Source organism: Micromonospora sp. LOL_023 (assembly GCF_048060115.1).
Lineage (GTDB): Bacteria > Actinomycetota > Actinomycetes > Mycobacteriales > Micromonosporaceae > Micromonospora_E.
The window spans coordinates 1-56,139 of sequence record NZ_JBHMIM010000015.1 but is presented as its reverse complement, the minus strand read 5'-3'; the positions used below and the strand labels follow the sequence as shown (position 1 = coordinate 56,139).

The window sequence follows — 56,139 nt, the reverse complement described above, 5'->3', positions numbered from 1 at the left end:
GACCTCGGGCAGCACCCCGACCTTCGACAGCGCCCGGCCCCGGCGGACATCCGCCGGGGCCGGGCCGTGCGGCAGCCACATTCACGGAATGGGGAAGAACGCCCGTACGAAGCGGTCCCAGTTGCGGTCCCCGATCGCCGCCCGCATTCGGGTCAGCAGGCGGGCCGGCACCCCGAGCCGGTACCGGACGCGCGGATTCGGATGGGTGACGGCGGTCTCGATGACCTTGGCGACATGTTCCGACCGGACCGCCATCTTGCCGCGCAGCGGGGGGTTGTCACTCAGCCGGTACGCCTGGTGCCACTGTACGAAGTAGTCCCAGAAGTCCTTGTACAGGGCCGGGTTGCCATGCGCCTGCATTCCCAGGTCGGCGAAGCTGTCCGGAACGAATCCGCCGAGGATCGGCGACGGCTCGATGAGGACCACCTTGATGTCGAAACGGGCGACCTCGTGGCGGAGTGAGTCGCCGATGGCCTCCAACGCGTGTTTGGTGGCCTGGTAGTAGCCCCGCCCCGGCGTGGCGAACAGCCCGAAGATCGACGACATCAACACTATTCGGCCGCCGCCCTGCTCCCGCATTCCTGGCAGGACCAGCTGGGTGAGCCGGCACAGGCCGAAGACGTTCGTTTCGAACTGTGCCCGGACCTCGTCCATCGGCGTCTCGCCGATGGTGCCGTTCAGGCTGTACGCGGCGTTGTTGATCAGCGTACCTACCGCGCCGTGTTCGTCGGTGATCCGTTTGACGACTGCGGCCATCGACTCCTCGTCGGTGACGTCGAGGTGCATCACGGTGATGCCCTCAGCGGCGAGGTCGGCCAGCGCGTCGAGGTTGCGCCCAGTGGCGTAGACCGGCCAGCCGGCCCGGTGCAGCCGGAGTGCAGCCGCCCGGCCCGAGCCGGACGACATACCGGTGCCCGAGGAGGCGCCGGTCAGCAGAATCGCGCGGGAGCGTGTCGGATTCTCCATGGCCGCAGGTCACTCGTCGCCTTGGCTGGCGATCCGGCTGCGATCGGTCGAGGTGCCCAGACCGGTGGCGTCAACCAGTCGGTTGATGAACGCGAAGAGACTGGCGCAGAAGACCGCCTCGAGTATCTCGGCGTCGCTCCAGCCTGCGGCGGCGGCACGTTCCCAGTCCACGTCGGTGATCTTGTAGGCGCCGGTGCTCACCTTCTCCACCAGCTTCATCAGCGGCATCGTCCGCTCGTCCACCGGCAGTTCCTCGGCGGTCGAGGCGGCCGAGACCGCTTCGAGCAACTCGTCGCTGCCGCCGAACTCGGCGAGGAACCAACTGTGCGTGCCGACACAGTACGGACATCCGTTGAGCTTGGACGTCCAGGCGGAGATCAGCTCCTTCAGGTCCCGGGGCAGCGTGTCGCCCTGGAAGACACCACGGTAGCCGGCGACAACCGCCTCGAGTAGCCGTGGGTTGGTCGAGGTGAGGCGGAACATGTCCGGCACGAACGGTAGTCCGGTGGCTTCCTTGATCTGTTCGTACAGTTCGGCGGTCCGACCGGTAGCCTGTTCTTCGTCGATCAGCGGAACTCGGATTCCCGGCTGCTTGGTCGTCGTTTCCATTGAACGTTCTCCTCAGTGAGCGGGTGCCGAGTCATGCCCAGGCATGATCTCTCCCACGTCGGGCCAGGTCTGGGCCGACGCGTGTGGGCAGCTGCCGCGGGTTGCTGTCGCGCAGAACGGCGCGTCCGGGTAGCGGCTGGCACGTGATCCCGTCGCCTCATGGTGTCATGCGTCGGCCGTGCTTGTACTCTCCGAGATTGCCTAGTGTGATGCATTTTGGTAGCCGCCAATGAAAGGTGCGAGGGTGTCCGGGAGCTTTGGTCGGTGGCAGTATCTACGTTAGTCTGATCCGAACAATAGGACGAATGAGGTATGTGATGCCGGCGAATCTCCTGCGCCAGATGTTGAGTGGGTTGGGAATGACCCAGATCCGTCACGTGTCCGCTGTGCCGGTCGGCCGGGCGAGCGGGCTCCTTTCCCGGGTCTACCAGCAGATGGGGGACGACTTCGGGGTGGTGGCACCGCCGATCGCGTTGCATGCCGCCGCCCCGGACGTCCTCGCTGCTGCCTGGCTGCTGCTGCGCGAGACGCTGATCGTGCCCGGGCAGGCATCCCGGGTGGCCAAGGAGGCGGTCGCGACGGCGGTGTCGGCGGGCAACGCCTGCCCGTACTGCGCGATGATCCACAACAGCGCGCTCGCGGTGCTCGGTCCGGTCCAAGGTGACGATTCCACGACTGGTGATCCATGGTTGGACGAGGTGGTCGAGTGGGTACTGTCTGTGGATCGCCTCGACGCGCCGGGCACGCAGCCGTTCCCGGCGGCGCAGTTGCCCGAACTGGCTGGAGTCGCGGTGTTGCTGCACTACCTCAACCGGGTGGTCAACGTATTCCTGCGGGAGGTCCCGTTACCGCCGGGCGTGCCGGAGTTCGCGTTGTCGCCGGTGCTACGACTGCTCGGTCGCAGCATGGCTGCCGCCGCCCGCCGGCCGCATTCCCCGGGCGCCGCCCTGGCGCTGCTGCCGCCGGCGGACCTGCCGGCGGACCTGCCGTGGGCGGTTGGCAACGATACCGTCGCCCAGGCGTATGCGCGAGCTTGTGCCACCATCGACGCCGCCGGCCGCCGGTCCGTCCCGGTGTCGGTGCGCGAACTCGTCGGTGAGCAACTGGCCCAGTGGCACGCGGGGCCGCGCGGGGTCAGTCGGGCCTGGGTCGAGGAGCTGGTTGTGTCGGTCGAGCCCGAAAATCGGCCGATGGCCAGGCTTGCCCTACTGGTCGCCTTCGCGTCGTACCAGGTCGACCCGGCTGTCATCGAGAACTGCCGTCGGTTTGGGGTCGACGACCGGAGCCTGATCGAGTCGTCCGCGTGGGCGGCGATGGCGGCGGCCCGCCGGGTGGGCGGGTTGTTGCCCACGCACTGGCCCGGGTGAGTCGCGCCAGGACCGCACTGCTGGTGATCCTGGTCCTGACCGCGTGTGCCACCCTCGTCGCCGGCAACTACAGCCTGACCACGATCCGGCAGTGGGCGGCCCGGACCCCACAGGACGTGCTGCACCGCCTCGACCCACTGACCAGCCGCTACCTCGTACCGAGCGAACGGACCTGCCGGCGGGTCCTGACCGCTGTCGACGGCGACGCCCTCGACCTGCTCACACCGCTGAACGTCGCCATCCATGGCATCGTCGGCCGCGACGCCGCCCAGGCCGGACCGCAGCACCTCAACGCCTACCTCAGAGGACACTGGTTCGTGAGCCGTTGCGAGCAACGGCCGGCGACTGGGTAAGGCGACGGCGATGGTGTCATGTTCCCGGCCGGGGCGTACCGGAGAGGTCCACGACACGGTCTCGCCGTGTACGGGCAGCGTTGCGGTATAGGCGATACTCGTGAGCGGCGCGGGACTTCCGGGGTCGTGGTCTGTGAGAGGAACACTTCGTCCCAGCGTTCCGCGCCCTCACCGTTCATCCCCGCCCGCCAAGGCGATTCCCGCACATTTTGGCCACCCTGGACACCACGTCGGCGGTCAGAGCCTCACCCGCGAAGGCTCGGTGGAGAACCGCCTTCATTGGACCCGGACGTCACATTCGACGAGGACGACTCCCAGCTCAGGACGGGTGCGGCTCCCCACAACGTGGCCGCCATGCGCAACCTGGCCCCGAGCACCTTCCGCTTCGCCGGACGTGCCGACATCGCCCACGCCCGCCGTGACCTCGACGACCGCGCGGACACCTTCGCCGTCTACGACATCTAACACACCATGATCAAATCAGACATAGAGGAACAACGCCGGGGCCGTGGGCACTTATCGGGTATGCGGCGAAGATTGGATGGTCGGACAGAAAGGGCATCGCCGATTAATGGGGGTATCCGCGCCGGGCGCGGGCGTGTCCAATGGGGGGCGTTGAGCAATAACATCGACATTCGGCCGTACTTATTCCGCTCGATTCGTGGTAGCGTCGGAAGTAGTCAGTTGATCAAGGGCAGGTGGTGGCAGGTGGTGGCAGGTGGCCTGAACCGCCGGTCACGGCTCCGGAGTGGTGCATCGGCGGGTGGTGCACTCTCCGTAGCCCTCCTGGGTCGATCGGAGCGTCGGTGCAATGTCCGGGGGGCGACCGTATCATGTCGGGAACGAATGGAGCTGATTCGAAGTGCCTAACGCCGTAGAGCGGGCCATCTCGATTATGTGGGACCGCTACCACGAGCCACTCTCACTCGATGCTATGGCTGATTCCGCTTTTCTGAGCCGATTCTATTTCTCTCGATTGTTCAGATCCAAGACCGGTACGTCTCCTGGCCGATTTCTGACGGCAATCCGGCTGTACAAGGCCAAACACCTGCTGTTGGAGACGGACATGAGCGTCACCGACATTGCCTACGCGGTCGGTTACAACAGTCTGGGCACCTTCATCAGCCGGTTCACCCGTAGCGTCGGCATCTCTCCGGCCCGCTACCGGTGGCTCGCCGAGCACGGGATTCCGCAACTGTCCCGACCCCGGCCCGCCGAGGTCCGCCGCTGCGGGACCATCGGCGGCCGGGTCACCCTGCCGGTGATCGACGTGCCGGTCAAGGTCTACGTCGGGGTCTTCGGCAGCCCGATCGTGCAGGGACTCCCCGCCGCCTGCGACATCCTCGAGGGATCCGGGGAGTATCTGCTGCACGACGTGCCGGAGGGCGAATGGTATCTGCGCGCTGCAGCGATCGCCCTCGACGACATCTCTGCCCGCCCGTCGAGTCGGCGACCGTTGGCGGTCGGTGCCCACGAGCCGCTGATGATGGTTGCCGGTGTCAATATGACAATAGACCTCGACCTGCATACCACGGGCGTGTTCGACCTGCCGATCCTGATCGCCTTGCCGGAGCTGGACGGGCACGTCGCCGCCAGCCGTACGCGCCGTGCCCGCGGACGCGATGGCCGGCGGTCGGCAACCGGTGCCCGTGTCCTCAACGGTGCGAAGATGTGACCGGCAAAGCCCGGTGCCCTTGAGATGCTCTCCGACTTGAAGTACTCCGTTGGGGAATAGGCAAGACCTGGTCTACCGTCTGTCATCTGGCGCGTACGGCGGTCGCGCGACGCCGGAACTTCGGTCGACCAGGGCCTGCTGGAGCGCCACGGCGGAGGCCTTGCCCAGCCAGGCCCCTTCGGGGGCCTGCTTGGCCTCGATGATCAATGGTGGGACAGCTCTCCGTCGGAGATGTACTTTTCGCCCGCATCCCGGGCCTACTGGCGCAGCCTGAGCTCGTCGTCCAACACAACACGCACGAATCCGAACGCCCGAGCCAGCTCGATCTGCTGGCCAGGCGTCGGGTACCCGCAGAACTGACAACGGAGCTGTACAAGAAGGCGTAGGACCGGGGAGCACTGGCCCCTGTGCCGGTAGCGGTACGCCGATCCCGTTGCACGCGGAGGTGTAGCAGAACCTGGGACGCCTACTGTTCAACCACAGCAGACGGCATGACGAACGGTCCCCAGGTGAACGCCGGGAACCACGGCGCCGGGTCGGCACTCCACTGCAGCGCACGGATCTGTGCCTCGGTACGCCGACCCGACAACATCAGGTAGATCTCGTACCACGACCCGCTCGCCACCGCGGCCGGTTCGCCGTCGCCCACCAGCCACTGCCCGTGCTCGGTCTCGATCCGTACCGCCGGAAGTTGACGGGCCCGCACCGCCGCCGAAAAGCCTTTGACAAGAACCTCCATCGCCACCGGCTGCGCCGGATGGCCGATGGGTGGGGCGACGCCCAATGCCCGCCGGAGGTCGAGTTCGTGGGTGAAGGTGTCCATGACGAGGACGGCGCGGTCGAGGGTGAACGGCTCGGACAGGAACATCTCGACCGGTCCGCTGTACCGCTGCCACGCCTCGAACAGTTGCTGGACGCTCCCGGAGGAGGCGACCCCGGTAGGTGCCGGATCGCCACCCCCGGTAGGTGCCGGATCGCCACCCCCGGTCACCCGGGCGTTGACCCTGGCGCAGACCTCGACCAGGTGGCCGAGCAGATCCCCGACAGTCCAGCCAGGACAGGTTGCGACCCCCAGGGCCAGGGCGGAGTCATGCTCGTCGAGCAGGTCGGCCATGTTCCGGCGGATCTGCCGGTATGCCGCGGCCAGCGGCGCCGGGTCGGTCGCCGGACGATCGGTCCGGTCAGTGGTCAGCTCGGTCACGACTGCTCCTTGTCGGAAGATCCGGCCAGGACCCCGGCCTGTGCCCCGGTCAGCTGGCCGGCGTCATGCAACCAACGGACGGTGTCGGTGAGTGTTCGGGTCAGTGGCCGGGGTGTCAGCCCCAATGGCGGCGTGGTGTCGCTGGTCCGCGCGTCACAGGCGCAGACGTAGCAGGCGCCGTACTCGGCCGGGATGTGCCACGGCCAGGCCCGCTGCACCAGGTCGGTCAACCGGGCGAACGGCAGCATCGCTCGGGCGGGCACGAACAGTGTGGGGAGCCTTCGTCCGGTCACCGCCCGGACGGCGGCGACGTATTCCCGGGTGCTCAGCTGGCGTCCGGGGCCGAAGTGCCGGTCCAGTCCGTCGCTCGGCGCGGTCAGCAGCGCCGCGTGCAGGGCGGCGGTGTCACGTACGTCGCCGACGGGGAAGCCGCCGGTCGGCCAGACCGGCATCATGCCGCGCAGCACGTACCGCAACCGGCTGGTCTGGTCGCCGAGTTTGGGGTCGTGTGGGCCGAGCAGGGCAGGCGGATAGCTGATCACCACAGGTGCGCCCTGCGCCTGGTGTCGTCGGGCGATCCGTTCCGCGGCCGCCTTGCTGGCCAGGTAGGTTTCGGTCGCGGTGCCGACCGCAGAGCGGGGACCGACCAGGCCGTCCGCCGCCGGCAGCATGGCGCCGAAGGTCGACACGTACACCGTACGGCGTACGCCAGCGTCGCGGGCGGCCGTCAGCACGACGTCGGTGCCTCGCACATTCGTCTGTCGGGTGTCCGCGTGCCGGCGGCTGTCGAACGAGTAGACGGAGGCCGCGTGCACCACCGCGTCGGTGTCGCGAACGGCCGCGGTGACCGCGGCCGTGTCGGTGACGTCGCCGACCACCACGTCGACCGCAGCGGCGGGTACGTCCAGCGGTGACAGCGCCCGGTCCACGCCCGTGGGGTCGCGGGCCAGTACGCGTACCCGGTGCCCGGCGGCGGTGACCGCCGCGACGGTATGTGCGCCGACGAATCCGGTGCCGCCGGTGACCAGAACCAACATCGCGCACTCCTCCCATTCGTCCGGTCCGATCGTGCCTCGTAGGCGCTCGCCGCACTTCTCCGATTGTGCCATTGTCGAAAATGCCCCCCCGGGGTCGGAGGGCAATTAAGAAGTGGCCAGGCGTAACGAAAAAAGGGACTATCAAATAGCTAGTATGTCTAATTTGGAGGAAATGGAGCAGCAGGTGGCCGGTATCATCCGAGCGCTCCGGCGCCGAGTCCTGACCCCAGACATCACACAGACCCGGGTCACCGTACGAGGCTTCAACGACAAGAGCGCACAATCCACCGAGATCCTGGAGAACGTCGGCGCGTCCTTTCTGGCCGGGCTGTCGTCGGCTGCCGGCGCCCGCCACACCGGCGACGTCGACACCGACCTCGCGACGGTGCCCACCCGCTTTCAGGGATTCGCGTACGAAGGCGCCGCAATGGGATTCGCGTTGGTCGACGCCCTCACCCCGGGTACGCCGCACCGGAGCGCCGCGTTCCTAGGCGGCACCGGCGACAAGCACGTGTACATGGCGTACGTCGGCATCGGCTGGGCGCTGGCCCGCCTGCCGCGCATGCTCTGGGGGCGGGCCAGCGCCGCCGCCACCGATCCGCTGCTGCGCTGGCTGGTCCTTGACGGGTACGGCTTCCACCAGGCGTACTTCCGGACCGCCGACTATGTGCATCGCCAGCGGGCGGTACCGAGTTTCCCGTGGCCGCCCCAGGGTCCGGCGACCTACGCCGCCCGGGTCGTCGACCAGGGCATCGGGCGGGCCATCTGGTTCGTCGCCGGCACCGACCCGACGACCGCGGCGGACCTGATCGACGCGTTCCCGGCACACCGGCACCAGGACATGTACAGCGGGGCCGGCCTGGCGGCGACGTACGCCGGCGGCGCCACCCGGGCGGAGCTGGAAACCTTCTGGCGCCGGTCCGGCCAGCATTCGCCGTTCGTCGCCCAGGCCAGCGCCTTCGCGGCGCAGGCCCGCATGCGGGCCGGGTTGCTGGTGGCGCACACCGAACTCGCCACCGAGGTGTTCTGCCGTACGGGTGCCGCCGAAGCGGCGCGGATCACCGACGAGGAGATTCCGGCCGGCCCGCGAGGGAACGGGCTGCCCGCGTACGAGGTGTGGCGGTGCGCGGTCGCCGACCGGTTCCGGGCCGACGTAAGGGTGCAGCCATGACGACGGTCGCCGACCCGCCACGCCGACTACGCCCACCGGGACCGTCGATCTGGTCCGCGCCCCGGTTGCTGTCCCGGATGGCTCGCAACCGGCTGGAGGTGATGCGGTCGGTGTCGGCCCGCTACGGCGACGCCGTCCGACTGCCGTTGGGCCCCAAGACGCTGTACTTCTTCAACCATCCTGACCACGCCAAGCACGTGCTGACCGAGAACCCTGGCAACTACCACAAGGGCATCGGTCTGGTGCACGCCCGCCGTACCCTCGGCGACGGCCTGCTGACCAGCGAGGGCGCGCTGTGGCACAAGCAGCGCCGGACGATCCAGCCGGTGTTCCAGGCCCGGCGGATCGCCCGTCAGGCCGGGGCGATCGCCGAAGAGGCGGTCGGGCTCGCCGACCGGCTACAGACGATGGTCGGCCGCGACGAGCCGGTCGACGTCCGGCACGAGATGACCGAGCTGACCCTCGGCGTTCTCGGCCGGACGCTGCTCGACACCGACCTGGGCGAGTTCGGTGGCATCGGTGAGGCGTTCGAGGCGGTGCAGGACCAGGCCATCTTCGAGATGATGTCGCTGAGCGCGGTGCCGACCTGGGTGCCGTTGCCTCGGCAGCGGCGGTTCCGCCGCGCCAGGGCCGAGCTGCAGGACATCGTCGACCAACTCGTCGCCCGCCGTCGCGCCGCGCCCGGTGGCATCGAGGGGCGCGACGACGTGGTGTCCCGGCTGATTGGTTCGACCAGCGAGGAGGCCGATCCGCAGGTGGGCCGGCAGCGGATGCGTGACGAGCTGGTGACCCTGTTGCTGGCCGGCCACGAGACCACGGCCAGTACCCTGACCTGGGCATTCCATCTGCTCGACCAGCATCACGAGGTCTGGGAGCGGGTGCACGCCGAGGCGGTCGAGGTGCTCGGCGATCGGACTCCGGTCTACGAGGACCTGCACCGGCTGCGATACACCGCGATGGTCGTCGACGAGGTGATGCGGCTGTACCCGCCGGTCTGGCTGCTGCCCCGGATCGCCCAGGGCGACGACGTCGTCGGCGGCTATCACGTCCCGGCCGGCGCCGACGTGGTGCTGTGCCCGTACACCCTGCACCGGCATCCGGAGTTCTGGCCCGAACCGGACCGGTTCGATCCGCTGCGTTTCGACCCGGACCGCCCCACGGACCGACCCCGGTACGCGTACATTCCGTTCGGGGCCGGTCCACGCTTCTGCGTCGGCAACAACCTCGGTCTGATGGAGGCCGTGTTCGTGATCGCCTGCGTGGCGCGTCGACTGCGGATGTCGGTGCAGCCCGGCTTCCGGCTGATCCCCGAGCCGATGCTGACGCTGCGGATCCGCGGCGGCCTGCCGATGCAGGTCCACGACGCCTGACAGCTCGATCCTCCCGGCGCAGCCGGTGCCTCGTGCACCGGCTGCGCCGCTTTCTGCCCGACGTTGTCCCGGCAGCTGGCAGAAACGGGCCGGGCGGTCACGCTGTCGACGTGACCGCCCGGCCGATCTGTTCGCCCGATCAGTGTCGGTTGGCGACCTCGACGAACCGACCACCGTGGAACAGCAGGGCATCCTGGTGGTCACCGCGGCCGATGCTGAGCACCGAGCCGAGGAAGATGGAGTGGTCGCCGCCGTCGTAGGTCGCCGCCAGCTTGCACTCCACCCAGGCCAGACTCCCGGCGACGATCGGGGCACCGGTGTGCCGCCCCGACCAGTAGTCGACCGTCTCGAACTCCCGTTCGTCGCGCGGCCGCGACGAACTGGCGAAGTAGCGTGCCAGCCCTTCCTGGTCGGCGGCCAGGATCGACACCGCGAAGGTGCCCTGGGCCAGGATCGTCGCGTGCATGACGGCGGTGCGCTTGACGCACACCAGCACCATCGCCGGGTCCAAGGAGACCGAGGTGAACGCGTTGGCGGTCATCCCATGCGGCAGGTCGGTCCCGGACGTGATCAGCGTGACGCCGGTGGCGAACATGCCCATCACCGTCCGCAGCTCGGCGTGGTTACCGTTGCCGTTGTCCCGACCGCCCGGAGCCGTCGCCCGGCCCGATCCGGTCTGCTGGTCCGTACTCACCGGTCAGCCCTCCTTCGCTTCTTCGAGCGCCTGACGCTGGTGGTGGCCGTTGGCGGCACCGACGACGGCGTACTGGGACAGCGCGATCCGCAACGCGTCCGGCACCCGGGCCGGCCGGGTGTCCGTGTTCGGTCCGCGCATGCAGGCGATCCGTTGCCGACCCCGGGCGACCAGCTCCTCGAAGCCGTCCCGCAGTCGGATGTAGTCGAACGCGAAACCGATCTGGGTCTGGGTGAGGTCCTCCAGCCGCATCCGGATGGACAACTCGTCGAACGCGCTGATCTCGGCGAAGAACTCACACTCGCACTTGAGGGTGAAGAGCTTCAGATCGTCGCGGATGTCGGCGAGTACCTCCGGCGCCCGGTCCCGCAGGAACATCTCCCGGCACCGGCCCTGCCACCGCAGGTAGTTGACGTAGTAGACGTTGCCCACCAGGTTGGTCTCCTCGAAACCCACCAGGTGCCGGTACTCGTAGTAGGACTCCATGATCTACCTGCCTCCGTCGGCCGACATCGCGAAGACCACCGGGTCGCCGATGCCGGCCAGCGAGGTGGCGAAAGTGGCGATCCGGGTGGTTCCGGACCGCAGGGCGACCCAGCCGGCCGGGCCGTTGGGCTCGGCGGCGAGGTCGACCCGGGCGTGGCCGTTCTTGCGTAGGCACTCGATCGCGCCCCATACCCGGGTGGCCGAAACCGACAGCTCCTCGGCCTGTTCCCGGGCCACGAGCGTGGCCAGCGCCATGGCGTCCGGGCCGAGCAGGTCCGTCCACTCCTGCTCGGTCCGGGTCGCGGCCACTTCGACGTCGCAGCCGACCGCCGCCGCCGCGGCGACCGCGACGGTCACCCCGGCGCCGTGCGAAGCGGAGATCTGCGCCGTACCGGTCACCTCCGGCTTGCCGTCCGGGCGGTAGCTCACCGGCGCGTCGATGCCCAGCGCCCAACTCACCGCCTTGCGGGTCTGCTCCCGACGGGCGGCCACCCCGGTCACACCGGGGTCGTCCGGGCGGACCACGACCCGCAACTCGGTCGGCAGGAACGCACCGACCCGTCGTTCCAGGTACGGTCCGACCAGCGCCGGCAGCCACGGCCCGGTGCCGTCCAGCTTGCGTACGGCGTGCAGCCGCAACCCGATCCACTGCTCGACGAGGTTGCCGTCGCTGTCGCAGACGTCCACGTCGTAGAAGTAGGTGTCGCCCTCGCGGGACTGCTCCGTCGCGTGGATGGTGACCGTGTCCAGGGTGCCGGCGACCTTCGCGTCGGCCAGGTACAGCCGCTCGATCGCCCCGGGTAGCAGCGTCGCGTCCGGTACGCAGCACTGCAGCGCGTGCATCACGGTGTCCCGGGTGCCCGGGTCGCCGAGCACCAGCTCACCCGGGCGGTACCGGGCGAACCAGGGAGCCAGTGGCTGGTTGGACACCCGCGCCACGCAACTGGTGGCGGCCAGGTCCAGATAGCCCTGCAGGCGCTGGAACCGGAACCCCTGGAACAGCACCGGCCCGTACAGCTCACTGGCCGGATCGATGGGCAGCAGCCGCGCCGGGTCGGCTGCCGGCCGCGTCTCGGTGCGCCCCGGCAGGTCGTAGCGCAGCCGTGCCCGGAAGTGGTCGGCCTGGAATCCGGTGTCGCTGCTGCGGACCACCGCGTCGACCGCTCCGTGCGGCGCGGCGAGCACCGCGATCCGGATCGTGTTGCTGCCGTCGGGCGGCACCACGATCGGGCGGAGCAACTCGACGTTCTCCAGCACCGGTGCCTCGGTACGTCCGGTCAACGCCCGGGCGGCCTGGGCCATTGCCTCCATCCCCAACACGGCCGGCAGTAGCAGGTCCCCGTCGAGCAGGTGGTCGGGCAGGTAGAGGTCGTCGTCGGCGGTCAGGTCGGCGTCGACGACCAGCTCCACCCCGGGGTAGTGCACCTGTGGCCGGTCGACGAAGCGCAGCAACGGCAATTCCCGCCGCTCCATGTTGATCGTCGGCAGGCCGTCGGAGCGGCTCATCACCACCATCGCCTGCGGCGCGGTCGGACTGGCCAGCACCTCCTTGAGAACGGCGATGCCGTCCTCGACCGGAATCGGCGAGATGCCGTCGCGGGTCAGCGCCTCCAACACCCCGAGTCGTTCGCCCATGCCTGCGCCGGACCACACCGACCACTCCAGCGCCAGGCAACGGATCTGCGGGTAGTCCTCGCCGACCCGGCGGGTCAGGTCGGTCATCCAGTCGTTGGCGGTGGCGTAGTGCGCCTCGCCGCGCAACCCGGCCCGGCCGATGATGCTGCCGAAGGTGATCAGCAGCCGCAGCGCGTGCGGATCGGTGGCGGCGAGCACCGCCTCCAGCCCGTCGATCTTCGGGGCCAGGGTACGGCGGAAGGTCGCCTCGTCGAGGGCGGCCAGTGGCGTCGGTTCGTTGCGCCCGGCACCGTGCAGCACCCCGGTCACCTGACCCAGCGCCTGCTCGATCCCGTTGACCGCGGCCTTGACCTGGTCCTGGGCGGTGATGTCGGCACGGGCGTAGTGGAACCGGACTCCGGCGGCCCGCAGCCGGTCGAGGTTCGCCGCCAGCTCGGTGTCGTCGGCCGGGTCGGAGCGGCCGATCAGGCCGACCGCGGTGCCGGTGTCCCGGCCGAGCGCCAGCGCGCATTCGGCCGTGATCCCCTTGCCGCCGCCGGTCACCAGCAGCACGTCGGTCGGGCCGAGACCGGCTCCGCCGTTGGGTGGCAGCGACGCCGGCCGCAGGACCGGTTCGTACCGCAGCCCGGCGGTGTCGTAGTGCACCTCGGCGAACCCGGTGGTGGCGGCGACGTCCGCGGTGATCCGGGCCACCGCGTCGGCCAACTGCGCGGGCTGCGCCTCGTCGGGCAGCGGCGCGACGACGACCGTGGTCGCGACATCCGGATGTTCCTGGTGCAGGGTCTTGGCCAGGCCGGCGGCCGAGCGTCGGTCGCCGACCGCGACGAACCGGACGGCCGCGTTGGCCGACAACGCCGCGCGGGCCGCGCGCAGCATCACCGGTACGTGCTCCGGCTGGCCCTCGCGGGGCAGGCAGAGCAGCACACCGTCACCGACCCGGGCCTGCCGCAACGCCGCGGCCAGCGGTTCGGCGATCGGGGTGTGCCCGGCGCTGAACACCTGCCAGTCCCCGTCGGTGCCGACCGCCGCGACCGGGCCGACGTCGGTCGGCACCAGGTCCACCGAGAACGCCCGCACCCACGGTGCCACCCCCGACACCACCAGGTCGGGCGCTGGGCCCGCGTCGGCCGCGTCGGCTGCGTCGTCCAGGATCTGGGCGATCTCGGCGACGGTGGCGGTGGCGTAGCTGGACGTCAGGGTCGGCGCCGGCACATCCAGTTCCCGCGCCGCCTGGTTGACGATCTGACCGACGGTGATCGAGCTCAGGTGCAACTCGTCCAGCGGCCGGCTCTCCGGGCGGACCGCTTCCAGCGGCAGTTCGGCCCGCTCGGCGGCGAGCCGGCGCAGCACCTCCAAGCTGCCGGCACCGGCACCGGCACCGGCACCGGCCGCCGTACGGTGCGTGGCGCGGTCTTCGGATCCCGGGGCGTCGACGGGCGGCTGGGCACCGGCCTGCCGGGCGACGGCGAAGTCGCCGGCCGGGGCCGACTCGGCCGGGCTGGCGAGGAAGCGCAGCGGCCGGTTCGGCTCCAGCGGCCGGGTGAACCGGTCCTGAAAGAGCGCGTCGTGGTCGATCGGTGCGCCGAGCGCGTAGGCGGCACCGGCCGCGTTGAGCAGCCCGGCCACCGACATGCTGTCAGTCTCCAGCGAGATCGTCGGCACCGCCGGGGCGATCTCATTGGCCAGTCCGCGCAGGATCCGGCCCGGCCCGACCTCCAGCAGCAGGTCGCTGGTCTCGGCCAGCCGACTCACCGCCTGGGTGAACCGCACCGGGTCCAGTACCTGTCGGCGCAGCAGATCGGCCACGTCGGTGTCGGCCGGCAACGGTTCCCCGGTGACCGTGGAGACCATGGTGCGCCGCATCGCGGTGAACGGCTGCCCGGCCAGGTGCTCGCCGAAAGCCACCGCGGCGGGAGCGACCGCCTCCGAGTGGAAGGCGTGCGAGACCGCGATCCGGGTCCAGAACAGACCCTGCCGCCCGGCCCGCTCACCGACCTGTTCGACCGCGGCCACCGGGCCAGAGATCACGGTCTGTTGCGGGCTGTTGTAGCCGGCGATGACCACATCGGTGCCGGCGAGCAGTGGTTCGACCACCTCTGGGGCGGCCGAGACACTGGCCATGGTGCCGTCCCCGGCGCTGGCCTCGGCCATGATCCGACCCCGGGCGGTCGCCGTCGCCAGCAGCGTCGCCTCGTCCATCGCCCCGGCCCAGTGCAGGGCGGTCAACTCACCGAGACTGTGTCCGGCCGCGCCGGTGGCCTCGATGCCCAGCATGGACAGCACCCGCAGACCGGCCACCGAGGCGGTGACGATCCGTGGCTGCGCGACCGACGTGGCGACCATGTCGGCGCCGGCCGGCGGCTGGTACGTCCGATACAGCGCGTCGACCTCCTCGAACCGGCGGCGTAGCGCACCACCGTCGGCCCGTCGGCCGGCACCCTGACCGGGGAACAGGTAGCCGATCCGGGGCTGGTCGCCAGGGTTGGCGGCCTTCGCCCCGAGGAACACGCCGTTGCCGGCGTCGACCGCCGTACGTTCACCGGCGGCGATCAGCTCGACGAGCCGCTGGATGCCGCGGGTCGCCTGTTCGGGTGAGGCGGCGACGACCGCCGCCCGGACCGGCCGGTCACCCAGCCGGCCGGCCAGTGCCGCGGCCAGGTCCCCGAGTTCGGCGTAGGAGAGCCGGGCCACCCAGGGCGCCAGCTCGGCCAGCCGACCACCCAGGTCCTCGGCGGTTCGGTCGTCGAACATCAGCAGTTCGGCGTCCTGCCGGGACCGGACCAACGCGGTGGTCGCGGTGCCGATCCGGGTACGCCGACCGCTTTCGGCGCTCTCCACCACGACGTGGGCGTTGATGCCGCCGAAGCCCATCGAGGAGACGGCGGCGCGGATCGGCTTGTCCGCCGGCCACAGTTCGGCGGTTGCCGGCACCCGCAGCGCGGGCTGCTCGACGTCCAGTTCGGGGTGGGTCTCGACGTGCCCGGTGGCCGGCGGGATCACCTGCTGGCGTACCGCGAGGATCGCCTTGAGCAGGCCGGCGACCCCGGCGGCGGCCTTGGTGTGGCCGAAGTTGCCCTTCACCGTGCTGATCGCCGCCGGCGCACCGTCCGGGTCCGCCTCGCGACGTGCCTCGGTGAAGGCCCGAAGCTCGGTGGCGTCACCGACGGCGGTCCCGGTGCCGTGGCCTTCCAGGTAGGCGACGGTTTCCATGCCGAAACCAGCCCGCTGGTACGCCCGGCGGATGGCCAGCCGATGGCCGCTCGCCTCCGGCCGGGTGATGCCGCCCTTGCCGTCCGAGGAGTAGCCCCAGCCGGCGATGACGGCGTGTCGGCGCAGCCCGCGCGCGACGGCGTCGCTGTCGCGCATCAGCACCAGCATGCCGCAGCCCTCACCGGGCCAGAACCCGTTGGAGTTGCGGTCGTAGACCCGCATCTCCGCGGTGGCCAGCGCGCCGGTCTTGGCGAATCCGATCACCTCGAACGGGTCGATGCTCAGATCGACACCACCGGCGATCGCCGCGTCCAGTTCGCCGTTGACCAGCGCGTTGCACGCCGTGGCCACCGACAGCAGCGACGAGGAGCAGGCACCGTCAACGGTGTAGCCGCCGCCCTTGAAGTCGAAGTGGTTGCAGACCCGGCCGGCGATTGTATTGGCCAGGCCACCGGCGAGGGTGTCCTCGTCGATCGGCGGGAACGGCGCCTTGTAGCGGGGTTCCAGTTCGTCGAGGAACGACGCCACGTCGCTGTCGGCCCAGCCCTGTTCGCGCAGGGCCGCGCCGACTGTGCGCCGCACGTACGGCCAGCGCAGCCGCAGCAGATTGGCGCGGCTGAACTCGCCGGTGAGGGTGTTTCCGATGACCACGCCGGTGCTGGTCAGCGGGAGTCCTTCACCGTCGGGGAAGCCCGCGTCGTCCAGTGCCCGGGCGACCGTGTCCAGCGCCAACCAGTGGGTCATGTCGGTGGCGCGGAACGTGCTTCCGGCGATGCGGTACTTGACCCGGTCGAACTCGAAGCCTTCCAGCACCGCCGCCTTGGCGGAGTAGAACCGGTCCGGCGCGGCCGGATCGGGGGAGTAGTAGTCCTCGTGGTTCATCCGTTCGTCCGGTAGCCGGCGGAACGCCCGCCGGCCGGTGAGCACGTTCTCCCACAGTTCGTTGGGGGAGTCCGCGTCGGGGTAGCGGCAGGCAATCCCGACCACCGCGATCCGTTCGTCCACTGTTGTTTCCTGACTGCTCATGCCGGGGCTCCGACGGTCGTCGGGGTGGCGGGTGCGGTGGCGGCCCGCTGCTGGGAGCGGTTGCGCAGGTGGACCGTCCACCAGAAGAGACCGCGGACGCCGCAGACCACGACGACCGCGAAGAACAGCGTGTAGACGACGTTGAACAGCATCAGTACGCCGTAGACCATGGCCACCGACGAGCCGAACATGAACTGGTAGATCGGCTTCACCGGCGTCGTGCCCGGGTCGGTGATCATGTAGTTGGTGAACAGCACGAACGCCACGCCGGCCATCACGCCCAGCGCCGAGAACAGCGCCACGTCCCAGATCCAGTGGCGGATGATCGCCTGGATGGCGAAGCCGCCCAGCCAGCCGACGATCAGTGCCACCTTGCGGGTCAGCAGGGCGTTGATCACCGTGCCGGCGGTGACGATGATGATCGGGATCATGATCCGGAAGAAGGTGTTGGCGCCTTCGGTGAACTGGTACGGCGGCGCGATGGAGATCCACGAGCCGAAGCAGACCAGCGCCACGGTGATCCCGAGGTTCGACGGGTTCATATAGTGCCGCATCCGGCCGTACACCGGCGCCTGGAAGACGTACTTGCCGGTGACTCCGACGATGACCGCGAACGCGATCGGCAGGAACATGTCGTTGGCGTACAGCAGCATGTTGCAGGCCAGCGCGGTGATGTGTGCCGGCAGCAGGAACTCGTAGAGCCCGCGTCCGCCGCGACCGGCGTAGCGCGGCGCCCGACCCTGCACCCGGGCGCTGAAGGTCTCGAAGACCATCTCGGTGGCGTATCCGACGAGTACCGCCAGGATTGGCCACAGCCAGGGTTGCTCGAAGCCCAGAACGGTGTAGCCGAAGATGTTGAACACGGTCATCGAGATGGCGAAGTTGCGCAGTGCCAGGTAGCGGCGGTCCGGTTCCTTCGCCGCCGGTACGGGTGGTCCGGCCGGGGTGGGCGTGGTACCAACGGTCTGCTGGCGCTCGGCGGTGGTGGTCATTGGTTGCTAACCTCCTGGACGCGGTCGGTCAGCACGAGGGTGTGGGTGCCGGCCGAGAGTTGCTGGGTGGAGCGGTGCAGGTTGCCGTCGAGATCGCGCCAGCGCAGATCGACAGTGACCGGCCCGTCGACGTCGCCGAGACCGAAGTGGACTTCGAAGCTGCGCTTGCCGCTGTGTCCGCTTCCGCCGTCGAGTTGCGAGATCTGCTTGCGCCCGTCGGGGGTGGTGACCGTGACGGTCGCCCCGTAGGCGGGGGTGCCGGTCACGTCGGCCGCCGCGCCGTCCACCGCCGGGCGGAAGAGCCGCAGGTTCAGGAAGTTGCCGCGGGCTGGGGCGTCGTTGGAGTAGAAGGCCGGGGCACCCCACTGTCGGGCCACTGCCAGGTCGAGGGCGCCGGTGGCGCGGGTGTCTGCGGTGGCGATGCCTCGGGTGGGGATCGGCACGTCCAGGCCCAGCTGATCGGTGATGTTGGCGAACTCTCCGCTGTCGGTACGGGAGAAGAACGCCAGCGGCTGGTCGCCGGCGATGTCGTCACCGGGCTGCATGTTCGGCCACATGGCCGGGTTGTTCAGCAGGTTGTCGTTGGACATGGCCATCTCCTGCAGCCATGGCCAGCGGTCGATGTCGCCCTTGACGAATCCGAGGGTCTGCACGACCTCCAGGTCTCCGTCGTTGAGGAAGTCGGCGAACTTCACGTCCCAGCCCCAGCCGCTCCAGGCCATGCCGAGTGGGCGGGCCTGCTGGAGGAACGGGGCGGTGCCGGTGGAGAGCTGCTGCAGCATCTCCTCCTCGGAGGCGGCCTGGTTGATCCAGACGAAGTTGCTCTCCTCCAGGCCCCAGGCGGTGGTGATGTTGGAGACCACCATGTCGAAGCTGCCGTTGCGGTCGAGGTCACCGAAGTCGATGCCCATGCCCTTGAAGGAGTCCTTGCCGAGCTGGAACGACTTCGGGGTGTTGGGCAGCCGCTCGCCGTACACGGCGACGAACTTGATCCGGCCGGGCTCGGACACGTTGTGCAGCATGTGGTCGAAGGTGAAGTCGTTCGACACGTGCAGGTCCGGCAGGCCACGGCCGGTGAGATCGGCGCTGGCCAGTCCCAACGTCCAGCCGGTGCTCTTGTTGAACGGCACGGCACCGCGTTCCGGGACGAAGGTCACCGACGGGTCGTCGCCGGACGTCGCGGAGTGCCAGCGCAGGACCTGTAGACCGCCGCCGTTCGCGGCGGTGGACAGCGAGTCGTTCATCTCGACGTTGTCCTGCCCGTCAGGGTCGAGCACGTCGGACTCGGGGAAGTAGTTGCCGATGATCACGTCCGGCCGGCCGTCGCCGTCGAAGTCGTTGACGTTGATGGCGTTGGTGTGCCACTTCGGACCGTGGTAGCGGCCGTCCGGCGAGTTCTGCGGCACGATCTCCTGGCGCACGTACGCGTCGTTGGCCGGTGCCGTGGCGCTGGCCTTGCGCAGGTAGAGGATCGAGACGCGACCCCAGTAGGTGACCAGGATGTCCATCCGGCCGTCGAGGTTGTAGTCGCCGGGCACGCAGGCCATCGGGGCCATGGTGTGGTCGATCGGCAGTGGCGCCGGGTCGAGCAGGAAAGGCTCGAAGCGGTCCGCCTGCGGAGCGGTCGGCGCGTAGGTGACCACCACCTTGTTGGTCCGGACGTCGACGAAGCAGAGGCTGTTCGCGGCGCCGTTGCCGGTGAGGTCGTTGACGGCGATGCTGGCACCGACGGACGAGACCCAGGACCGGATCTTGTGGTACGCCGGGTTGACCTCGCGGATCGTCTCTTTGGGCAACTCGTCGTAGCCGTCGGGATACGCAATCGGAAGTTCGGTGAACCGGTATTTTTGGGCGACTTCGTCGGCACCGGCCACCGAGACTCGGGCGTCGATGACGAAGAAGAGCGTGACCAGGAGCAGAATGGCAGCTATTCCTGGGCTGATGGAACGCAGACGTTGACCCGACACGATCTGATCTCCTTTGGGCAGGATCCGTCGGTTGTGTGACCTGAACCGGCGGTTGGGACAGGGCGGACGGCAGGACCGCAGCGCCGCCGCTCCTCCTGAAAGGGTCGAAGATGGGTGGAGATGGGTAAGGTCGCATGGCGGCGGTCGACCACCGGGATCATCGTCCGACGACCATGCCTCTGAGCGCTTCTTTCACATTGCCTCTGCCGATTCCGAAATATTGCTTCGAGAGTTATTGCTTTCCGTAGGGACTCTCCGGGGGTGCGGCGGATGTCGTTGTCGGATCGGTTTGCCGACATCGGTGAACGGTGGTCGTCGAAGATGGCAATATCGCGACTACGTGGCTGTCTTCCGGTGGTTAACCTGGTGTCGGCGCCTGCCTGTTGCGCCGACCGGACGTACCAGCGCCGCCCCGTGTTCGGCCACCCGCGCCCAGCCGTCGGTGTACGGCAGTCCGGACCACCGGTAGAGAAGGAGCCGTCGTGTCTGTCGAGGGATTCTGGAAGGTCGCGGTGTCCACGCCGTTGGGTACCCGTCATACCGTGCTCGAGCTGTTCACCAAGGACGACGTCCTGCAGGGAATCTCTCGTGGGGAGAAGGAGGAACTGGTGCTCAACGACCTGGTGTTGGAGGGCGACCGGATGTCCTGGTACCAGTCGATAACGAAGCCGATCCGGATGAACCTGGCATTCGAGGTCGTGATCGCCGGCGACGAGATGACGGGCACCGCCAAGGGCGGTCCGATGCCGGCGGCGAAGGTCAGCGGGCGCCGCGAGCCGGCCACCCAGCCTGCCTGACCCGCAGCGGCTGGCCGGGACGGTGGCGCCCCCATCGCCGTCTCGGCCTCTCGCTCGGCCTCTTGGCCGGGGTACGTCGATCCCTCTGGCCATTGACATACGAGGATTTATCGCTAATTGTCATGGATATTCCGACGCGGGAGATATCCATGACCGACATGCCGTCCCTGCCCACTCATCACCGGTATCTGATCGTCGGGGCCGGCCCGGCAGGCCTGCAGTTGAGCTACTACCTCCAACAGGCCGGCAGCGACTACCTCACGCTGGAGCGGGCGCAGACGCCGGGCGGCTTCTTTCGTCGGTTTCCCCGGCACCGGGGCCTGATCTCGCTGAACAAGGTGTACACGACGAGCGCCGACCCGGAGATCCGCTTGCGGTGGGACTGGAACTCGTTGCTGCACGAGCCGTTCGAGCTGCCCTTCTCCGACTACAGCCGTGACTACTACCCGAGCGCCGACGACATGGTGCGCTATCTGGGTGACTTCGCCCGTAGGCAGGGCCTCGCGGTGCGGTACGGGATCGGCGTCGACCGGGTCGACAAGATCGACGGGCGGTTCGTCGTGTCCGCCGGCGACCAGACGTACACCTGCGAGTGCCTGATCGTGGCCACCGGCTGGGGCCGACCTCACCTCCCGGACGTCACCGGCATCGAACACGCGGTCGGGTACGAGGCGATGAGCACGGACCCGGCAGACTACGCCGGCCACCGCGTGCTGATCCTGGGCAAGGGCAACTCCGCGTTCGAGACCGCCTCGGCGATCCTCGGGCACGCGTCCATGGTGCACCTGGCCAGCCCGCGCCCGATGCGCCTTGCGTGGAACACCAAACACCCGGGCGACGTACGCGGACACCACGGCGCGGTGATGGACAGCTACCAGTTCAAGACGCTGCACTCGGTGCTGGACTGCGTCATCGACGAGATCAAACCCGTCGACGGCCGCTACCAGGTGCACCTGACGTACACCCACGCCGACGGCGAGACCGCGACGATGGAGTACGAGTCGGTGCTGCGCTGCACCGGGTTCGCCATGGACACCTCGATCTTCGGCGGCGGCGCCCGACCGACGATGGTCCCCAGCGGCCGGATGCCGGCCACCCGTTCGGACTGGCAGTCGGTCGACGTGGATGGTCTCTACTTCGCCGGCACCATCGCCCAGGACCGTGACTTCAAAAAGGCGTCCTCCGCTTTCATCGACGGATTCCGTTACAATCTGCGGACCCTAGCCGCGCTGCTGCGCGAACGCTACGAAGGCGCGCCGCTGGCATACGACAAGGTGACCGCCGACGCCGAGGCGCTCACCAACGCCGTGCTCGACCGGGTCAACTGGAGCTCGGCGCTGTGGACGCAGTTCGAGTTCCTGGTCGACGCACTGGTCGTCGACGCCGGCACCGGACAGGTCCGGCACTACCACGACCTGCCGGAAGACCACGCGGTCCGCCGGTTCGGCAGCGAGAGCCACTACTACACGTTCGGGCTGCGGTGGGGCCGCGACGAGTACGCCGACGTGTTCGCCATCGAACGGCATCCACAGCCGGACCGGGCGGCCGAGAGCGCCTTCATCCACCCGGTCGTGCGGCGGTACCGGGGCGGGGAGCTGGTCGAGGAGCTGCACCTGCTGGAGGATCTGCTCGCCGAGTGGCGTCGTCCGGACCGGCACGTCCAGCCGCTGCTGGACTTCTTCACCGCGGACCTGCGGCGCTGAGGCCTCACCGGCGGACCAGGACGTCGGACAGCGCCTTACGGGTCAGCCGGGGAACGGTGACGTCGTCGGCGGGATAGCCGACCGGCATCACCACACAGGCACGCTCCTCGGCCGGCCGGTCGCAGATCTCGTTGAGGAACCTCATCGGGCTGGGGGTGTGGGTGAGGGTAGCCAGACCACACAGGTGCAGAGCGGTGATCAGGACGCCGACGGCGATGCCGACCGACTCCTTGACGTAGTACGGCTTCGGGGTGTTCGGGCCCTGGTGGACCTCGAACACGACGATGACCACCGGGGCGTGCTCCAGGAACGGCTTCTGCCAGTCGGTGCCCATCGGGGCGACCGCAGCCAGCCACTCGGCGGACGCCCGCCGGGTGTAGAACTCCAGCTCTTCGGCCTCGGCGGCCTGCCGGAGCTGGCGTTTACGGTCCGGATCGGTGACAACCACGAACCGCCAGGGCTGCAGGTTGGCCCCGCTCGGCGAGCAGGCGGCGGCCCGTACCGCCTGCTCGACGACGTCCAACGGCACCGGGTCGGCGGAGAACGCCCGGACCGAGCGGCGCTGCGCCATCCGATCGGCGAACGTCCGGGCGGTGCGGGTCATCACCGTCGGATCGAGCCGGTCGAGGTGAAACGTGGTGCTGGCGGCGTTCTGCACGGTGACCTCCGGTTGCCGTTGCCGACTGGTACCAGCGTGACCCACCACGGGTGGCAGTGCTTGCGGCGGATTGCTCTGTCGGCCGGCGTAACCGGAGGCGGTCAGCTCGTCGCCTGCTCCGCCAGGTAGTCGACGACCGCCGGCAGACCGCCCCGGGCGGCGGCCAGCCGTTGCCGCCGGGCACCGGTACCGTCGGCGAGCAACCGGGCGAGTCCGTCGGTGACCAGTGGTCGCGCCTGCTGTGCGCGCAGCACCGGGTCGATCGTCGCGAGCAGGTCGGCGACCAGCTCGTCGGCGGGGCGTAGCCGCCCGGTGAACAGGTCGACTCCGGCACCGTCCAGCCCGTCGCGGGCAGCCCGCCAGTACGCCACCCGCATCAGCTCGCCCGGTATGTCGACCGCCGGTCCGCTGCGGGCCACCGCCGCCGACAGATGCGTCACCAGCGCCCGGACCACCGCCGCGTACATCGCGGACTCCTCGGCGGTGCCGGCCATGTCGGCGACGCGGACCTCCACGGTCGGCTTGTCCGCCGACGGACGTACGTCCCAAAAGATGGTGCCCCGATCGACCAGCGCCCCGGCAGCCAGCAACGACTCCACCACCTCGTCGTAGTGTGCCGCAGAGTCGAACCGGGGTGGCGGTCCGGCCACCGGCCACCTCGGCCAGGTCATCGTGCGCCAACTGGCGTACCCGGAATCGCGGTTGTCCCAGAACGGCGAGTTCGCGGTCAGCGTGAGCAGGACCGGAAGGTACGGGCGGAGCTGGCTGGCGACCCGGACCGCGTGGTCGCGGTCGGGCATCTCCACGTGTACGTGCAGGGCGCAGACGATCAGTTCGTCGTGCAACCCGCGGAAAGTCTCGGTTCCCCGGCTCTGTCGGGGGCCGACGGTGACCGGCGGCGGCACCGGACCCGCCACCGGAGCCGATCCACTGGGGATGACGAGCAGCCCGGCGGCACGGGCGCAACCACCGATCACCTTTCGTGCCTCGGTCAACTGGGCGAGCAACTCGTCGACGTCGGCGCACGGAGCGGTCCTGGTCTCCAGCTGTAGGGGGGTGATCTCGCCAGCCACCCGGTCGCCCAACAGGGCGCTCGCCGCCCGGACGACTTCGGCGGCGCGGGGCACCGGTGTCCGGGTGAGCGCGTCCACGACGAGGAACTCCTCCTCGACGCCGAAGCGCGGTGTTCCGGGAGGCCCGTCGGTGGGCAAGGTCATGGCGGAGATCCTCGTCGGCTCGTTCCGGTGGTCCGTGACCGCACTTCGGACACGGATCACCGGAGCGTAACCGCGCCGGTACCGTTGTGGGGACCCACCATTCAGGCGTAGGGCGACACCCGGCTGTCGCGCCGCCGGCCGGGGTCGGGACGCGAACTCTCCAGAATGCTCGCGATCAGGCCGGCCAGCAGCGCCGCCCGGTCCGGCATCTGCGACACGTCGACCCATTCAGTACGGGCGTGGGCGCCACCGCCAACCCCGCCGAGACCATCCAGTGTGGGCACGCCGAGCGAGCCGGTGAAGTTCGCGTCGGAGGCCCCCGGCGCGTGCACGCTGGTCACCGCGGGCAGGCCCAGTTCACGCCCGACCCGTGCGGCGATCGCCAGCAGCGGCAGCGCCGCTGACTCCGGTAGCGGATGGCGGTTGATTCCGCCGCTGACCACCAGTTCGGCGTCCGGCAGCCGAGGAGTGATCGCCCGGATCATCCGGTCCACCCGGTGCAGCTCTTCGCTGGTCCAGGCCCGTACGTCCACAAAAAACTCGGCGGACTCCGGCACCTGGTTGGTCATGCTGCCGCCGCGCAGCGTCGTCGGCGTCACGCTGGTGCCGGCGGCGGCGAACTCGCGTACCGCCAGAAGCTGGTGCGCCAGCTCGATCGCGGCGTTGACTCCCCGGTGCGGCTCGACCCCGGCGTGGGCAGCGCGGCCCCGGACGCTGATCTGGTACACCGAGCCGCCCTTGCGGGCTACCTTCAACGCGCCGTGCTCGGTGCTCGGCTCCGCGACGAGCACCGCGTGCGAGCGGCGGGCCTGGTGCTCGATCAGCGGTCGGGAGGTCGGTGAACCGCTTTCCTCGTCGCAGGTGAGCAGCAGACCCACCGTGGAGGTGTCGGGCAGCAGGGACAGCGCGGTGAACAGTTGGACGATGCCGGACTTCATGTCGCAGACCCCTGGGCCGGTGGCGATCGCGTCCTCCACGACGAACGGCCAGTCGGTCACGGTGCCGGCCGGCCATACCGTGTCGTAGTGTCCGATCAGCAGGACCTGCTGATCGGCAGCCGGCCAGAGCAGATGTGGAAGTCCGTCGTGGATGATCCGGCGGGCAGGGCGGGACAGCACCCGACTGCCCCAGCTGTCCAGTAGGTCCGCACAGGTCCGTAGGTTGGCGATGACCCCCGGCGGTGACTCGGTGGTCACCAGCTCACCGAGCCGTCGTACCATCGTGGACGCCTGGGCGTGGGCATCGCGCCGGATCATGCTGAAGTCGACCATGTGGCGATCGTGGCAGTCATGCGCGTACGGCGACAATATGCCTACGTGCTGTCATGGTGGGGTCGGCGTCGGGCCGGCGGCCGTCTCCGAACTGGGCACGGTCGAAGAACCGCGTGTGGTCCGCGTTCGGCGACCATGCCAATTGGAGCCGTACTCCCGCCGGCGACTCGTCTCGGTGGCGGCTCGTACGTCGAGGAGACTGGCCAGTGGCGCACATCCATCTAGGTATCGACGAAGCCGAGTATCCGGGGATCACCGGACTGCTGCGGTACCGGCCAGAGACCGCAGCCGCGCTCGGTGCCTTGGCCGAGGTGCTGCTGCACGCGCCGCATCCGAGCCTGAGCCAGGGGGAGCGCGAGTTGATCGCGGCGTACGTCTCCGGGGTCAACGAGTGTGACTTCTGCGCCTCGGCCCATTCGGCGTTCGCGGCGGCACAGCTCGATGGCGGGCGGCCGCTGGTCCAGTTGGTCCGGGCGGACCCCGACCAGGCACCGATCACCGCGAAGCTGCGTGCCCTGTTGCGGATCGCCGCCGCTGTCGCACACAGCGGGCGGCAGGTGGATTCCGAGCTGGTCGGGTCGGCGCGGGAGCAGGGTGCGACCGACCTGGAGATCCACGACACGGTGCTGATCGCGGCGGCCTTCTGCATGTTCAACCGGTACGTCGACGGCCTCGGCACCCGGATGCCGGTCGACCCGGGTGCCTTCGACGAACAGGCCCGACGCGTCGTCGCCAGCGGCTACGGCGACTGAACCAATGTCCGTCTCCTCGGATCAGTGGCAGCGTTCCCGAGCCTCACTGCCAGTGGTGCTGCGGCGCCTGCTGTCCCTGGTCGACACCGTACCGCCAGATCGGGCCGTCACTGCCCACTGGAGCGCCGCGGACACAGTCGCACACCTGGCCACGATCACTGCGGTCAACGTGGCACTGCTCGGCGGCGGCGGCCCCGACCTGCCCGTCCCCGGCCTGAACGAGCTCCGTGCTGCCACCACTGTGGACACCATTGCCGAGATGAACCGGCAGATTCTCGGCCGGTTCACCGAACGGAGCATCCCGGTGCTCGCCGCCCGGATGCGCGCCGATGTCCAGCAACTGCTCGCCATCGCGGAGCATATCGACCCGCTGCGCGAGGTGAGCTGGATCGGCGGGGCCCGGATGCCGGTCGCTGGGCTGCTGTCACATCTGCTCAACGAGTTGAACATCCACGCGTGGGACATCGCCCAAGCGGTGGACGTACCGTGGCACATCGATCCGGTGGACGCTGCGCTCTTCGTCGACGTCTTCCTGGCCGGGGTCACCCGGTGCGGCTACGGTCGGCTCCTCGACCACGACCGGCGGGTACGCAAGGGTCGCATCTCCGTCACGTTCCAGCCGGACACCGGTGGCCGGCTGACCTTCGCGCTCGTCGACGGCGTTGTCGTTCTGGAGCCGGTCGATCCCTGGCCGGACGTGCGGCTGAGGTACGACCCGGCGACGTTCAACCTGATGCTGTTCGGTCGGGTCAGTCGAGTCTGGGCGGTACTCCGGCGCAAGGTGTCCGTGAGTGGGCGCCGGCCGTGGCTACTGCCGACGTTCATGGCGACCATGCGACTTCCGTCCTGATCGACCCGCTCCGCGTGACTGGGCGTCACAGGTTTGACATCTGCGCGTAGTGTGACCTACACAACGGTTGCCGGTTGTCGACAATCAGCCGCCGGGCCCGCATGGGCTTCGACCGGCGGTGCAGGGAGGCGGATCACCATGCCGGAGCGGTACTCCCGACGGTCGTTCATCAGCGGGGTGCTGGCCACCGGGACCTTTACCGCGGCGAGCATCTACCTGATGCCCGGGGCCCGCACACCACCCGAGATCGAGCTGCGCCTCGTCTCCGGTGTCGACCCGACCGGCGCCCGGGACCTGCTGATTTCCATGTGGAACGACACCAACCCACGGTCGCCACTGCGGGTCGACACGGTCGCTGCCGGCTCCGGCGACGAACGTCAGATCATGCTGGACCGCGCGCAGGGCGGCGAGGCCGACCTACTGAATCTGGACGTCGTCGACGTGCCGGAGTTCGCCGCCAAGGAGCTGATCACCCCGATCCCGGTCAGCAACGCCCAGCAGGCCACCACAGCACTGCCGCAGAGCAGTCGGGTGACCGGCGACGACGGCAGCTACTGGGCAGTGCCGTTCAACACCGATGTCGGAATGCTCTTCAGCCGCACCGACGAGGACACCCCACTGGAGACGCCCCAGCTGTCCGAGCTGCTCCGTGCCATCCCCGACGGGACCCAGCAGTTCGTCGGGCAACTGCGTCCCACCGTCTCGGCGTTCTACGAGGCATTCGTGGCCAACGTCCTGGAACACGCCATCGCCGAGCGGCCCGGAGTACTGAAACCGGTCGACGCCCCTGGCGTCGGGTCGGTGGCCGACCGCATCTCCCAGGACCTCGACCTCTGGAACAGCGCACTCAACCCGCTGCGGGAGGCGATCCTCGCTGGCCGGGTGCTGCTCTCCGGTGACGAGACGGATTCACGCGACCAGTTTGCCGCGCCGCAGTCGCCGTGCCGCTACATGCGCAACTGGCCGGTGAAGTACCGGGAACTGCAGCAGCAGCTGAACCCGGACGTGCGGGCCGGGCGGGTGCGGGTCGAACCATTGACCGTCGGAATCCTCGGCGGGCAGAGTCTGGCGGTCGCAGCCAGCTCGCCGTACGCCGAGCGGGCCATGGAGTTCATCGCCTACGCGACCAGCGAACCGGCCCAGAAGACCCTCGCCATGCATGGCCTTGTTCCGACGGCGATCGGTGCGTACACCGACGCGAACATCAAAGCGATGGTCCCGCATCTGGACAAGGTGCGAGAGGCGGTCGAGCGGGCGTTGCCCCGACCGGCGCACCCCAACTACCGGCGATTCTCCGACGTGATACGGCAGCACGTCGAGCTGTTCCTCTACGACGGTCAGGATCTGGCGCCACGATTCATCGAGGAGATGATGGCCGCCCTGCAGTAGCCGTCGGGTGACGACCCGGCAGACGCCCCGGAGAGGTGACGATGCAGCTCGAACCCTGGCACATTCCACTGTTGGTGATGGCGGGCATCATCGTGGTCGAGGGCCTGGCCGTGCCGGCCCTGCGCCGATGGGCCGGCGTAGTGGCGAGACGGGTCCTGCGGACGGCCTCACTCGGTCTGCTGGCCGCGCTTCTGGTCGTGGCGCTGGTAGTGACCGCCCTCGGTCCGTCGCTGGCCGATCAGCTGGCGAGCGTCGCGGCCGCGATCGCCGGGGTGGCGGCGCTGTGGCTGACCTACCGCTCCCACCGCCCGGCCGAGACGCCCGCAACCGCAGCAGCCCCGGCCGAGACGCCCGTAACCGCAACAGCCCCGGCCGAGGCGCCGCCGGCCGTGGGTCGGGACTGAGCGTCAGCCGTTCGCGGCGGCGAACGCGGTGCGCAGCGCGGAAGCGAACGCCTCGGCCGGCTGCGCCCCGGAGATTGCCCAACGGTCGTTGAGTACGAAGAACGGCACCCCGCTGGCACCCAACCGCCGGGCCGCTCGGGCGTCCGCCGTGACCTCGGCCGCGTACTCTTCGCTGGCCAGCACCCGCTCGGCGGCATCGGCGTCGATCCCGACCTCGGTGGCGAGACGGACCAGGGTCGCTGGGTCGTCGAGGACCGCGGCCTCGACGAGGTGGGCGCGAAGCAGTCGTTCGTGCATCTGCCCGTCGAGTCCTTGGCGGGCCGCCAACTGGTTGAGCCGGTGCGCGTCGACCGTGTTGACGGCGATGGCCCGGTCCAGCGCGTACGTCAGGCCCTCCGCCGCCGCCAGTTCGGTGACCTGACTGGTCATCGCCCGCACCTGCTCCGGCGGGGCACCGGTCTTGCGGGCGAGCATCTCCCACACCGGTTCCCGGTGGCCCTTGGGGTGGGCCGGGTCGAGTTGGAAGCTGTGCCACCGGACCCGCACCTGGTCGGCGTCCGGGTGTCGGCTCAGTGCGGTCTCCAGCCGCTGTTTGCCGATGTAGCACCAGGGGCAAATGACGTCCGACCAGACATCGATGCGGACCTTCGATTCGTCGACAGTCGGCCCACTCAGGCTCGAAGCGTTCATGGTCATCACCCCGTTCATGATCTCAGGACGTACCAGAGCTTAGCTCCGTACTAGCAGATTGGTAAGTGCCTTCCCGATGGATACCGCTGGTTTTCTTGGCAAGTCGGGCGGGGTCGTTGGGCCGATCAGGCAGCCTCCACCGACACTCGACGGATACCTGACGAACAACAGGGGTACTGCCCAGTAACCGGTTGGAAATCTGGCACGGCAACTGCCAGGCTGTTCCCGAGGTCGAGCCGGTCCGCCCACCGCCCACCACCGGTGTGGCACCCGGTGAGCACCGAATGGACTGCCGGATGAGCAGTCGAACCCGGGACCGTACCGGCGTGGAGACCGCCAGCATCATCAACGCCGCCCGTACGGATCCCGGCCCCGGCCTCGGTGCCGATCCCGACCTGATCGGTGGGATGCGGCTGCGGCCCGATGCGCGCGCACTGCAACTCGACCGGTACGGTCGGGTCGTGCGCGTGTCGGCCGGGCTGACCCGATGGATCGGCTGGACCGGCGCGCAACTCGCCGGCCGCCCGTTCGAACTGGTCCTGCACCCCGACCGGCGGGCCTGGTTCCGCCACCGGTTCAGCATCCTGCTCACCGACGCCTCGCCGCAGTTCGTCGGACTGGCGGAACTGACCGCGACCGACGGACGCCTCGCGGCGAGCCACGTCACCGCCGTCGCGGTACGCGGCACCGAGCCACCGGCCGATTCGGTGCTGGTCCTGCTGACCCCGGAGAACCGGGTACGCCGGCCGCAACTCACCGAGGTGGGGTCCCGCGTGCTGGAGGGCCTTGCCGGCGGTGCCTCCACCGCCGAACTCGCCGCGAGTCTGCACCTGAGCCGCAAGGGCGTGGAGTACCACGTGACCGTCCTGCTGCGCCAGGCCCGGGTGGCGAACCGGACGGCGCTGGTCGCCTGGGCGTACCACTGCGGTGTCCTGGTGCCCGGAAGCTGGCCGCCGCGGCTCGCCCCTGAGGCCCGCGAACACATCCGGCCACGAGGCCGGGTCGCGTCGTCCTGACCGCGAACCTGACCGGGACGTTGCGTCCGGAAGTGCAGGCAACCGGCTATTCGCCTCCGATACGGGGCCGTCGGCGTAGCACCCGCAGTATCCGGTCCGGCCGCAGCAGGCTCTCCGGCGGCTCCAACAGGCCGGTGACCCGGGTGAACGCCGCCGACAGTGTCGGATCGTGCACGGCGGCGGCGTGCAACCGGGGCAGGTAGGCGTTGAACAGCCGGATCTTCGCGGTGCGCCGGCCGACGACCCCGGGGAAGGCCAGGTCGCCGCCGGCGGCGATGCTCCACGGGACGTCCACCGCCCGGGCCACCTGCCGGAAGAACGGTCGCCAGTGGAGTGTCCCGGTCGAGAGCACCTCCCGCAATGCTTGTGCCTGCAGTGCCGCCACCGTCATGCCCTGCCCGTAGAAGGGGTTGAACGAGCAGATGGCGTCGCCGATCACCAGCAGGCCGTTCGGGAACCTGGACAGCCGATCGTAGTGGTGCCGTACGTTCGCCGGATACCGGAACGCCACCGGGTCGTCGAGTGGCTCGCCCTGCTGAATCGCCTGGTGGATGTCGGGATACTCGAGCTGTGCGGCGTACGCGGAGAAGCCGGCCGGGTCGGACGGCGGATGGTTGCCGAGCAGCCCGGCGAGCGTGAGGATGTGCCGGCCACCTTCCTGCTCGGCGAGCCCGGCACCGTACGGGCGCGCCGGTGTCCAGTTTTGCAGGATGAGTTTGTCTGTGCCGAGGGTTCCCGGCGGCAGCCGGTACGACCGTGACGCGTAGCCGACGTCCACCCGGATCTCTTCGGTGACCGGCTTCAGGTAGCCGAGCGCATCGAGCCAGGCCGGCGTGCGGGAACGGCGTCCGGTGGCGTCGACGGTGAGGTCGGCCTCGATGACGGATTCGGTGTCGGGCCCGGTGCGAATCCGGACCCCGGTGATCCGACTGCCGCCGTCGGAGGAGGTCAGACCGGTGACCGTGGTGCCGTCGACCACGGTGACGCCGGGCAGTTTGCGTAGCCGGGCCCGGACGTGGCTCTCCAGTAGCGGTCGACTCGGGAACAGCATAGACTGTCCGATGTCGATCTGGCTGATCCGGTGTCCGGACACGAACCACCGGACGTTGTCGAGCAGGTCGCCGCTGGGCACCCCGGCGATGGCGAGATCGCCGGTCAGGCCGGGGAAGAGGTCGTCGAGCACCTGGCGGCCACGGGCGAGTAGCGCGTGCAGATGGCGTCCCTGTGGCACCCCGCGACGGTGGTCACTGTCCTCGAACAGCTGGTCGCGGTCGATCAGCGTGACCCGTTCGTACGCGTCGGCCAGCACCCTGGCGGCCAACAGGCCCGCCATGCTGCCCCCGAGCACCACGACATGGTGGCCCGCGTCGGTGTTCATCGCATCCCCTAGATCTCACTCTGTGGATCGTGGCGACACTGATTGTGGGCAGTTCATCGCTCCGCGTCTGACCTTGAAACGATTCACGTGCACTGAGTCAGATTCCCGTCACTGGACGTCGGGGTCGTTCCGATGTGCAACGGGTGCGACTGGCGGCGCGCACCTGGTTTGGTCGATGGTCTGCGCTTGTCGTGTGGCGAGTGGCCGGTCCGGGTCGCCCGCCCGTCCTGTACCTATATACAACTATGGATGTTATCGGTAACATTCATGCCGTCGATGCTCGATCACCCGGTGGCTGGGTGTTCACCTCCACCCGAGCCGTGGGTGTCACCGCCCCGACGCTGGGGCAGCAGCGACCACCGACCCACGCTGGTCGAGGACTCGATCCGGGCTCGAGCCTCCCAGGGCGCGGACCCGGCCGGTACCCGTCCTCCGGCCGGGTCTGCGACCTTCCGCATGTGTATGTTCCCGCCGATCCGGTAGACGGATCGAGTCTCGGGGCTCGGTGGCGGCCTGCACCGAGCCGCTGGCACACGCGGGCGTCAGAAGGGTGTCGGCGCGGCGGCGGAGTCCTGGACTCCGTGTGGTCCGCAGTACTGGTAGATCTCGGTGCGGTCGACGTCCGCCTGCGGCGGCAGACTCCGCGGCAACAGCGCCGAACGGGCCGATCTGCCAGGGAGACAGCCGTTCTGGGATGCGGTCGGGTCGAATCCGCCGCCGACGACCAGACCGGCCGCGTCGCGGAAGACGACGCCCGCGCCGGCCGAGGCCAGCGCCAAGCAGTACGGCGAGTCGAGCTCGTAGTTGACGGAGGCGTCGAGGTTGTCCGGCCCGTACCGCCAGGTCTCCAGGTGGCGGGCGGCGACCGCGCCGACGAGGGCCGCCTCGGCCGGGTCGGTGCCGGCCGGGCTCCACAGTGTCGCGGTGACCGCGACGTCGACCTCGGTGACGCGGATTCGGCTGGTGCCTTTTGAGCGAACGGCGTACCGGGCGCCGACGCCGACCTGCTGGCCGGGCAGGATGACCGGGATCTCACGGGCCTGGTCGTCGGTGCTGTCGAGTACGGCGGAGTTGCCGGCCTCGTCCAGCACCTGGAAGGTGACCCAGGTCCGGTAGGCGATCTGCTCACTGGTGTTCCGAATGATGGCCCCGACGCTGGTGATGCCGTCCCTGGTGATGGGTGCGGCGGCGCTGCCGATCTGCGCGAAGCCGGACTCGACCACGTCGAGCCCGCCGTCGTCCGGCCGATTCGTTGTCACTTCCGCCGTCCCGCCGGCGATGGTCCCTGGTGCGCTGGCGTCGGACGCGATGCAGTAGCTCGTTGGCACGGCCGCCGAGGCGGGGGGCGGGGTGGCGGCGAGTCGCGCGGGCGAGCGCAGGGCGACCGCGGTCCCTGCGCCCAACGCGACGACGAGTGCACCCGTCACCGTCAGGACGACGAGCCGTCGCCGCCAAGGAGATCTCGGCGTCGTCACCGTCGGCATGGCCATGTTTGCGTGATCTCCTGCTCCTCCGGGTGACGCTCGGCTACGTCAAGGTACTACGTGGATACTCTGGGTGCCTATGCGCCTCGGTGGATCGATCCGGAGGTATCGATGTCGGTGTCCGAAGTTGCCGACCCGGCCGCCGCCAACGTTTGTGATTGGTTGGAATTGAGTTCCGACGATGAAGGTTCGCCGCCGGGCTATCTTTAGTGGCCACATCGGATCGTTATCACAACGTGACCACTACTGCACAAACCTCGCATTATCGACGGCACCGGTCGGGCTGCCCGATGGTTCGCTTCAGTGGCCAAATCTGCTACCGAGGCGATTCTGTCGACATCGGAATCGGTTGGCTTGCATCAGCTGTCCCCGGGGAAGAATGCACGCGGGATGCCTGAAATATCCCGGTAGGGACCCTTGTTGGTTCCCAGGTAGCCGTCAGGTATGGTCGGATCAACCCCCTATTGCATACCTGGGACTGGCTCGCCCGCCGACCGTCGACGACCTGATACCGGTTGATGCACACGTTGCGTGTGCGTCGATTGGGATTATCGTCACGACATTCGTTGGAATGGAGATCGTGTCCGCAATCGTCGTGAAATCCCTGTACAAAATTTTCGGCAAGCGCGCAGCCAAAGCCCTGGAGCACCTCCGGGACGGCCAGGACGGCTCGACGCCAGGTGCCACGGCTGCGGTCGTCGACGCCAGCTTCGAGGTCCGGCGCGGCGAGATCTTCGTCGTGATGGGGCTGTCCGGATCGGGCAAATCCACCCTGATCCGGATGCTCAACGGTCTGTTGCCGCCGACCAGCGGCACCGTCGAGATCGACGGCGTCGACCTGACCAAACTCAAGCCCGCAGTGCTGCGCAAGCTGCGGCGCGACAAGGTCAGCATGGTCTTCCAACACTTCGCGCTCCTACCGCACCGTTCAGTGCTGGAGAACGCCGGCTACGCGCTGGAGGCGGCGGGCCTGCCCCGGGCCCAGCGTCGGGAGCGGGCGATGGAGGCGCTCCGCCTGGTCGGCCTCGACACGTGGGCCGACAAGCTGCCGCAGGAGCTCTCCGGTGGCATGCGTCAGCGGGTCGGGCTCGCCCGGGCGCTGGCGGCCGGCACCGACATCATGCTGATGGACGAGGCATTCTCCGCGCTGGACCCGCTGATCCGACGTGAGGTGCAGGACCAGCTGCTGGACCTGCAGGCCCAACTCGGCAAGACCATCGTCTTCATCACCCACGACCTGAACGAGGCGATGCGCCTCGGCGACCGGATCGCCGTGATGCGGGCCGGCCGGATCGTCCAACTCGGCACCGCTGAGGAGATCCTCACCGACCCGTCGAACGACTACGTCGCACAGTTCGTGGCCGACGTCGACCGGACCCGGATCCTCACCGCGTCGTCGGTGATGGAGCGGCCACTCGGGGTCGTCGACGAGAACTCCGGCCCCCGGGTCGCCGCCCGGGTGCTCCGCGAGACCCAGACCTCGGCGATCTACGTCACCGGGCGCGGCAAACGGTTCGTCGGGACCGTCTCCGACGACACCATCGAGCAGGCGATCCGGGACGGCCGGTCGAGCCTGCGCGACGTCGTGACCACCGATCAGGTACGGACGGCCGGCGAGGACACACTGGTCGCCGACCTGTTCACCCCGTGCGCGGAGAGCCCACACCCGCTCGCCGTGACCGATGTCACCGGCCGGCTCGTCGGGGTGATTCCCCGGATCACCCTGTTGCGCGCCCTCGGCAGCATCGGCGCGGACCTCTCGACCAACGGGGAGGCCGACACGTCCGCCGGCACCACCACCGTTCCGGCCGATGCGTCGGCCGACCCGCCGATGCCTCCGAAGGAGGACGCACATGAAGTTCGCTGACGGGCTGGACGGCATGCTGCCGTACCTCCAGATCGGCCAGGCGTTCGAGGCCATCGTCGACTGGACGACCGAACACATGGACCCGTTCTTCGACGGGATCTCCAGCCTGGTCAGCTCCCTGGTCGACCCCCTGGTCGAGCTGCTCACCGCACCCCCGGCGATCGTGGTGGTGTTGATCTTCGCGGCGCTCGGCTGGTGGCTGCGCGGCTGGAAGTTCGGCATCGGTACCGCAGTCGGGCTCGGCATCGTCGCCGGCATGCCGTACTGGGAACAGACCATGAGCACCCTGGCCCTGGTGCTGGTCGCCAGCGGGCTGTCGCTGCTGATGGCGGTGCCGCTCGGGATCCTGGTAGCGGAGAACTCCCGGGTCTCGGCGTTGGCCCGCCCGGTGCTGGATCTGATGCAGACTCTGCCGGCGTTCGTCTACCTCATCCCGGCGATCTTCTACTTCGGCGTTGGCGCTGTCCCCGGGGTACTCGCTACCGTGGTGTTCAGCATGCCGCCCGGGGTGCGGCTGACCGAGCTGGGTCTGCGGCAGATCGACCGCGAAGTGATCGAGGCCGGTGAGGCGTTCGGTGCCTCGCCGTGGGCGATCCTGTTGCGTACCAAGCTGCCGCTGGCCCTGCCGACCATCATGCAAGGTGTCAACCAGGTGATCATGCTGGCGTTGTCGATGGTGGTCATCGCCGGCATGGTCGGTGCCGGCGGCCTCGGCGAAGTGATCATGACCGCACTCGCCCGGGTCCAGGTCGGCCGCGGCTTCGAAGGCGGCATCGCCGTGGTGATCCTGGCGGTGGTGCTCGACCGGCTGACCGATTCGATCGGCGCCCGGACGAAGTCGGCGAAGGCGCAACGCGCCCTTCAGGCATCCTGACCGGCCACCGCCGAGACCACCTGCCCGTACACATCGCATGCACAACCGCACCGTCCGCGTACCTCGCACCTGATTATCGAGATCCCGCAGGAAGGGTCACCGGTGCCGGCGACCTGCCTCGCTTCGCGAGTTCGCCGGTGAACGGCAACACACGGAAGGACAAAATCACATGTTCGGCAACAAACTGCTGCGTCGGGCCGCGATCGCGGCCACCGCAACCCTGGCTCTCGGCGGAGTCGCCGCCTGCGGCGACAACACCGACGACAACGGATCCGGTACAACCGGAGACGTCGAGAAGAGCATAACCATTGGCTACATGGCCTGGGACGAGGCGATCGCCGCCTCCTACCTGTGGCAGAACGTTCTGGAATCCCAGGGGTACGAGGTCGAGCTGACCAACGTCGAAGCCGGCGTGGTCTACTCCGGACTCGCCTCCGGCGACATTGACCTGTTCCTCGACGGTTGGCTGCCGCAGACGCACGCCTCGTACATGGAGCGCTACGGCGATGACATCGAACAGCTCGGTGTCTGGTACGACAACGCCAGCCTGAGCATCGCCGTACCGGCGTACGTGGACGGCGTCGACTCGCTGGCCGACCTGGCCGACAACGCCGACCTGTTCAACGGCGAGATCATCGGCATCGAGCCGGGCGCCGGGCTGACCGCCGCCACCCAGGACGAGGTCATGCCGACCTACGGCCTGGACGGCTACGAGCTGCGCACCTCGTCGACCCCGGCGATGCTCGCCGCACTGCAGAGCGCCGTCGGCGACGAGCAGCCGATCGTGGTCACCCTGTGGCACCCGCACTGGGCCTACTCGAACTACGACCTGAAGGACCTGGCCGACCCGGAGGGCACCCTCGGCCAGGCCGAGGAGATCCACGCCCTGGGCCGTACCGGCTTCGCTGCGGACTTCCCGGACGCCGCCGAGATGCTGTCCAAGTTCAAGATGGACGACCTGCAGCTCGGCTCGCTCGAGGACCTGATGTTCAACGTCCACGAGGGCGACGAGTCGGCCGCCGTCGAGGCGTGGCTGGCCGAGAACCCGGACTACCTCGGCACGCTGGGCGTCTCCTGACCACCGTACGACTCTGATCGGTGCTTTCGCCCGGTCCGGCACGTGCCGGACCGGGCGAAAGCTTTGTGCCTCAAGGGGTGCCGCAGTGCACCAGGTCGATCCCGGTGACCGGTGTCGTCGACGGGATCGACACCGCCGTAGCGGTGGCGAAGTCGCTCGCACCGTCATACCAGCAGTCCGAGCCGTCGCCGAAGTAATAGTTGATCTTCACTTGCTGGCCGGGGGCGAGGGGCAGAAGCTCGTAACCACCCGTGGACCAGTCGGTGGTGCTGGTGGCCGGTCCAGCCGGATCGCCGGTCGCCGCGCTGTAGGCCGTCATGTACCCGAACTCGGCCGTTCCGGAAGCGGCCAGGGTCCGTCCCTGAACCGACCCAGCCGTACGTAGCGCCAGATCCGCTGTGCTCGCCTGTCCGGACCGCACCGGGATGTAGGTGGCGGAGAACCGGTCCGGCTGGCTGCCCGACCAGGTCCACGGGTACAGGCCGGACACCGCGACATGCTGCAGCGGCCACTCGTACGGACCGAGGCCGCTCACCGTGTAGACGCCAGCGCTGTTCGAACAGTGCGCCCCGGATTGTCGACTGAGCCCCAGGGTCGAGGCCAGTGCATACGGGAAGGCGCAGACCCGCTGCACTGGGCTGCCAGTGGCCTGGTCGCGCACGACACCCGTGATCGACCCGGGCGGGTCGACCCGCAGCGTCTTGATGGTCGTCGTCACCGAGTCCGCGCCGCTGAACCACACCGCCTCACGCTGGTCGCCGGTGCCGCCCCTGGGGCCGACCCACTGGGCACCGTACGCGTCGCTGAGGTGCTCCAGGAAAATCTGTGCCTGCACCGGACCCTCCAGTGGGCCGATCACCAGACGACCATTGGCGTCACTGCATCCCTGGTACTGATAGATCGGGCCGACACCTCGCCAATCGGGACCGATCAGGCTCGCGCAGACGTCGGCGACCGGGTCGCCAGTGTCGGTCGCGCGCACCTTGGTGACCAGCGCCGTGGCGGGGTCGACCGGGACCGTCACCTTGCTGACCTTCCCGGGCAGGACATCGACCCGGACGGCGGTCGGCCAGTGCGTCCCTTCCGGCGACACCTCGACTTCGTAGTAGGAGCCAGCCGGAACCCCGGTGACGGTGAACACTCCGCGCTCGATGGCACAACTACTGTGGTCGTACGGGGTCACGACGCGTACACAACCGGTGCGGATGACTTTGCCGGTGACGCTGTCCACGATCTTGACCTGAACATTGCCGGGTTCCAGCAGAACCTCGTCGACGACGAGACTCTGCCCGGCCACCAGGTCGAAGACAGTCGCCTCCGCTGCCGACAAGACTCCGTAGACGTACTGCCGTCCCCGAGAGCCATAGAAGGTCGAGATGTAGAACTGGCCCGGCCGCAGGTCGGGGAGGGTGTAGGCGCCGTCCGGGCCGGTTTCAGCGGACCACTGGCTGCCGGAGTCGAGGCCGGTCGCGGTCACCGTGACACCGACCGCCGGCGTACCGTCGAAGTCGGTGATCGTGCCGGTGATGTCGCCGAAGCCGGAGTAGAGGTAGAACGTCACCCAGGCACCGTCGGGTCGGAGCGTCACCGGGTGCGCACGCTCCCAGGTGGTCCGCTGGTGGTACCACTGTTCGGGGTATCCGCTGGCCTGGGCACGCAGCTTGTACTCGCCTGGCTCCGCATCGATGCTGAACAGTCCGGTTTCATCGACGCAACCGCTGGCGACCTCCTGCTCCACGTCAGCCCGAAACAGGGTCACGCAGGCGTCCGGGACGGTCTGGCCGCTTTCCCATCCGTTCACGCTGCCGGTGAACGTCGTCGGTTCGGCGGCCTGTGCCGGGGCGGCCAGCGTGCTGATGGTCAGGATCATGCTCGAGGTGATTGCCAGTGCACGCCAAAGAAGGCGGGCCATATGCTCCTCCGATTGTCTGAGGTGGACTAGCGTCAGCCTAGGTTCTGGCACCGACAGTCCGACGCCGGCTCAGCTCAGCCGCGCAGCGTCGCGGCCGGCAGCACCCGGGTCGCCGCGTAAGCCGGGTAGACGCCAGCGACTGCGCCGACCGCCAGACCGACCAGCGGGCCGGCGAACACGACCGTCGGATCGAGTACGACCAGCCAGCCCTGCAGCAGACAGACGGCGGACGTCACATCGATTCCGATGACGGTGCCGGCAGCCCCGCCGGCCAACCCGACCAGGGCGCTCTCCACCAGGAACTGGCCGGCGACGGCCGATCGGCCCGCGCCGACCGCGCGCCGCAACCCGATCTCAGTACGCCGCTCCAGTACGGAGATCAACATCGTGTTGCTGACCCCCAACGCCCCGATGATCAACGAGACCGCCGCCAGGCCGAGAAACAACGCCTGGGTCTCCTGCTCGACACCTTGCCGGAAACTGCGTAGGTCAGCCGGGATCAGCACCTCGACGGCGGTGGTGTCCTCCGGGGCCAACACCAGCGGCATCGCCCCACCGACCTGGTCGGCCGCGCCGAGAGCGGTGCGCGCCGTGACAGTGGACTCGGTGAACTCCGCCCAACCGTGCCGGCAAGCGGCGTACGGCACAACGACGGCGTTGGTGAACTGCGGCTGGCCGACCGGCGCCCGGTAGACGCCGATCAGCGCGTACCGCTGGTCGTCGACGTAGATCAGCGGGCTGCGACCCGGGTCGGAGATCCGCAGCGCCCGCGCGGCCACCGAGTCGATGATCGCCACCCGGTCGCCGCGTTCGTCGTGCCCGTCGTCGAACATCCGCCCGGCGACGATCTCGACCCCGGCCGCCCGCAGCGCGCCCGACTGAGCGGCGAGTACGTCGACCCGTTCGCCGCCGCCGTCGGCGATGTCGACGGCGGTCGCCGCCAACCGGCTGTCCTGCCCGGTGGCGCAGCTGACGCCCGCGTCCACGACACCGTTGACCTGATGCAGCCGGTGAACGGTCGCCGGGTCCGGGCGGACAGCCGCATCCCGGTAGCGGGCCGTGACCGTGGTAGCGGCGACCGCGTCGAACCGGTCCGAGATCGCGCCGGCCGCACTGGAACTGATCCCGACGGTGGCGACGGTGGCCGCCACTCCGAGGCCGATCCCGGCAGCGGTGAAGGCGGAACGTAACCGGCGACCGAGAATCGCGCCGACCGCCTGCCCGACCACGTCGGTGATCGCGGTCCGGCCGCCACCCAGGTCAGCTGGCACGGCCGTCCACCACCCGGATGACCCGATCCGCGCTCTGCTCGACCCGGGCATCGTGGGTGACGACGACAACGGCGCGGTCGGCCACCACCAGGCCGCGCAGCAGCCGCAGCACCGTGTCGGTGTTCGTCGAATCCAGGTTCCCGGTCGGTTCGTCGCAGAGCAGCAGCGCCGGTTCGTGCACGATCGCGCGGGCGATCGCCACCCGCTGCTGTTCACCACCGGACATCGTGGTTGGTCGGGCGTACAGCCGATGTCCCAGCCCGACCGAGGCGAGCGCCGCCACCGCGAGATCACGCCGCGCACGACGCGGCCGGCCCTGATGAATCAGCGGCAACGCCACGTTGCGTACCGAATCGAGGTACGGCACCAGGTGGAACGACTGGAAGACGAAGCCGATGCTGCTCGCCCGCAACCGGGTCAGCTCCCGCTCCCGCAGCCCGTTGGTCGGCCTCCCGGCGAGCAGATGCGTGCCGCTGGTCGGCGTGTCCAGCAGACCCAGAATGTTGAGCAGCGTCGACTTGCCGGACCCGGACGGCCCGCTGATCGCGACCATCTCGCCGGGATGCACGCTTAGCGTGACGTCACGCAGCGCGTCGACGGCGGGCGGCCCCGGATATCGCTTCGACACCCCGGCCAACTCGAGCACAGGTGAGCGGACGGCGACCGCCGGAGTGGCCGCCTGGTCAGTCACTGCGCGGCCGAGCGTCCCGGGTCGCGACGACGACCTGCGCGCCGACCAGCAGCTGCCCGGTGACCGGGCGGACGGCGGCCCGGCCGCCGACGCTGAGCAGCACCTCCACCGCCAGTTGCGTGACGCCGGCACCGTCGGCCACCGACACCGACACCGTCCCGTCGGTGGCCGTCCAGAGGGCGGACGCGGGGACCACCGGTGCGTCGTCCGGGCTGCGGCCGCGTTCGAGCAGGACCTGACGGCCCTGGCCGAGCCGCGCCCCGTCCGGCTGATCGGCAAGGGCGAAGACAGCGGTACGTCCGTCATTGTGTGTGTCGGCGGCCGGTGCCTCTTCCGGAGCCGCCTGCTGGCCGGGCTCGGCCGACGCCGCCGGATTGCGGATCTCCGGCGCCGCGAGCAGTGCACCGCCGGGTCCGTCGAGCCGGAACTGCGCCCCGGCCGGCAGGCCGGCGACCAGCGCGTCAAGGTCAGGACCCAGCGGTACGGCGAGCTGCCAGCCGCCGCTGGTGAGGCTGACCAGCGGGCCGCTGCCGATGTCGCCGACCCGGGCCGGCAGCGCGCCGACGATCGCTGGCACATCCGGCAGGAAGACCAGCTCGTCGGCGGGCAGCAGCAAAGTGGGCGGCGGCGGGTCGGCCGGCGGCGTGGTGACCGGGGGCGTCGATGGTGGCGCGGGCTGATCCGCCACCGGCGGCGGGTAACCGGCAGCCGAGTAGAGCCGCCGGACGTCCGTCTCGGTCCGCGCGTCCAGCCGCCCATTCACCGGAGTGTCGTACAGCTGGCGGAGCGCCGTCTGCAGCTGACGTACGTCGGGCCCGGTGTCACCCCGAACAAGCTGGCGGTACGCCGGGAAGTCGCCCGGCAGCAGGATCAGCGGCCGCCCGGACACCTCGACGAGTACGTCGCCGATGCCGACCTGCTCGCCAACGGCGATCGGGACCGCAGTCACCACCTGGCGTACCGTGCCGGCCTGGGCCTGCGGCCCGCTGACCGTGCGGACGGTTTCCCTGGTCAGCGAGCCGTCGAGGGTGATCGAGTCGACGATCGGCCCGGCGGCCACCGGCGCGGTCACCACCGACGGCGACGGTGGTGCGGCGAGCTCGGCCCGCTGCGCCGGTGACCGCGCCTGGGACGCCGAATACCACGCCCAGCCAGAGGTGGCGGCAACGACCGTTGCCGCCACGACGGCGATGATCCGATGTCGACTGGTCAACGGATACTCCTGGCCGGGGGCGGGTCAGCTGCCGAGAGCCTGTTGTCCCCGCTGCAGCGCGGCCGCCATCGCGTCCCGGTAGCCGAACAGCTGGGTTTCGTGCTGGTCGACCGCGGCGTCGAGTGCGGCGTCCCAGGCCTGCTGCTGCGCGTCGCGCAGGCCGGTCTGGTCGGCGCATTCGGCGTCGGCGACGGCCAGCTCGATCTCCATGTCCTGCGCGACGTCCGCCGGCCACGGACCACCGGCCGGCACCGGACCACCGGGTCGCTCACCTACCGGGTGGTAGAAGTACTGGGCGTAACGCTGCGCGTCCGCCGGGTCGAGCAGCTGCGGATAGTCCTTCTCCCGCAGACACTGTGACCAGGCCGCCGCCGCGTCGGTCACCGCCTGGTTGGCGGTGTACGTGGCGCGCGTCGACTCCTCGATCACGATTGCCGGGCTCTGCGGCGCGGCGACCTCACCGTAGACGGCGGTCCGCGCCTGGCCGATGCAGCCGCCGAGCGTGGGCTGACCGGCGCTGTCGGTGAGGGTCTCGCCGTCTGCGGCACCGGTGAGAATCTCCTGGAATCGGCGTTCGTCGGCGGCCGAAGCCCAAGTGAACTCCGCTGACCCGGTGTCGTCGGACTCGCTCTCCGACGCGTTGGCACCGCCGCCGTACCCGTCGGTCCTGGCCTCGTCGAGCCCAGGGGAGACCGGTGGCGCGACGACCGTGGGAAGGGTCGAGTTCGCGGTCGGGGCCTGCGATGGGAAGCGGTCCAGACCGGCGTCCCGCAGGCACGCTTCGGTGAGCCGGCCGATCACGTCACGCACCTGAGGCCCCATCGCCAACGTCTCCGCCAGGAGCGCCTGTCCACTCTGCTCCCCGCCGGAGCCGGCGACTCCGGCGTCTGCCGGGTCTCTCTTCGCCGCGCCGGAGGTGAAGGGATCCGGCGAACAGGCGGACAGCAACGCCACGGCACTGATCAGAGCGACGGCGGGAAGCCACTTGGCGACTTGTTCGACGTGCAGCATCTGACCATCCCCTGTGCTGGCGACGACCTGACGGTTGCAGCGCCTGCCGTCGAAGTGATCGGCAGTTCCCTCGGTTGTCACACGACGCCGCGGACTGTGCTCTTGATCGAGAGGGTGCTGCTGATCCCTTGTCGATCCGCAGCGCGGTCGGAGAAGGCTAGCACGGGATGCACCGCTGCCGGGTCAAGCCGGTCGAACGCCTAAGTTCCGCTGGCTGTCCGGACACTTCGCTGATCTCGATCTGCAGGGCCGGCCTGCCCGCGTAGCCGAGTCCGGGGCGTTCATGAACGCGATGCCATGGGTCCGCCAGTTCCAACACCCATACACCAAGATCAAGGCGACTGCCGGCACCCACGGGCATTTGCGACCAACCCAGATCAAGGTGCCGGAATACTCAACCTTCGCGGTTCCGTTCGCGTGGATGTTGCGCGAACGCGCCGCCGAGCTGGAGCCGACGGACCCGGGCCACTTCTTCGTCGTCGAGGCGGCGGTCGACGTCGAGCAGCGGAGGCGGTGAGCAGCTTCAGCACCGGTTTGAACTGGTAGGCACAATAGACCCGCTCAGCTTGGCCGGTTCGTTCTTGCTCGGTCGCGGGCACCAACCGAATGCCACCGGCCGCTGGTTCGGGCGGAGGCGTAGGCGGCGGCGATCACCTCCGCGACGGTCAGCGCGGGTGCGGCCAACGCCCGTACATCGCTCGCGGAGGCAACGTGGCGGATTACGTCGCGAGCCATGTCCGGCATCCAGTCAGGGTGGGTGTGACGGCCGGACATGTCAGCCGGGACCGGTCCGGCAACGCCGTCACCGTGCACACCCTGCAGGTCGTCGAGGACGGCTGCAGCGGTGCCGTGCTCGCCTACGACCCGATACGCGGTCCGCCTGCTGGCAGCTCGCCAGTTGAGCGTCACGGCGGCGGTGACGCCGCCGCCAAGGCGAAGCTTCAGGCCGACCCGATCGTCAACCCCAGTTGCGTCGCGCCGCATTCGGCAGGACACCTGGCAGATGCGCTGGTTGCAGAGCCATTCAGCGAGATAGACGCAGTGCGGGCCGTGGTCGACCAGGACCCCGCCACCTGCGACGGCGTGATCGGCGCGCCAGCCGGGTTGCCAGTCAGACGTGCCAAGAGCCGGCCGGGGACGATCGACGGTGATCTCAATCCGCTGCAACCGGCCGATGCGTGCTGATGAACACTGTTCGCGCAGGGCGTTCAGGAACGGAGCGAAAAGGTAGTTGTGCCCCGGATATATGATGCGCTTCCGATCACACGCCACGTCGATCAGCCGTCGACCGCTGACCGGGTCGAGGAAGACGGGCTTCTCGCAGAAGACGTGCACGCCGCGCAGCAGCGATTCCTCAATGTACGTTTCGTGACTGCCCGGCGGAGTGCAGATCAGCACCAGGTCGACCTCGGCGCTGACCTGTGCCAGCGACGTCACCACCTCCGCATCCGGAAAATGGTGACGGGCGGACTGCCGCCGCGTCGGAGTCGAGTCCACCACCGCGACGACGGCCGCGCCCGGCAGGGCGGAGTAGCAGCGTGCGTGGGCCTCGCCACAGCGGCCGTATCCAACCACCGCGACTCTGATCATTTCTCGCCCCAGTGCCGTCTGAGCACCTCGGCCAGGGTGTCAGCGGCCGCCATCAGCTCAGCCTCGTCAGCGGTCAGCGGCGGATACAGCCGCAGCGTGCGCCCGCCGGTCATGACCAGGACCCCGGCGCTGAGCAACTGCTGGAAGACGCGACGTAGTTGCTCCTTGCCTGTGATGTCCAACTCGATGCCGAGCGCGAGTCCCTGACCACGAACCTCGGCTACCAGTGGAAGTCCGGCCAGGGCCTGCCTGAGCCGGTTGAGTAGCCGTTCGCCGAGAAGCCGCGCCCGACCGGCCAGATCCTGGTCGTGCACGGCCTCGGCGACGACCGCGACGGCCCGGCAGGCCAATGGGAACCCGCCGTAGCTCGACGAACTCGCGCTGGGAGCGCCGAACGGTCCGCGTTGCATGAGTTCGAGCGAGGAGCAGACAGCGGACACTGGATAGCCGTTGCCGAGACCTTTGCCGAGCACCATGATGTCCGGGCGAACGTCAGGGTGGTCGCTGGCGAAGACCACGCCGGTACGCCCCATGCCGGTCATCGACTCGTCGGCGATGAGCAGCGCCCCATGCTCGTCGGCGAGTTGCCGGAGTCGGGCCAGGTATCCGGCGGGAGGTGACACGTTGCCGGCCCGGCCCTGTACCGGCTCGACGAGCACGGCGGCGAGTGCGCCGGTGGATTGTTCCCGCAGGACGTCGCGTGCCAGGTCGACGCAGGCGATGTCGCAGCCGGGATAGGTCAGGCGCAGCGGACAGTGGGCGCAGTCGGCGTACGGGGCGCTGATGCTTCCAGGCATCGGCGGGCCGAGGCCGCTGCGGGCACCGCTGGTGTGGGCGAGGCTGCCCATGGTCCGACCGTGGAACGACTGCCAGAACGACAGGATCTCGTACCGCCCGGTGGCGGACTTCGCCAGCCGGATGGCAGCCTCGACCGCTTCGCTGCCGCTGCTGTAGAGCTGGATGCGGTCGAGCTGACCGGGCAGCAGACGCCGGAGCTGCCGCGCCATGTCCTCTCGCGCGTCCGAGCCGTGAGCGCCGATCATCCAGCGCTGCAGCTGATCTGTCATCGCCTGGACGTAGCCGGGATGGGAGTGGCCGAGCAGGTTGACGCCGGCGGCACCCATGAGGTCCGTGACGCGGCGGCCGTCCGGCTGGGTCAAGTGCATGCCGTGAGCCCTGGCGACAACCAGTCCTGCCCATTCAACGGCCTCGGAGATCCCAGGACCCAGGACAGGAGCCTCGGCCGAGAACGAGTCGGCGCCCACCGTCGCCCGGCTATTCCGTACGCCGGACGACCGCGACGCGGAATCCGGTCGCCGGATGTGGTTGGGTCGCGAGCATCTGGTTGCGGGTGTAGGAGTTGGCGCACTCGGTCCCGTAGTGGTAGGCGCCGCCGCGGATGACATACCGCGCCTCGGGTGACGGGCCGTTGGCCTCCCGACCATCGTCTGCGCGGTACGGGTAATGGAAGCTGGGCCGTCGTCCAGAGGCACCCCACCTGCTGCGGGTCCACTCCGAGACGTTGCCGATCAGATCCTGACATCCTGCCGCGTTGTCGCCCTGCGGCGAGAACCTGCCAGGCGCGACGACTTCGCCGATGCCGGTAGCGCGGATGTTCGCCCGGCCTGGGTCGGCGTTGTCGCCCCACGGGTAGGGGTCGCCCCGGCCGTTGCCGGCGGCGCACTCCCATTCGGCCTCGCTGGGCAGCCTGACGCGTTCGTCCGGGGCGAGCCGGCCGATCGCCTGCAGATGGTCGGTGAGCCAGCCGCAATAGCGGCAGGCATCCTGCCAGGACACCATCACGACGGGTAGGTCGGGGGAGTCCCACAGCTTGTTGCCGGTGACCCAGTGTTCGGGACAGGGCCCGCCAGCGGAGGCGACGAACGCCAGGTACTGGCGGTTGGTCACCACCGTGCGGGCCAGCGTGAACGGCGGGAGCAGGAGCCGATGCCGGGGTCGACACGAGCTGAACCTGCTGTCCAGCGAGTCGATCCCGATGACGACATCGCCGCCGGGATGGGGCACGAAGTCGGGCAGCGTCGGATGGTGCAGTGCGTTGTTGAGATCGGTGGGGGAGATCCGGCCGGTGTCGAGAAGTTCCTGCAGCGTGGCCTGCTCGGGCCGGCGACCCAGCGAGTCCGCATAGCCGCGTACCTCGTCGGCGCTGTCGTGGGTAGCGGCACGCTGGAGGCAGATCCGCGCGAATCGACTACCCTCCGCGAGAGCGGCCAGTTCGGTGACAGCGTCGAGACGCGACCCTGGATGGGGAGAGTAGAAGTCCTCGCGGACGTAGTCCGGCAGCTGTTCCTCGGCGTAGTTCGAGCCGACAAGCACCGGACGGCCGACCTCGCCGAGCTGCACGGTCGCTCCGCCGCCCCGGGCCTGCCCCGCGGCAGCCCGGAGGAGCTCGTTCATCGGCCGTCGGTCCCCGGCGGCGGCCAGATCACCGAGTACGGCGGCGAGGGCGTCGTGGCAGGTCAGTCCGGCTGCCGCAGATGGTCCAACGGTCGACGTCAGCAGGTGGACACCGGGGATCGGTGGCAGAGCCCCAGCGATGGTCGGTTCGGCGGTGAGATCGGCGCAGATGACGAGGTTCTCGGCGGTGCTGCAGCTATGCAGGGTTGCCACCAGGTCGACGAACGACAGCGTGCTGCCGGGTCGGCCAGGCACCGAGTTCGGGAGTACGAGGGAGCAAAGGTCGCCGGTCCGGCGGTCGAAGCGCACCACATGACCGGCAACGGCGACGAGTAGGACGGTGACGCCGGGCAGTGCCTGGGCTGCGGCTCCGATAGCCCGTAGCGCACCGGCCGGGCTGCCGAGCTGCCCGTTGCTGAGCACAACGGACCGTACGTTGAAGTGTTGCTCCAGCTGCCACTGGAGATCTGCACTGATCTTGCCGCCGCGCTGGCCGGGAATGGCAGGAAAGCTCGGTGGCCGCTGAGGTGCGAGGAACAGGGCGCCGATCTTCAGAGATGAGCCGCTATCCATGTCACCGTCTCGCGGTAGACGATCTCTCTCTCGTGCGGCCGTTCCAGGCAATGATCGCCGTCGTCGATCACGACCACCTTCTTCGCGCCACCGACGAGCTCGGCTGCTCGCACGCTCTGCTGGAAAGGTACCTCGCGATCGGCCGTGCCGTGGATGAACAACGCCGGTGTCGCGAGCCCGACTAGCGGCGTGCTGACATCTACGACCTGCTGTAGTTCGAGCAGGAACTCCAGGCCGATCTGCTCGCCGTCCATCTCGGAAAATCCTTCGTGTTCTGCCGCGTCGAGATGCTGCGGGTGCAGGTAGGACTCGAAGGTTCCGTCAAGCAGCCAGATAGCTGGCCACAACATGACAACCGACTTGTACGCTGGGTCGAGATCGCTGAGGCCGATCGTCGCGCCGAAACTCTCGCCGATCAACACCCACGCGCTGGGTCGGTACCTCTCCTCGACGAACTCTCGCACCGCACGCATCTCGTCGACCTGTCGACGGATGGTCATGTCGCGATAGCGGCCGGTGCTTTCGCCGCAGCCGCGGAAGTCGAACCGCACCGACGCGATGCCGAGCTCGGCGAGTTGCCGCGCGAGTTCCGCGTACAGGTGCGCCGGGCCGTCCTTCTGGCCGCCGGGTCCACCGTGCAGCATCAGCACCATGCAGTTCGCGGCATTGTCTGCTGGTCGCGTGATCACTGTGGCGAGCTCGTCGTCCTCGACGCTAACTCGATGCCGAGCTTCCTCCACTATGGATCTCATCCGTTGATCCCCTCCGGGTGAGCGTCAATCGCCGCCTACGGTCATGTCGGTGAATCGAATTCTCGGTCTCCGGATAGCGAGGGCCCACAACCACGGCATGAACAGCGACCGGATCGCATGCCGGGCAACCGCCGCCGCTTCGGCCCGCTCCCCGATCAATGACAGCTCACGGGCACTGGACCCAGCGCGGACCGCCAACCTCCTGGCCCTGATCATCCGACCCTGGAACAGGTGCAGGCGGGCGTCGGTCAGGTCGACTCTCACCAATTGGCGTACATCGCGGTACGCCACCGCGATGCTTCGCGCCTGGCCGAGCAGGAGCGCAGCGTCCTGGAACGCGCCACTCATCAGAGTGACTTCGGCGAGATCCCGGATGGCGTACGCCTTGCCCCGCTCCCACGGCAGCTCCTCGCACGCGTCGAGAAAACGTCGTACGGTCTGCGCGCACTCATCGAGCCGGCCCAGATGCCAGTAGGCAGCCCCCACCAGCGACTGAATGTCGATCATGTTGTTGAAGTCACCGGCTGATCGGGCCATGTCTTCGGCATCCTCGTGGCTGTTCTTGACGACAGCAAGTGCCTCGACCGCCTTGCCCGCGCGGAAGAGCTGAAAGCCGACACATCTGAGCTGGCGCGCGATCTCCTTGGCTGAGCCGATCTCACGGGCAATCCGAAGGCCGAGACCAGCCGTACGGGCAGCCGACTCATCCTCACCCCGAATCGCATGCGTCGACGAGATGACGGACAGCGCCAGTGAACGATCTTCGCCTTGCCCTAGAGCCGTCGCCGCGTGGTAGGCCACCCAGCCGAGGTCGATCCGATCGTCGAAGAGCCCCAACGTGAAGAAGATGTCGAGGGTGACCTCGAACAGTCTGAAGCTCTGTTCGTGTGCGCCGCAGCGATGTCGGTCCCGGATCAGTAGGCGGATGGCGTCAAGGTGGGCCTCCGCGCCGGATGCGTCCTCCCAGTCCTGGCCGAAGCGGCTGATGAAATGGTCTGCCAGCTGCGTGGCGGTCCTACGAAGATCGTCCTCCGACAACTGGTCGAGCACGAACAGGCGCAGTGCGGCCGAGCAGACGTAGAAAGTCGTGCCATTCTGCTGGCGGGAGGAAAGTAGACCGTCCGACCACAGGCGTTCCACGAGACTTTCGATTTCGCCCTGCGGTAGGTCGAGCGCGGCGCGCAACTGCTCAGCGTTCGCGCTTCCGTTGAGGAATGCGCAAACGCCCAGCAGGCTCCGCCCGGCCACACTGACGTCTTGCCACACTGCAGTGAACAACGCCTCAGTCAGCTGCGCCGATCCGGCTTCCAGCTGACGTATTCTCGCAGCGAGATTTCGGCTGTCATGCGAGCAGGCCAGGACGAAGAGTTCGATCGCCCGGGGGTTTCCGCCCAGGAGTTCGTGCAGACGTGCCAGAGTTGCTCGATCAGCATTCAGGATCTCGGTCGTGCCCCGCCGTGCCGCCTCCCTGACCAACAACTCCTGTGTGTACTTCAGCTGAAGTTCCTGGAGCATCACTCGCGGTGCCGGCAGCCGGCCAGGAGTGTTGGCGCTGACGATGGCCAGCGACCCACTGGGCAGGGTCCGTAGGAAGCTGATCAACTGCTGGGCGTCTGCCGCGGTGAGCCGCAGATTGTCGATGACCAGGACCGTCGGGTGGTCTGCGAGAAATGCGCGCAGCACCTCCGCCTTGTGCTCAGCGGGCGCCGCCGACAAGGTCGGGTCGCCGGCGGCCAGACCGAGCGTACGGGCAAGATCGGCTAACCCGAGTGCCCCGTTGTGTGCGTCGAACCAGACGAGCGACGTGTATCCACGTGCCTGCCGTCGGCCCGTGCGCTGTTCGGCAAGCCGATGGGCCACCTCCGTGGCCAGCGCACTCTTGCCGACACCGATGCTTCCCTCGATGGAGACGAGGTATTCGCCCCGGTCAAGATGGTGCAGGACCTGGGCGACCTCGTCGGTGCGGTCGACCAACTGGGTTCGCGACGGCAGCAGAATCTTGGGTCGTCGGTTCTTCGGTCGCCCCCCACGTCGCCACCGTCCGATCAGCGGGGGTAGGGCGAGCACCGCTGCGATGACTGCCAGCAGTGCGGTGAGCAGGCCAAGCAGCTCGTTGACACCAGAGGTGATGCCATCCACAGCCGTGACGCCACCTTAAGCACCAGAAGGGCAGTCATCGCCTTCGACGTCGCGAAGGTCGTACCAGTCTGGTTGAGACACTTACAGTGCGCAATGGCAGTGTCAGCGAACGGTCACTGACCTGCGGTGTCGGAGATCAAGGCGGGAAGAGATCCACAGCGCGTCGCGGCCTGAGCGCAAGGCCGGGCTCCATTGCGGCTCGTCACCGTGATGATGATCTCGGCGCAGTGCTCGCACCCGTGCTGCTGTCACGAGCGCTGCGGTGCATGGTCGGTCACCTCGCCAGTGCTGGGCTGGCGAGGTGACCGGCTGCGGGCGTCAGTGGGTGTGGGTGAGGAAGGTGGTCCAGGCGGTGGGGGAGAAGGCGAGGGTGCCGCCGTCACGGTCCTTCGAGTCGCGGACCAGGACCCGACCCGGCACGTTGCCGGCCACCTCGACGCAGTCACCTCCGGTGTCGCCGGAGCGGCTGGACTTGCGCCACTCGGCGGCGACCTCGACACAGTTGCCGCCGGTGTCGGTGGAGCGGCTGGGCTTGCGCCACTGCAGGCCGTCAGGAGTCATCATGGCGTCAGCCTATATTTCGCGATGATGCGAAGCGATGCGCTCGTGGAGGCGGCGTCGCCGAGCAGACAGTCCCACTTGCGGTTGAGCAGGGTGATCGTCTCCTCGTCGTCGGCGACCTGGCCTTTGGCAACGTTCTCCAGGTATGCGGCTGGGTCGACGTTGGGCAGCTCAGCGAGGATGAAGCCGCCGAGTAGTCCGACGTGCGCGCCGACCTCGGTCGGCAGGATGTGGATCCGCACGTTCGGCAGCTTGGCCACCTCTTGCAGGTGCTGGAGCTGCCCGTCAAGGATCGCGTGGTCGCCAACCGGTCTGCTTAGGATCGACTCGTCCAGGATGAAAATGCACTCCGGTGGGTTCTCGCGGGTCAGTAACTCCTGCCGCTCCATCCGGATGCGGACCAGCTCTTCCACCTTGGCAGGCGTGTGTAGCCCACCAGCGGAGATGATCGCTCGGGCGTACTCCTCGGTCTGTAGCAGGCCTGGGATGAGCGCGAGCTGGTATGAGCGGAGGCGGGTGGCCTCGGACTCGATCTTGCGCCAGGGCAGGAACCAGGCGGGGGTGCGTTGGCGTTCGGCGCGGTCCAGCAACTCGGTGAGCAGGCCGCCGGTGGACAATGACTCATCGGCTTCTTCGGCGAATTTGAAGGTCGGCTTGCGTCGGCCGGTCTCGATCGCGGCAATCGTCGACGCGCTCCAATTGATCTTTTCGGCGAGCCCGTCCTGGCTTACTCCGGCGGCGACCCGCGCTGCTTTGAGCGCGCGTATCCACATGATCATGTGCACGGCTTACCCCTCCGTACGTGAGTGATTTCACGGGTATGCCGCTTCATCCTTACCTGGGAGGTGTTGTGGAGTCCAGAGTGCTCACAGGAGAAGTTGCCGAAAATCAGCGGAGGGCAGAAATGAGCGTTCTGGTGCCAGGTTCCCAACCGTCGGCCATCCCCGAGCTGAGCGAGGAGCAGACCCGCAACGTCGCCGTCATGTATGCCAGGCGCGTCGTCACTGACCACTGGCCTTCGGTGGAGTGGGCCGGCTGCCCGGTCTGCCTGACCGACGGGTGCCGCCCGATGAACACCGCGCTGGAATTTCTACGAGTGGAAGACTTCAGGGCGTATCAGCGGTTCGCAGAACTGCTGCGCGACGGCCAGCCGGTGGAAATGATCACCGATGACGAATGACCCGCTGGTCAAGGTCGGCGATACGGTTTCGCTGAATGTCGGCGACTACGGCTACGGACTCGGTCGGCTGGTGCTGCGGGTGGCCCGGGTCGACGACGGCGCACAGCATCCGGGGATCGAATGGATTCAGCTGATCGGCGTCGAAGTCGTCGCGGGCGAGGACCAACGGTTCCGGGCAATCGTCGTACGCGCGGACGCGCTGCGCCGCCCCGGCGCGGTGACCCGCCCGCCCCGCCGCCGCCGCCCGTAAGTTCATCGAGTGGAGGGCTGGGGTACCCAATTTGTCGAGAATTACGTACCCCAGCCCTCCACTCGATGTGCTGTCACCTTTCTAGAGATACCTTCGCTTGCGATATATCTTCGGTGCCGATGCGCATGTGGCCATGCCCGAGATGCTGCGGGCCGAAACCGAACGGATGCGGCTCAACGGGCAGGCCGCCAGCCAACGACTGCGCGCCCGCGAGCAGGCAACCGGCACCCGACTCGCCGGAGGTGTGGCATGACCGACGACCGATCCGTCCTGGAGCGCCGGTACCGGGCGTTGCTGCGCTGCTATCCGGCGCACTACCAGGCTCACCGCAGCGCCGAGATGCTCGATACCTATCTGGCGATGGTGGACGGCAGCCACCGATGGCCGAGCGCTGCCGACGTCCGAGACGTGTTGGCCGGTGCGACTCGCGCCCACCTGCGCAGCACCGGCATGGCGGCGGCGCTGCCGGTCGCTGCCACCGTCGCGATCGGCACGGCCACCATGCTGGCCACCTTTTGGCTGATCAGCATCGAGGTGATCGGCCGCACGCGGGTCGGTCCGGTGCCGATGTTCGGCCCGCTCCTGACCATCGGCGCTATCGCCTGGGTTGCCTGGCTGGCCGTCGGTTTCGCGACGCTGGCATTGCCCGGTCGTGTCGTCCGGGTCGGTGTCCTGGCGGCCCTGGCGGTGACAGTTGCGCTGCTTCCCACAGCCGCCCTGCTGCCGTACGACCGACCCCCGTTGATGGTCCTGGTGCCGCAACTGGCGCTCGGCCTGCCGGACAGTCCCGGCGGTCGGGCCGGGCTACGGCTATGAGCCGTCGTCGCTCTGGTAACGGCGACCGCCGCTGCGGTCGCGATCATCACCATGCCGGGCGGCTGGTACCGGTGGTTCGACGGCGATGTACTCGCCGCGACCGCCGCAATTCTGCTGATCGGGCTGCTGGGTGCCAGCGGCATGCTCGCGGTGCGCGGCGACGATCGGGGTTGGCTGGCGACGGTGATCATGTTGCCGACGCTCGCGTTGCTGCTGGTCGAACCGCGTGGCCAGCTACGCCGGGACCTCCGCCGATTCCTGGACGTTGACCGCCTGGGTGGCCGCCGTCTGGGCGCTGGCGGCCGGCGCGGCCCTACTACTGACTGCCGCGATCCGTAGCCGGCAGCCGAGGCGACCGGCCACGGTCTGTCCGACCTGCGGCAACCGGGCTGTCTCGGGATGAGTCAGAACAGCCCGGTTGCCGCAGGTCGGCCTTGTTGGTCAGCTCACTGGGACAGTCGCTGCGAGAAGCGGATGTTGTTGCCGGACGGGTCGCGGACACCACAGTCGCGTACCCCGTACGGCTGGTCGATGGGCTCCTGCATGACCTCCGCCCCGGTGGCCCGGACCCGCTCGAACGTCGCGTCGACGTCGTCGACCAGGAAGATCAGCCCGCTGAGCGAGCCCTTGGCGAGCAGCAGCTCCAGGGTCTCCTGGTCGGCGGCGCGACCCATCGCGGCGACTTCGAGCACGATCTCGACGTCCGGCTGTCCCGGCGGGCCGACGGTCAGCCAGCGGACGCCCTCGAACGGCGTGTCGGTGCGGACCTCCAGGCCGAGCACGTCGCGGTAGAACTTCAGTGCCTCGTCCTGGTCGCGGACAAGCAGGAACGTGTGGGAAAGCTTGATTGTCATGCCAGCGACGCTACGCCCGCCGGCTGACCTGGGCTTCTCCAAACCGACTTGATACTCCGGCCGGGCGGGTCGGGCGGGTGACGGCTTTGACGTAGCAGGCCGGGATGGCCGCGCCGGCGGCGTGTGACCGGGCCCGGTACGCGCTGGGCGACTCGCCGACCAGCTCGGTGAAGCGGGAGCTGAACGAGCCGAGTGAGGTGAACCCGACCGCCATGCAGACGTCGGTGACGCTCAGGTCACCACGGCGCATCAACGCCTTGGCCCGCTCGACCCGCCGGGTCGACAGGTAGCCGTACGGGCTCTCGCCGTAGGCGGCCCGGAACAGCCGGGTGAAATGCGACGGCGACATGTACGCGGCCCGCGCCATCGCCGGCACGTCCAGCGGCCGGGCGTACTCCCGGTCCAGCAGGTCCCGGGCGCGGCGCAGTCGGACGGCTTCCTCGACGTTCACCCGGCCAGGGTGCCACGCCCCACCGACACTCGGCGTCGTCGTCCAGCCCGACGGGGTCAGGTCAGTCCGACGGGGTCAGGCCGCGCCGGATGTCGGCAGATGAGGCGCCGTGCAGGTCGGGCCGGTTGACTCCGAGTTGGCCGATCACCTTGCGGGCGGCGGCGACGTCCTGGTGCAGGCGGGTCAGGGCATCCGCAACCAGAGTCTCGTCGTCGACGAACTTCTCGTCCTGCTTGGTCAATGCGCGCTGCACCGCGACCGCGACGTCCTGCGCGGTGGTGCCGCCGATCTCGACGGGCTCGGTGTCGCTGCCCACCTCCAGCCCTTGCGCCAGGGTGCTGGTGGAGATGATCACCGCCCCGACCCAGGCCGCCATGCCGCCGGTGGCGGCGATCAGGGTGCCGGCGGCGATGCCAACCAGGGTGCTCCAGGCGTAGCTCTTGGCGGACTTGCCACCCGCGCCGAGGTCACCGAGGGCGGCGAGCGCCTTGTCGAGCAGGTCGAGGACGGCCTTCCGCTGGGCGATCTTGCTGATCTTGTTGGCTTCCAGCAGCTCCTTGGAGATGCGTGCGGCTGCGGCCTGGCAGGCCAGCCCGTTCTCCAATGGGGCGACGAAGTTGCCGATGAAGGTCTGCTGGAACGAACCCTCCCAGTGATTCTCCATCTGGTCGCGGACGGTCTGCAGCCCGGTGAGCCCCATGTCGCGGTTGCCGAGCTCGCCGGCTTCGGCGACCGACCCGCCGAACATGGTGGCGATCGTGCCGAGATTGTCGATCGCGGGGTTGGCCTCGTCAGGATCCGGCGTCAGGTAACGCTCGAAGGTGGGGACGACCCAGGCATAGTGTTCGTTCTCGATCGCGTACCGCCACTGTCTGATCTCCTCATCGGTAATCACGACCTCTTCGCTAGGCAGCCCGGGGCCGTTGCTGATGACGACGGAGAAGGCGCCGGACGTGACGGTGAACGCTGGCTTGTCGGGGTTGGCCTTGTTGTACTCCTGCAGGAGCGCGGCGAGATAGGAGTTCATGTCCTCCAGGGTCTGCCGGATGAATTCCTGCCGCAGCTGCTCGGCTTTCTGGGTCAGGGCCGGTACGAAGTTCTGGTTCGTGTACTCGGCCGGTGTATCGGCGTTGCCCATGTGCGGCCCTTCATGAGGCGTCGGACCGGCGTGGGGCGGGGATCGGCGTGCCGGGGTCGTCCTCGGAGGGTCATTCAAAACCCGGTGCGGTGGTTCTGAAGACCTCCAGGGCGGTGACGGTGCGTAACACGTCGG

General features: G+C 68.8%; 50 protein-coding genes and 1 pseudogene. 20 read left to right on the top strand and 31 right to left on the bottom strand.

Annotated elements, in window-relative coordinates; genetic code table 11:
* Nucleotides 1-81 precede the first annotated feature (81 nt).
* Nucleotides 82-966, bottom strand: a complete 885-nt coding sequence (locus ACFHVL_RS10720; RefSeq protein WP_416627397.1) for an SDR family NAD(P)-dependent oxidoreductase — start codon at nt 964-966, stop codon at nt 82-84.
* 9 nt (nt 967-975) lie between these two features.
* Nucleotides 976-1,575 (bottom strand): peroxidase-related enzyme, encoded by a 600-nt coding sequence (locus ACFHVL_RS10715; protein ID WP_416627396.1) that lies wholly within the window; start codon nt 1,573-1,575, stop codon nt 976-978.
* A gap of 317 nt (nt 1,576-1,892) precedes the next feature.
* Between ACFHVL_RS10715 and ACFHVL_RS10710 the strand changes: the two genes are divergently transcribed.
* From ACFHVL_RS10710 to ACFHVL_RS10700, 3 genes are all read left to right on the top strand, one after another.
* The gene (locus ACFHVL_RS10710; protein WP_416627395.1) at nt 1,893-2,942 is read left to right on the top strand and encodes a carboxymuconolactone decarboxylase family protein; all 1,050 of its coding nucleotides are present in this window, start codon (nt 1,893-1,895) and stop codon (nt 2,940-2,942) included.
* Entirely contained in the window at nt 2,939-3,295 is a 357-nt protein-coding gene (locus tag ACFHVL_RS10705; RefSeq protein ID WP_416627394.1) for a transposase family protein, read from the top strand. Before ACFHVL_RS10710 ends, ACFHVL_RS10705 begins: the two co-directional genes overlap by 4 nt.
* 895 nt (nt 3,296-4,190) lie before the next feature.
* Nucleotides 4,191-4,970: a helix-turn-helix transcriptional regulator gene (locus tag ACFHVL_RS10700; protein ID WP_416627392.1), complete on the top strand. Its 780-nt coding sequence runs from the start codon at nt 4,191-4,193 to the stop codon at nt 4,968-4,970.
* Between the two features lie 257 nt (nt 4,971-5,227).
* Here ACFHVL_RS10700 and ACFHVL_RS10695 read toward each other — a convergent pair.
* The 3 genes and pseudogenes from ACFHVL_RS10695 to ACFHVL_RS10685 all read right to left on the bottom strand — a co-directional run.
* Nucleotides 5,228-5,326: pseudogene (locus tag ACFHVL_RS10695) on the bottom strand (helix-turn-helix domain-containing protein); the annotation flags it as partial.
* Nucleotides 5,327-5,436: 110 nt separating this feature from the next.
* Nucleotides 5,437-6,171, bottom strand: a complete 735-nt coding sequence (locus ACFHVL_RS10690; protein WP_416627390.1) for a maleylpyruvate isomerase family mycothiol-dependent enzyme — start codon at nt 6,169-6,171, stop codon at nt 5,437-5,439.
* Nucleotides 6,168-7,208, bottom strand: coding sequence for an NAD-dependent epimerase/dehydratase family protein (locus ACFHVL_RS10685; RefSeq protein ID WP_416627388.1), 1,041 nt, complete (start codon nt 7,206-7,208; stop codon nt 6,168-6,170). Before ACFHVL_RS10685 ends, ACFHVL_RS10690 begins: the two co-directional genes overlap by 4 nt.
* Before the next feature lie 172 nt (nt 7,209-7,380).
* On the opposite strand from ACFHVL_RS10685, the gene ACFHVL_RS10680 reads away from it, so the two are divergent.
* Nucleotides 7,381-8,379, top strand: a complete 999-nt coding sequence (locus ACFHVL_RS10680) for a DUF1702 family protein (protein ID WP_416627387.1) — start codon at nt 7,381-7,383, stop codon at nt 8,377-8,379.
* Nucleotides 8,376-9,749 (top strand): cytochrome P450, encoded by a 1,374-nt coding sequence (locus tag ACFHVL_RS10675; RefSeq protein ID WP_416627385.1) that lies wholly within the window; start codon nt 8,376-8,378, stop codon nt 9,747-9,749. The genes ACFHVL_RS10680 and ACFHVL_RS10675 overlap by 4 nt, the downstream gene beginning before the upstream one ends.
* Before the next feature lie 139 nt (nt 9,750-9,888).
* Here ACFHVL_RS10675 and ACFHVL_RS10670 read toward each other — a convergent pair whose 3' ends face one another.
* The 5 genes from ACFHVL_RS10670 to ACFHVL_RS10650 form a co-directional block, all read right to left on the bottom strand.
* Entirely contained in the window at nt 9,889-10,350 is a 462-nt protein-coding gene (locus ACFHVL_RS10670) for a flavin reductase family protein (RefSeq protein WP_416627484.1), read from the bottom strand.
* Between the two features lie 96 nt (nt 10,351-10,446).
* The gene (locus ACFHVL_RS10665) at nt 10,447-10,929 is read right to left on the bottom strand and encodes an acyl-CoA thioesterase (RefSeq protein ID WP_416627384.1); all 483 of its coding nucleotides are present in this window, start codon (nt 10,927-10,929) and stop codon (nt 10,447-10,449) included.
* Between the two features lie 3 nt (nt 10,930-10,932).
* Nucleotides 10,933-16,800, bottom strand: a complete 5,868-nt coding sequence (locus tag ACFHVL_RS10660; protein WP_416627382.1) for a type I polyketide synthase — start codon at nt 16,798-16,800, stop codon at nt 10,933-10,935.
* Nucleotides 16,797-17,792, bottom strand: a complete 996-nt coding sequence (locus ACFHVL_RS10655; protein WP_416627380.1) for an enediyne biosynthesis protein — start codon at nt 17,790-17,792, stop codon at nt 16,797-16,799. The genes ACFHVL_RS10660 and ACFHVL_RS10655 overlap by 4 nt, the downstream gene beginning before the upstream one ends.
* Nucleotides 17,789-19,759, bottom strand: coding sequence for a CRTAC1 family protein (locus ACFHVL_RS10650; protein WP_416627379.1), 1,971 nt, complete (start codon nt 19,757-19,759; stop codon nt 17,789-17,791). The genes ACFHVL_RS10655 and ACFHVL_RS10650 overlap by 4 nt, the downstream gene beginning before the upstream one ends.
* 482 nt (nt 19,760-20,241) lie before the next feature.
* On the opposite strand from ACFHVL_RS10650, the gene ACFHVL_RS10645 reads away from it, so the two are divergent.
* Together ACFHVL_RS10645 and ACFHVL_RS10640 are read left to right on the top strand one after the other, a co-directional pair.
* Entirely contained in the window at nt 20,242-20,556 is a 315-nt protein-coding gene (locus ACFHVL_RS10645; protein ID WP_416627377.1) for a hypothetical protein, read from the top strand.
* A 149-nt stretch (nt 20,557-20,705) separates the two neighbouring features.
* Nucleotides 20,706-22,259 (top strand): NAD(P)-binding domain-containing protein, encoded by a 1,554-nt coding sequence (locus ACFHVL_RS10640; RefSeq protein WP_416627376.1) that lies wholly within the window; start codon nt 20,706-20,708, stop codon nt 22,257-22,259.
* A 4-nt stretch (nt 22,260-22,263) separates the two neighbouring features.
* On the opposite strand, the gene ACFHVL_RS10635 is transcribed toward ACFHVL_RS10640, so the two are convergent.
* The 3 genes from ACFHVL_RS10635 to ACFHVL_RS10625 form a co-directional block, all read right to left on the bottom strand.
* Nucleotides 22,264-22,863 (bottom strand): nitroreductase family protein, encoded by a 600-nt coding sequence (locus tag ACFHVL_RS10635; protein ID WP_416627482.1) that lies wholly within the window; start codon nt 22,861-22,863, stop codon nt 22,264-22,266.
* 155 nt (nt 22,864-23,018) lie between these two features.
* The gene (locus ACFHVL_RS10630; RefSeq protein ID WP_416627375.1) at nt 23,019-24,134 is read right to left on the bottom strand and encodes a carboxylate-amine ligase; all 1,116 of its coding nucleotides are present in this window, start codon (nt 24,132-24,134) and stop codon (nt 23,019-23,021) included.
* A 101-nt stretch (nt 24,135-24,235) separates the two neighbouring features.
* Complete coding sequence (locus ACFHVL_RS10625) at nt 24,236-25,405, bottom strand: M20/M25/M40 family metallo-hydrolase (RefSeq protein ID WP_416627373.1); 1,170 nt, start codon at nt 25,403-25,405, stop codon at nt 24,236-24,238.
* A gap of 206 nt (nt 25,406-25,611) precedes the next feature.
* On the opposite strand from ACFHVL_RS10625, the gene ACFHVL_RS10620 reads away from it, so the two are divergent.
* The 4 genes from ACFHVL_RS10620 to ACFHVL_RS10605 all read left to right on the top strand — a co-directional run bounded on the left by ACFHVL_RS10620 (nt 25,612) and on the right by ACFHVL_RS10605 (nt 28,800).
* Complete coding sequence (locus tag ACFHVL_RS10620; protein WP_416627371.1) at nt 25,612-26,157, top strand: carboxymuconolactone decarboxylase family protein; 546 nt, start codon at nt 25,612-25,614, stop codon at nt 26,155-26,157.
* A gap of 52 nt (nt 26,158-26,209) precedes the next feature.
* On the top strand, nt 26,210-27,007 hold the full coding sequence (locus ACFHVL_RS10615; RefSeq protein WP_416627369.1) for a DinB family protein: 798 nt from the start codon (nt 26,210-26,212) through the stop codon (nt 27,005-27,007).
* A gap of 138 nt (nt 27,008-27,145) precedes the next feature.
* On the top strand, nt 27,146-28,396 hold the full coding sequence (locus ACFHVL_RS10610; RefSeq protein WP_416627367.1) for an extracellular solute-binding protein: 1,251 nt from the start codon (nt 27,146-27,148) through the stop codon (nt 28,394-28,396).
* A 41-nt stretch (nt 28,397-28,437) separates the two neighbouring features.
* On the top strand, nt 28,438-28,800 hold the full coding sequence (locus tag ACFHVL_RS10605; RefSeq protein WP_416627365.1) for a hypothetical protein: 363 nt from the start codon (nt 28,438-28,440) through the stop codon (nt 28,798-28,800).
* 3 nt (nt 28,801-28,803) lie between these two features.
* Here the strand turns inward: ACFHVL_RS10605 and ACFHVL_RS10600 are convergent, their stop codons facing one another.
* Nucleotides 28,804-29,490 (bottom strand): DsbA family oxidoreductase, encoded by a 687-nt coding sequence (locus ACFHVL_RS10600; protein WP_416627363.1) that lies wholly within the window; start codon nt 29,488-29,490, stop codon nt 28,804-28,806.
* Nucleotides 29,491-29,786: 296 nt separating this feature from the next.
* On the opposite strand from ACFHVL_RS10600, the gene ACFHVL_RS10595 reads away from it, so the two are divergent.
* The gene (locus ACFHVL_RS10595; protein ID WP_416627362.1) at nt 29,787-30,506 is read left to right on the top strand and encodes a LuxR C-terminal-related transcriptional regulator; all 720 of its coding nucleotides are present in this window, start codon (nt 29,787-29,789) and stop codon (nt 30,504-30,506) included.
* A 46-nt stretch (nt 30,507-30,552) separates the two neighbouring features.
* Here ACFHVL_RS10595 and ACFHVL_RS10590 read toward each other — a convergent pair whose 3' ends face one another.
* Together ACFHVL_RS10590 and ACFHVL_RS10585 are read right to left on the bottom strand one after the other, a co-directional pair.
* Nucleotides 30,553-31,884 (bottom strand): FAD-dependent oxidoreductase, encoded by a 1,332-nt coding sequence (locus ACFHVL_RS10590; protein ID WP_416627360.1) that lies wholly within the window; start codon nt 31,882-31,884, stop codon nt 30,553-30,555.
* 542 nt (nt 31,885-32,426) lie between these two features.
* A complete protein-coding gene (locus tag ACFHVL_RS10585; RefSeq protein ID WP_416627358.1) occupies nt 32,427-33,374 on the bottom strand; it encodes a hypothetical protein in 948 nt (315 codons plus the stop codon).
* Nucleotides 33,375-33,939: 565 nt separating this feature from the next.
* On the opposite strand from ACFHVL_RS10585, the gene ACFHVL_RS10580 reads away from it, so the two are divergent.
* The 3 genes from ACFHVL_RS10580 (at nt 33,940) to ACFHVL_RS10570 (ending at nt 37,187) form a co-directional block, all read left to right on the top strand.
* Nucleotides 33,940-35,235: a quaternary amine ABC transporter ATP-binding protein gene (locus ACFHVL_RS10580; RefSeq protein ID WP_416627356.1), complete on the top strand. Its 1,296-nt coding sequence runs from the start codon at nt 33,940-33,942 to the stop codon at nt 35,233-35,235.
* Nucleotides 35,222-36,109, top strand: a complete 888-nt coding sequence (locus ACFHVL_RS10575) for an ABC transporter permease (protein ID WP_416627354.1) — start codon at nt 35,222-35,224, stop codon at nt 36,107-36,109. The genes ACFHVL_RS10580 and ACFHVL_RS10575 overlap by 14 nt, the downstream gene beginning before the upstream one ends.
* A 169-nt stretch (nt 36,110-36,278) precedes the next feature.
* Nucleotides 36,279-37,187 (top strand): glycine betaine ABC transporter substrate-binding protein, encoded by a 909-nt coding sequence (locus ACFHVL_RS10570; RefSeq protein WP_416627352.1) that lies wholly within the window; start codon nt 36,279-36,281, stop codon nt 37,185-37,187.
* Nucleotides 37,188-37,257: 70 nt separating this feature from the next.
* Here the strand turns inward: ACFHVL_RS10570 and ACFHVL_RS10565 are convergent, their stop codons facing one another.
* From ACFHVL_RS10565 to ACFHVL_RS10545, 5 genes are all read right to left on the bottom strand, one after another.
* Complete coding sequence (locus ACFHVL_RS10565) at nt 37,258-39,057, bottom strand: carboxypeptidase regulatory-like domain-containing protein (protein ID WP_416627350.1); 1,800 nt, start codon at nt 39,055-39,057, stop codon at nt 37,258-37,260.
* Between the two features lie 116 nt (nt 39,058-39,173).
* Entirely contained in the window at nt 39,174-40,370 is a 1,197-nt protein-coding gene (locus tag ACFHVL_RS10560; RefSeq protein WP_416627349.1) for an ABC transporter permease, read from the bottom strand.
* The gene (locus ACFHVL_RS10555) at nt 40,360-41,061 is read right to left on the bottom strand and encodes an ABC transporter ATP-binding protein (protein ID WP_416627347.1); all 702 of its coding nucleotides are present in this window, start codon (nt 41,059-41,061) and stop codon (nt 40,360-40,362) included. The genes ACFHVL_RS10560 and ACFHVL_RS10555 overlap by 11 nt, the downstream gene beginning before the upstream one ends.
* Nucleotides 41,054-42,274, bottom strand: coding sequence for a peptidoglycan-binding domain-containing protein (locus ACFHVL_RS10550; RefSeq protein ID WP_416627345.1), 1,221 nt, complete (start codon nt 42,272-42,274; stop codon nt 41,054-41,056). Before ACFHVL_RS10550 ends, ACFHVL_RS10555 begins: the two co-directional genes overlap by 8 nt.
* A gap of 24 nt (nt 42,275-42,298) precedes the next feature.
* Nucleotides 42,299-43,285: a hypothetical protein gene (locus tag ACFHVL_RS10545; RefSeq protein ID WP_416627343.1), complete on the bottom strand. Its 987-nt coding sequence runs from the start codon at nt 43,283-43,285 to the stop codon at nt 42,299-42,301.
* Between the two features lie 283 nt (nt 43,286-43,568).
* Here ACFHVL_RS10545 and ACFHVL_RS10540 point away from each other — a divergent pair, with 283 nt between their 5' ends.
* Nucleotides 43,569-43,802, top strand: a complete 234-nt coding sequence (locus ACFHVL_RS10540; protein WP_416627341.1) for a hypothetical protein — start codon at nt 43,569-43,571, stop codon at nt 43,800-43,802.
* Nucleotides 43,803-43,846: 44 nt separating this feature from the next.
* Here ACFHVL_RS10540 and ACFHVL_RS10535 read toward each other — a convergent pair whose 3' ends face one another.
* The 7 genes from ACFHVL_RS10535 to ACFHVL_RS10505 form a co-directional block, all read right to left on the bottom strand.
* Entirely contained in the window at nt 43,847-44,875 is a 1,029-nt protein-coding gene (locus ACFHVL_RS10535; protein WP_416627339.1) for a Gfo/Idh/MocA family protein, read from the bottom strand.
* The gene (locus ACFHVL_RS10530; RefSeq protein ID WP_416627338.1) at nt 44,872-46,140 is read right to left on the bottom strand and encodes an aspartate aminotransferase family protein; all 1,269 of its coding nucleotides are present in this window, start codon (nt 46,138-46,140) and stop codon (nt 44,872-44,874) included. The genes ACFHVL_RS10535 and ACFHVL_RS10530 overlap by 4 nt, the downstream gene beginning before the upstream one ends.
* Before the next feature lie 10 nt (nt 46,141-46,150).
* The gene (locus ACFHVL_RS10525; RefSeq protein WP_416627337.1) at nt 46,151-47,863 is read right to left on the bottom strand and encodes a formylglycine-generating enzyme family protein; all 1,713 of its coding nucleotides are present in this window, start codon (nt 47,861-47,863) and stop codon (nt 46,151-46,153) included.
* On the bottom strand, nt 47,842-48,615 hold the full coding sequence (locus ACFHVL_RS10520) for an alpha/beta hydrolase family protein (RefSeq protein ID WP_416627336.1): 774 nt from the start codon (nt 48,613-48,615) through the stop codon (nt 47,842-47,844). Before ACFHVL_RS10520 ends, ACFHVL_RS10525 begins: the two co-directional genes overlap by 22 nt.
* 24 nt (nt 48,616-48,639) lie before the next feature.
* Nucleotides 48,640-50,754, bottom strand: coding sequence for an AAA family ATPase (locus ACFHVL_RS10515; RefSeq protein ID WP_416627335.1), 2,115 nt, complete (start codon nt 50,752-50,754; stop codon nt 48,640-48,642).
* A 318-nt stretch (nt 50,755-51,072) separates the two neighbouring features.
* Nucleotides 51,073-51,315 (bottom strand): DUF397 domain-containing protein, encoded by a 243-nt coding sequence (locus ACFHVL_RS10510; protein ID WP_416627480.1) that lies wholly within the window; start codon nt 51,313-51,315, stop codon nt 51,073-51,075.
* Nucleotides 51,315-52,094 (bottom strand): helix-turn-helix domain-containing protein, encoded by a 780-nt coding sequence (locus tag ACFHVL_RS10505; RefSeq protein WP_416627478.1) that lies wholly within the window; start codon nt 52,092-52,094, stop codon nt 51,315-51,317. Before ACFHVL_RS10505 ends, ACFHVL_RS10510 begins: the two co-directional genes overlap by 1 nt.
* A 125-nt stretch (nt 52,095-52,219) precedes the next feature.
* On the opposite strand from ACFHVL_RS10505, the gene ACFHVL_RS10500 reads away from it, so the two are divergent.
* The 4 genes from ACFHVL_RS10500 (at nt 52,220) to ACFHVL_RS10485 (ending at nt 53,900) form a co-directional block, all read left to right on the top strand.
* Entirely contained in the window at nt 52,220-52,495 is a 276-nt protein-coding gene (locus tag ACFHVL_RS10500) for a hypothetical protein (protein WP_416627334.1), read from the top strand.
* Nucleotides 52,485-52,745, top strand: a complete 261-nt coding sequence (locus ACFHVL_RS10495; protein ID WP_416627332.1) for a hypothetical protein — start codon at nt 52,485-52,487, stop codon at nt 52,743-52,745. Before ACFHVL_RS10500 ends, ACFHVL_RS10495 begins: the two co-directional genes overlap by 11 nt.
* Before the next feature lie 249 nt (nt 52,746-52,994).
* Entirely contained in the window at nt 52,995-53,561 is a 567-nt protein-coding gene (locus ACFHVL_RS10490) for a hypothetical protein (protein WP_416627331.1), read from the top strand.
* Nucleotides 53,562-53,612: 51 nt separating this feature from the next.
* Complete coding sequence (locus ACFHVL_RS10485) at nt 53,613-53,900, top strand: hypothetical protein (protein WP_416627330.1); 288 nt, start codon at nt 53,613-53,615, stop codon at nt 53,898-53,900.
* 107 nt (nt 53,901-54,007) lie between these two features.
* On the opposite strand, the gene ACFHVL_RS10480 is transcribed toward ACFHVL_RS10485, so the two are convergent.
* From ACFHVL_RS10480 to ACFHVL_RS10470, 3 genes are all read right to left on the bottom strand, one after another.
* A complete protein-coding gene (locus ACFHVL_RS10480; protein WP_416627328.1) occupies nt 54,008-54,415 on the bottom strand; it encodes a VOC family protein in 408 nt (135 codons plus the stop codon).
* A 10-nt stretch (nt 54,416-54,425) separates the two neighbouring features.
* Nucleotides 54,426-54,866, bottom strand: a complete 441-nt coding sequence (locus tag ACFHVL_RS10475; RefSeq protein WP_416627327.1) for a helix-turn-helix transcriptional regulator — start codon at nt 54,864-54,866, stop codon at nt 54,426-54,428.
* A 61-nt stretch (nt 54,867-54,927) separates the two neighbouring features.
* Nucleotides 54,928-56,004 carry a hypothetical protein gene (locus ACFHVL_RS10470; protein ID WP_416627325.1) on the bottom strand — a complete coding sequence of 359 codons (1,077 nt, stop codon included), beginning with the start codon at nt 56,002-56,004 and terminating at the stop codon, nt 54,928-54,930.
* Between the last annotated feature and the right edge of the window lie 135 nt (nt 56,005-56,139).

What these genes read in the sequence shown, in the direction of transcription:
- ACFHVL_RS10540 (WP_416627341.1), top strand. Translation starts at nt 43,569, where the DNA reads ATGAACGCGATGCCATGGGTCCGCCAGTTCCAACACCCATACACCAAG.
- ACFHVL_RS10675 (WP_416627385.1), top strand. Translation starts at nt 8,376, where the DNA reads ATGACGACGGTCGCCGACCCGCCACGCCGACTACGCCCACCGGGACCG.
- ACFHVL_RS10630 (WP_416627375.1), bottom strand. Translation starts at nt 24,134, where the DNA reads ATGACCTTGCCCACCGACGGGCCTCCCGGAACACCGCGCTTCGGCGTC.
- ACFHVL_RS10480 (WP_416627328.1), bottom strand. Translation starts at nt 54,415, where the DNA reads ATGACAATCAAGCTTTCCCACACGTTCCTGCTTGTCCGCGACCAGGAC.
- ACFHVL_RS10715 (WP_416627396.1), bottom strand. Translation starts at nt 1,575, where the DNA reads ATGGAAACGACGACCAAGCAGCCGGGAATCCGAGTTCCGCTGATCGAC.
- ACFHVL_RS10710 (WP_416627395.1), top strand. Translation starts at nt 1,893, where the DNA reads ATGCCGGCGAATCTCCTGCGCCAGATGTTGAGTGGGTTGGGAATGACC.
- ACFHVL_RS10470 (WP_416627325.1), bottom strand. Translation starts at nt 56,004, where the DNA reads ATGGGCAACGCCGATACACCGGCCGAGTACACGAACCAGAACTTCGTA.
- ACFHVL_RS10545 (WP_416627343.1), bottom strand. Translation starts at nt 43,285, where the DNA reads ATGCTGCACGTCGAACAAGTCGCCAAGTGGCTTCCCGCCGTCGCTCTG.
- ACFHVL_RS10485 (WP_416627330.1), top strand. Translation starts at nt 53,613, where the DNA reads ATGCCGGGCGGCTGGTACCGGTGGTTCGACGGCGATGTACTCGCCGCG.
- ACFHVL_RS10670 (WP_416627484.1), bottom strand. Translation starts at nt 10,350, where the DNA reads ATGGGCATGTTCGCCACCGGCGTCACGCTGATCACGTCCGGGACCGAC.
- ACFHVL_RS10535 (WP_416627339.1), bottom strand. Translation starts at nt 44,875, where the DNA reads ATGATCAGAGTCGCGGTGGTTGGATACGGCCGCTGTGGCGAGGCCCAC.
- ACFHVL_RS10595 (WP_416627362.1), top strand. Translation starts at nt 29,787, where the DNA reads ATGAGCAGTCGAACCCGGGACCGTACCGGCGTGGAGACCGCCAGCATC.
- ACFHVL_RS10640 (WP_416627376.1), top strand. Translation starts at nt 20,706, where the DNA reads ATGACCGACATGCCGTCCCTGCCCACTCATCACCGGTATCTGATCGTC.
- ACFHVL_RS10525 (WP_416627337.1), bottom strand. Translation starts at nt 47,863, where the DNA reads ATGGATAGCGGCTCATCTCTGAAGATCGGCGCCCTGTTCCTCGCACCT.
- ACFHVL_RS10665 (WP_416627384.1), bottom strand. Translation starts at nt 10,929, where the DNA reads ATGGAGTCCTACTACGAGTACCGGCACCTGGTGGGTTTCGAGGAGACC.
- ACFHVL_RS10680 (WP_416627387.1), top strand. Translation starts at nt 7,381, where the DNA reads ATGGAGCAGCAGGTGGCCGGTATCATCCGAGCGCTCCGGCGCCGAGTC.
- ACFHVL_RS10625 (WP_416627373.1), bottom strand. Translation starts at nt 25,405, where the DNA reads ATGGTCGACTTCAGCATGATCCGGCGCGATGCCCACGCCCAGGCGTCC.
- ACFHVL_RS10500 (WP_416627334.1), top strand. Translation starts at nt 52,220, where the DNA reads ATGAGCGTTCTGGTGCCAGGTTCCCAACCGTCGGCCATCCCCGAGCTG.
- ACFHVL_RS10610 (WP_416627367.1), top strand. Translation starts at nt 27,146, where the DNA reads ATGCCGGAGCGGTACTCCCGACGGTCGTTCATCAGCGGGGTGCTGGCC.
- ACFHVL_RS10565 (WP_416627350.1), bottom strand. Translation starts at nt 39,057, where the DNA reads ATGATCCTGACCATCAGCACGCTGGCCGCCCCGGCACAGGCCGCCGAA.
- ACFHVL_RS10660 (WP_416627382.1), bottom strand. Translation starts at nt 16,800, where the DNA reads ATGAGCAGTCAGGAAACAACAGTGGACGAACGGATCGCGGTGGTCGGG.
- ACFHVL_RS10505 (WP_416627478.1), bottom strand. Translation starts at nt 52,094, where the DNA reads ATGATCATGTGGATACGCGCGCTCAAAGCAGCGCGGGTCGCCGCCGGA.
- ACFHVL_RS10635 (WP_416627482.1), bottom strand. Translation starts at nt 22,863, where the DNA reads ATGACCCGCACCGCCCGGACGTTCGCCGATCGGATGGCGCAGCGCCGC.
- ACFHVL_RS10575 (WP_416627354.1), top strand. Translation starts at nt 35,222, where the DNA reads ATGAAGTTCGCTGACGGGCTGGACGGCATGCTGCCGTACCTCCAGATC.
- ACFHVL_RS10685 (WP_416627388.1), bottom strand. Translation starts at nt 7,208, where the DNA reads ATGTTGGTTCTGGTCACCGGCGGCACCGGATTCGTCGGCGCACATACC.
- ACFHVL_RS10570 (WP_416627352.1), top strand. Translation starts at nt 36,279, where the DNA reads ATGTTCGGCAACAAACTGCTGCGTCGGGCCGCGATCGCGGCCACCGCA.
- ACFHVL_RS10495 (WP_416627332.1), top strand. Translation starts at nt 52,485, where the DNA reads ATGACGAATGACCCGCTGGTCAAGGTCGGCGATACGGTTTCGCTGAAT.
- ACFHVL_RS10585 (WP_416627358.1), bottom strand. Translation starts at nt 33,374, where the DNA reads ATGGCCATGCCGACGGTGACGACGCCGAGATCTCCTTGGCGGCGACGG.
- ACFHVL_RS10590 (WP_416627360.1), bottom strand. Translation starts at nt 31,884, where the DNA reads ATGAACACCGACGCGGGCCACCATGTCGTGGTGCTCGGGGGCAGCATG.
- ACFHVL_RS10700 (WP_416627392.1), top strand. Translation starts at nt 4,191, where the DNA reads ATGTGGGACCGCTACCACGAGCCACTCTCACTCGATGCTATGGCTGAT.
- ACFHVL_RS10605 (WP_416627365.1), top strand. Translation starts at nt 28,438, where the DNA reads ATGCAGCTCGAACCCTGGCACATTCCACTGTTGGTGATGGCGGGCATC.
- ACFHVL_RS10600 (WP_416627363.1), bottom strand. Translation starts at nt 29,490, where the DNA reads ATGAACGCTTCGAGCCTGAGTGGGCCGACTGTCGACGAATCGAAGGTC.
- ACFHVL_RS10510 (WP_416627480.1), bottom strand. Translation starts at nt 51,315, where the DNA reads ATGACTCCTGACGGCCTGCAGTGGCGCAAGCCCAGCCGCTCCACCGAC.
- ACFHVL_RS10655 (WP_416627380.1), bottom strand. Translation starts at nt 17,792, where the DNA reads ATGACCACCACCGCCGAGCGCCAGCAGACCGTTGGTACCACGCCCACC.
- ACFHVL_RS10580 (WP_416627356.1), top strand. Translation starts at nt 33,940, where the DNA reads ATGGAGATCGTGTCCGCAATCGTCGTGAAATCCCTGTACAAAATTTTC.
- ACFHVL_RS10720 (WP_416627397.1), bottom strand. Translation starts at nt 966, where the DNA reads ATGGAGAATCCGACACGCTCCCGCGCGATTCTGCTGACCGGCGCCTCC.
- ACFHVL_RS10520 (WP_416627336.1), bottom strand. Translation starts at nt 48,615, where the DNA reads ATGAGATCCATAGTGGAGGAAGCTCGGCATCGAGTTAGCGTCGAGGAC.
- ACFHVL_RS10490 (WP_416627331.1), top strand. Translation starts at nt 52,995, where the DNA reads ATGACCGACGACCGATCCGTCCTGGAGCGCCGGTACCGGGCGTTGCTG.